This window comes from Streptomyces alanosinicus (genome assembly GCF_014650595.1).
GTDB lineage: Bacteria > Actinomycetota > Actinomycetes > Streptomycetales > Streptomycetaceae > Streptomyces > Streptomyces alanosinicus.
This window is the reverse complement of sequence record NZ_BMVG01000009.1, coordinates 229,525-286,660: the sequence shown is the minus strand read 5'-3', so window position 1 is coordinate 286,660 and position 57,136 is coordinate 229,525. Positions and strand designations below refer to the sequence as shown.

Annotated in this window: 51 protein-coding genes, 1 tRNA gene and 2 pseudogenes (1 of these 54 cut by a window edge); 14 read left to right on the top strand and 40 right to left on the bottom strand. The window is 71.5% G+C overall.

Features of this window, described 5'->3' with window-relative positions:
• Positions 1-210: 210 nt before the first annotated feature.
• Both IE277_RS21760 and IE277_RS21755 read right to left on the bottom strand, forming a co-directional pair.
• Positions 211-1,648: pseudogene (locus tag IE277_RS21760) on the bottom strand (IS1380 family transposase).
• Between the two features lie 303 nt (positions 1,649-1,951).
• Positions 1,952-2,025 (bottom strand) — tRNA-Pro (locus IE277_RS21755).
• Positions 2,026-2,150: 125 nt separating this feature from the next.
• On the opposite strand from IE277_RS21755, the gene IE277_RS21750 reads away from it, so the two are divergent.
• A complete protein-coding gene (locus IE277_RS21750; RefSeq protein WP_189954883.1) occupies positions 2,151-2,858 on the top strand; it encodes a thiamine pyrophosphate-binding protein in 708 nt (235 codons plus the stop codon).
• A 59-nt stretch (positions 2,859-2,917) separates the two neighbouring features.
• Complete coding sequence (locus IE277_RS21745; RefSeq protein WP_189954882.1) at positions 2,918-3,838, top strand: transketolase family protein; 921 nt, start codon at positions 2,918-2,920, stop codon at positions 3,836-3,838.
• Positions 3,839-3,917: 79 nt separating this feature from the next.
• Here the strand turns inward: IE277_RS21745 and IE277_RS21740 are convergent, their stop codons facing one another.
• The 10 genes from IE277_RS21740 to IE277_RS21695 all read right to left on the bottom strand — a co-directional run bounded on the left by IE277_RS21740 (position 3,918) and on the right by IE277_RS21695 (position 14,242).
• Entirely contained in the window at positions 3,918-4,277 is a 360-nt protein-coding gene (locus IE277_RS21740; protein ID WP_189954881.1) for an MmcQ/YjbR family DNA-binding protein, read from the bottom strand.
• A 211-nt stretch (positions 4,278-4,488) separates the two neighbouring features.
• Positions 4,489-5,394 carry a LysR family transcriptional regulator gene (locus IE277_RS21735; RefSeq protein ID WP_189954880.1) on the bottom strand — a complete coding sequence of 302 codons (906 nt, stop codon included), beginning with the start codon at positions 5,392-5,394 and terminating at the stop codon, positions 4,489-4,491.
• Between the two features lie 31 nt (positions 5,395-5,425).
• The gene (locus tag IE277_RS21730) at positions 5,426-6,625 is read right to left on the bottom strand and encodes a glycine C-acetyltransferase (protein ID WP_189954879.1); all 1,200 of its coding nucleotides are present in this window, start codon (positions 6,623-6,625) and stop codon (positions 5,426-5,428) included.
• Positions 6,626-6,707: 82 nt separating this feature from the next.
• Entirely contained in the window at positions 6,708-7,736 is a 1,029-nt protein-coding gene (gene tdh, locus IE277_RS21725; RefSeq protein WP_189954878.1) for an L-threonine 3-dehydrogenase, read from the bottom strand.
• 187 nt (positions 7,737-7,923) lie between these two features.
• On the bottom strand, positions 7,924-8,499 hold the full coding sequence (locus IE277_RS21720; protein WP_189954876.1) for a GAF domain-containing protein: 576 nt from the start codon (positions 8,497-8,499) through the stop codon (positions 7,924-7,926).
• A gap of 61 nt (positions 8,500-8,560) precedes the next feature.
• On the bottom strand, positions 8,561-9,160 hold the full coding sequence (locus IE277_RS21715; RefSeq protein WP_189954874.1) for a GTP-binding protein: 600 nt from the start codon (positions 9,158-9,160) through the stop codon (positions 8,561-8,563).
• The gene (locus IE277_RS21710; protein WP_189954873.1) at positions 9,138-9,509 is read right to left on the bottom strand and encodes a DUF742 domain-containing protein; all 372 of its coding nucleotides are present in this window, start codon (positions 9,507-9,509) and stop codon (positions 9,138-9,140) included. The genes IE277_RS21715 and IE277_RS21710 overlap by 23 nt, the downstream gene beginning before the upstream one ends.
• Before the next feature lie 2 nt (positions 9,510-9,511).
• Positions 9,512-9,946: a roadblock/LC7 domain-containing protein gene (locus IE277_RS21705; protein ID WP_142219196.1), complete on the bottom strand. Its 435-nt coding sequence runs from the start codon at positions 9,944-9,946 to the stop codon at positions 9,512-9,514.
• 91 nt (positions 9,947-10,037) lie between these two features.
• Complete coding sequence (locus IE277_RS21700) at positions 10,038-12,464, bottom strand: sensor histidine kinase (protein WP_229881891.1); 2,427 nt, start codon at positions 12,462-12,464, stop codon at positions 10,038-10,040.
• Between the two features lie 611 nt (positions 12,465-13,075).
• The gene (locus tag IE277_RS21695) at positions 13,076-14,242 is read right to left on the bottom strand and encodes an MBL fold metallo-hydrolase (protein ID WP_189954872.1); all 1,167 of its coding nucleotides are present in this window, start codon (positions 14,240-14,242) and stop codon (positions 13,076-13,078) included.
• 251 nt (positions 14,243-14,493) lie between these two features.
• Between IE277_RS21695 and IE277_RS21690 the strand changes: the two genes are divergently transcribed.
• From IE277_RS21690 to IE277_RS21675, 4 genes and pseudogenes are all read left to right on the top strand, one after another.
• Positions 14,494-15,678 carry a glutamate dehydrogenase gene (locus tag IE277_RS21690; RefSeq protein WP_189954871.1) on the top strand — a complete coding sequence of 395 codons (1,185 nt, stop codon included), beginning with the start codon at positions 14,494-14,496 and terminating at the stop codon, positions 15,676-15,678.
• Between the two features lie 21 nt (positions 15,679-15,699).
• Positions 15,700-15,948: pseudogene (locus IE277_RS21685) on the top strand (TetR/AcrR family transcriptional regulator); the annotation flags it as partial.
• Positions 15,949-16,088: 140 nt separating this feature from the next.
• Positions 16,089-16,847 carry a MerR family transcriptional regulator gene (locus IE277_RS21680; RefSeq protein ID WP_189954870.1) on the top strand — a complete coding sequence of 253 codons (759 nt, stop codon included), beginning with the start codon at positions 16,089-16,091 and terminating at the stop codon, positions 16,845-16,847.
• A 254-nt stretch (positions 16,848-17,101) separates the two neighbouring features.
• Positions 17,102-17,716 carry a TetR family transcriptional regulator C-terminal domain-containing protein gene (locus tag IE277_RS21675; protein ID WP_189954869.1) on the top strand — a complete coding sequence of 205 codons (615 nt, stop codon included), beginning with the start codon at positions 17,102-17,104 and terminating at the stop codon, positions 17,714-17,716.
• Between the two features lie 165 nt (positions 17,717-17,881).
• Here IE277_RS21675 and IE277_RS21670 read toward each other — a convergent pair whose 3' ends face one another.
• A complete protein-coding gene (locus tag IE277_RS21670; RefSeq protein WP_189954958.1) occupies positions 17,882-18,667 on the bottom strand; it encodes an SGNH/GDSL hydrolase family protein in 786 nt (261 codons plus the stop codon).
• A gap of 163 nt (positions 18,668-18,830) precedes the next feature.
• Positions 18,831-20,906 carry an alpha-galactosidase gene (locus tag IE277_RS21665; RefSeq protein ID WP_189954956.1) on the bottom strand — a complete coding sequence of 692 codons (2,076 nt, stop codon included), beginning with the start codon at positions 20,904-20,906 and terminating at the stop codon, positions 18,831-18,833.
• 173 nt (positions 20,907-21,079) lie between these two features.
• Here IE277_RS21665 and IE277_RS21660 point away from each other — a divergent pair, with 173 nt between their 5' ends.
• The gene (locus IE277_RS21660; RefSeq protein ID WP_189954867.1) at positions 21,080-21,877 is read left to right on the top strand and encodes a tyrosine-protein phosphatase; all 798 of its coding nucleotides are present in this window, start codon (positions 21,080-21,082) and stop codon (positions 21,875-21,877) included.
• A gap of 37 nt (positions 21,878-21,914) precedes the next feature.
• Here IE277_RS21660 and IE277_RS21655 read toward each other — a convergent pair whose 3' ends face one another.
• Together IE277_RS21655 and IE277_RS21650 are read right to left on the bottom strand one after the other, a co-directional pair.
• The gene (locus tag IE277_RS21655; protein ID WP_189954866.1) at positions 21,915-22,037 is read right to left on the bottom strand and encodes a DUF6126 family protein; all 123 of its coding nucleotides are present in this window, start codon (positions 22,035-22,037) and stop codon (positions 21,915-21,917) included.
• Entirely contained in the window at positions 22,034-22,657 is a 624-nt protein-coding gene (locus IE277_RS21650; protein WP_189954865.1) for a helix-turn-helix domain-containing protein, read from the bottom strand. Before IE277_RS21650 ends, IE277_RS21655 begins: the two co-directional genes overlap by 4 nt.
• 159 nt (positions 22,658-22,816) lie before the next feature.
• Between IE277_RS21650 and IE277_RS21645 the strand changes: the two genes are divergently transcribed.
• Positions 22,817-23,104, top strand: coding sequence for a hypothetical protein (locus IE277_RS21645; protein WP_189954864.1), 288 nt, complete (start codon positions 22,817-22,819; stop codon positions 23,102-23,104).
• Here the strand turns inward: IE277_RS21645 and IE277_RS21640 are convergent.
• The 18 genes from IE277_RS21640 to IE277_RS21560 all read right to left on the bottom strand — a co-directional run bounded on the left by IE277_RS21640 (position 23,079) and on the right by IE277_RS21560 (position 43,360).
• Positions 23,079-24,479 carry an aspartate aminotransferase family protein gene (locus tag IE277_RS21640; protein ID WP_189954863.1) on the bottom strand — a complete coding sequence of 467 codons (1,401 nt, stop codon included), beginning with the start codon at positions 24,477-24,479 and terminating at the stop codon, positions 23,079-23,081. The genes IE277_RS21645 and IE277_RS21640 overlap by 26 nt on opposite strands.
• Positions 24,476-26,374 (bottom strand): 1-deoxy-D-xylulose-5-phosphate synthase, encoded by a 1,899-nt coding sequence (dxs, locus tag IE277_RS21635; protein ID WP_189954862.1) that lies wholly within the window; start codon positions 26,372-26,374, stop codon positions 24,476-24,478. The genes IE277_RS21640 and dxs overlap by 4 nt, the downstream gene beginning before the upstream one ends.
• A gap of 30 nt (positions 26,375-26,404) precedes the next feature.
• A complete protein-coding gene (gene ispG, locus IE277_RS21630) occupies positions 26,405-27,538 on the bottom strand; it encodes a flavodoxin-dependent (E)-4-hydroxy-3-methylbut-2-enyl-diphosphate synthase (RefSeq protein ID WP_189954861.1) in 1,134 nt (377 codons plus the stop codon).
• Positions 27,539-27,542: 4 nt separating this feature from the next.
• A complete protein-coding gene (gene hpnH, locus IE277_RS21625; RefSeq protein WP_189954860.1) occupies positions 27,543-28,565 on the bottom strand; it encodes an adenosyl-hopene transferase HpnH in 1,023 nt (340 codons plus the stop codon).
• Positions 28,566-28,570: 5 nt separating this feature from the next.
• Complete coding sequence (locus IE277_RS21620; RefSeq protein ID WP_189954858.1) at positions 28,571-29,212, bottom strand: phosphorylase family protein; 642 nt, start codon at positions 29,210-29,212, stop codon at positions 28,571-28,573.
• 1 nt (position 29,213) lies between these two features.
• Positions 29,214-31,238 carry a squalene--hopene cyclase gene (shc, locus tag IE277_RS21615; protein ID WP_189954856.1) on the bottom strand — a complete coding sequence of 675 codons (2,025 nt, stop codon included), beginning with the start codon at positions 31,236-31,238 and terminating at the stop codon, positions 29,214-29,216.
• Positions 31,239-31,353: 115 nt separating this feature from the next.
• Positions 31,354-32,418 (bottom strand): polyprenyl synthetase family protein, encoded by a 1,065-nt coding sequence (locus IE277_RS21610; protein WP_189954954.1) that lies wholly within the window; start codon positions 32,416-32,418, stop codon positions 31,354-31,356.
• Positions 32,419-32,486: 68 nt separating this feature from the next.
• Positions 32,487-33,920: a hydroxysqualene dehydroxylase HpnE gene (gene hpnE / locus IE277_RS21605; protein WP_229881890.1), complete on the bottom strand. Its 1,434-nt coding sequence runs from the start codon at positions 33,918-33,920 to the stop codon at positions 32,487-32,489.
• Entirely contained in the window at positions 33,917-34,045 is a 129-nt protein-coding gene (locus IE277_RS49575; protein ID WP_373310843.1) for a DUF6380 family protein, read from the bottom strand. The genes hpnE and IE277_RS49575 overlap by 4 nt, the downstream gene beginning before the upstream one ends.
• A 23-nt stretch (positions 34,046-34,068) precedes the next feature.
• Positions 34,069-35,031, bottom strand: coding sequence for a presqualene diphosphate synthase HpnD (hpnD, locus tag IE277_RS21600; protein ID WP_189954854.1), 963 nt, complete (start codon positions 35,029-35,031; stop codon positions 34,069-34,071).
• Complete coding sequence (gene hpnC / locus IE277_RS21595) at positions 35,028-35,924, bottom strand: squalene synthase HpnC (protein ID WP_189954852.1); 897 nt, start codon at positions 35,922-35,924, stop codon at positions 35,028-35,030. The genes hpnD and hpnC overlap by 4 nt, the downstream gene beginning before the upstream one ends.
• 361 nt (positions 35,925-36,285) lie before the next feature.
• Positions 36,286-37,098: an ABC transporter ATP-binding protein gene (locus IE277_RS21590; RefSeq protein WP_189954950.1), complete on the bottom strand. Its 813-nt coding sequence runs from the start codon at positions 37,096-37,098 to the stop codon at positions 36,286-36,288.
• A 40-nt stretch (positions 37,099-37,138) separates the two neighbouring features.
• Positions 37,139-38,068: an ABC transporter permease gene (locus tag IE277_RS21585; protein ID WP_189954850.1), complete on the bottom strand. Its 930-nt coding sequence runs from the start codon at positions 38,066-38,068 to the stop codon at positions 37,139-37,141.
• A 59-nt stretch (positions 38,069-38,127) separates the two neighbouring features.
• Positions 38,128-39,000 (bottom strand): glycosyltransferase family 2 protein, encoded by an 873-nt coding sequence (locus IE277_RS21580; protein ID WP_189954948.1) that lies wholly within the window; start codon positions 38,998-39,000, stop codon positions 38,128-38,130.
• Positions 39,001-39,005: 5 nt separating this feature from the next.
• Complete coding sequence (locus tag IE277_RS21575; RefSeq protein WP_189954848.1) at positions 39,006-39,749, bottom strand: CDP-alcohol phosphatidyltransferase family protein; 744 nt, start codon at positions 39,747-39,749, stop codon at positions 39,006-39,008.
• Positions 39,750-39,762: 13 nt separating this feature from the next.
• On the bottom strand, positions 39,763-40,824 hold the full coding sequence (locus IE277_RS21570; RefSeq protein ID WP_189954846.1) for an iron-containing alcohol dehydrogenase family protein: 1,062 nt from the start codon (positions 40,822-40,824) through the stop codon (positions 39,763-39,765).
• Positions 40,812-41,564, bottom strand: coding sequence for a phosphocholine cytidylyltransferase family protein (locus IE277_RS21565; protein WP_189954844.1), 753 nt, complete (start codon positions 41,562-41,564; stop codon positions 40,812-40,814). Before IE277_RS21565 ends, IE277_RS21570 begins: the two co-directional genes overlap by 13 nt.
• Positions 41,561-43,360, bottom strand: coding sequence for a DUF5941 domain-containing protein (locus IE277_RS21560; RefSeq protein WP_189954842.1), 1,800 nt, complete (start codon positions 43,358-43,360; stop codon positions 41,561-41,563). Before IE277_RS21560 ends, IE277_RS21565 begins: the two co-directional genes overlap by 4 nt.
• A 262-nt stretch (positions 43,361-43,622) precedes the next feature.
• On the opposite strand from IE277_RS21560, the gene galE reads away from it, so the two are divergent.
• From galE to idi, 3 genes are all read left to right on the top strand, one after another.
• On the top strand, positions 43,623-44,594 hold the full coding sequence (galE, locus tag IE277_RS21555) for a UDP-glucose 4-epimerase GalE (RefSeq protein ID WP_189954840.1): 972 nt from the start codon (positions 43,623-43,625) through the stop codon (positions 44,592-44,594).
• A 607-nt stretch (positions 44,595-45,201) separates the two neighbouring features.
• Entirely contained in the window at positions 45,202-46,143 is a 942-nt protein-coding gene (locus IE277_RS21550; RefSeq protein WP_189954839.1) for a cation diffusion facilitator family transporter, read from the top strand.
• A 175-nt stretch (positions 46,144-46,318) separates the two neighbouring features.
• Positions 46,319-46,912, top strand: coding sequence for an isopentenyl-diphosphate Delta-isomerase (gene idi, locus IE277_RS21545; RefSeq protein ID WP_189954837.1), 594 nt, complete (start codon positions 46,319-46,321; stop codon positions 46,910-46,912).
• Positions 46,913-46,918: 6 nt separating this feature from the next.
• Here idi and IE277_RS21540 read toward each other — a convergent pair whose 3' ends face one another.
• Together IE277_RS21540 and IE277_RS21535 are read right to left on the bottom strand one after the other, a co-directional pair.
• Positions 46,919-47,413, bottom strand: a complete 495-nt coding sequence (locus tag IE277_RS21540; RefSeq protein ID WP_189954947.1) for an ATP-binding protein — start codon at positions 47,411-47,413, stop codon at positions 46,919-46,921.
• A gap of 174 nt (positions 47,414-47,587) precedes the next feature.
• A complete protein-coding gene (locus IE277_RS21535) occupies positions 47,588-48,202 on the bottom strand; it encodes an HdeD family acid-resistance protein (protein WP_189954835.1) in 615 nt (204 codons plus the stop codon).
• Positions 48,203-48,320: 118 nt separating this feature from the next.
• Here IE277_RS21535 and IE277_RS21530 point away from each other — a divergent pair, with 118 nt between their 5' ends.
• On the top strand, positions 48,321-49,142 hold the full coding sequence (locus IE277_RS21530; RefSeq protein ID WP_189954833.1) for an enoyl-CoA hydratase/isomerase family protein: 822 nt from the start codon (positions 48,321-48,323) through the stop codon (positions 49,140-49,142).
• On the opposite strand, the gene IE277_RS21525 is transcribed toward IE277_RS21530, so the two are convergent.
• Positions 49,129-49,764: a DJ-1/PfpI family protein gene (locus tag IE277_RS21525; RefSeq protein WP_189954831.1), complete on the bottom strand. Its 636-nt coding sequence runs from the start codon at positions 49,762-49,764 to the stop codon at positions 49,129-49,131. The two genes, IE277_RS21530 and IE277_RS21525, sit on opposite strands and share 14 nt — an antisense overlap.
• A 44-nt stretch (positions 49,765-49,808) precedes the next feature.
• A complete protein-coding gene (locus IE277_RS21520) occupies positions 49,809-50,768 on the bottom strand; it encodes a GlxA family transcriptional regulator (RefSeq protein WP_189954828.1) in 960 nt (319 codons plus the stop codon).
• 222 nt (positions 50,769-50,990) lie between these two features.
• Here IE277_RS21520 and IE277_RS21515 point away from each other — a divergent pair, with 222 nt between their 5' ends.
• Together IE277_RS21515 and IE277_RS21510 are read left to right on the top strand one after the other, a co-directional pair.
• Positions 50,991-53,420, top strand: coding sequence for a Tex family protein (locus tag IE277_RS21515; protein WP_189954826.1), 2,430 nt, complete (start codon positions 50,991-50,993; stop codon positions 53,418-53,420).
• 209 nt (positions 53,421-53,629) lie between these two features.
• A complete protein-coding gene (locus IE277_RS21510; RefSeq protein ID WP_189954825.1) occupies positions 53,630-54,454 on the top strand; it encodes a calcium-binding protein in 825 nt (274 codons plus the stop codon).
• A gap of 269 nt (positions 54,455-54,723) precedes the next feature.
• On the opposite strand, the gene IE277_RS21505 is transcribed toward IE277_RS21510, so the two are convergent.
• Entirely contained in the window at positions 54,724-56,364 is a 1,641-nt protein-coding gene (locus IE277_RS21505) for an ABC-F family ATP-binding cassette domain-containing protein (RefSeq protein ID WP_189954823.1), read from the bottom strand.
• A 36-nt stretch (positions 56,365-56,400) separates the two neighbouring features.
• A protein-coding gene (locus IE277_RS21500; protein ID WP_189954821.1) for an oxidoreductase crosses the window boundary here: on the bottom strand, positions 56,401-57,136 show its 3' portion. 296 nt of this gene lie beyond the right edge of the window; only the last 736 of its 1,032 coding nucleotides appear in the window; its start codon lies off the right edge, out of view; it ends in the stop codon at positions 56,401-56,403.

The window sequence follows — 57,136 nt, the reverse complement described above, 5'->3', positions numbered from 1 at the left end:
TCGTCGCACCCAATGTCAGATGTCGTCGGCCGCGCTGAGCGCCGCTTCACTGCCTAGCCTCGGCGTTTCAGTTGACGTTGGTGAGCTGTGGTTGGTCCTCAACTGCTGGTTGTTCCGGGTGTTTTCGGCTGTGGGCGTGATGAGGGCCCGGCGCAGTGGCCGGGGCCTCCGAGGTCCTTCTGGTCGTGGGCGGGGAGGGTGGACTGGTTGTCAGCCGGCCGGACGAGGCAGGGCTGCCAACCGGTGGAAGGCTGTGACCAACTCGTTTCTCCAGGGCCAGGTCGCGCAGATCCGCAGGCAGAGGCGGCGGCCACCGCGGGTGAGCCGGGCGGCGACGTGCAGCAGTCGGTAGCGGAGCTTCTTCGGCTCGTCGTCGGCGAGGTCGCCGTCCAGCAGCAGGACGCGGGTCCAGGCGAGTAGGTCGATCGCGGTCAGCGAGAGTTCGAGCCAGACAGTGTTGACGGCGAAGTGGCGGGAGGGAAAGCGCCCGAAGCCGGTGGTCTTGCCGCAGCGGATGCGGACTTCGACGACTGCGTGCCCACGGTGACGGACCTCCAGGAATTGAGCGGAGCCGCCGCCGGCGATGGGGGTGTCGGTGAGAAAGACCTGGTGTCGCAGCCCCTCGTCCTGGTCGAACAGGGACAGCTGGGTTCCGGGGTGCGGGCGCTCACGACGGGCGATGATCCGGGTGCCTTCCGGGTAGCCGGGCAGGTCGACCATGCCGGTCAGCTCGGCGACCTCGGCACCCTCGCGCAGGGAGCCGTCCCGGTTGAGCGCTGGGTGCCAGAGGCGTTGGGGGAGGGTGCGGATTGCCCGGCGAAGCGGTTCGGTGACGGCGGGGCCGACCGAGAAGTGCGTACGGATTCCCCACGCGCGCAGATCGCGGATGTGGGTGAGGAAGGCTTTCGCCGACCCGGCGCTGTCGGCACGGACGAGCAGGTCGGTGCCGTAGCGGTGGGCGTCGGGAAGCTGGGCGAGCGCGTCATCCAGCACCGCGATGTGATCACTCGCGGTGTTCGCTCCGGCGTTTCCGGGCCGCAGTCTGCCCGCCAGCGCCTCGCCGGTGTTGGCCAGGAAGCACAGCAATGGGTGGAAGCCGAAGCCGCCCTTGTAGGTAGCGGCGGCCTGCTCCTTCTCCGAGTGGCAGGCCACCAACGTGGCGTCCAGGTCCAGGATCAGGCCGGGTATCGCGCGTCCGCCGGCCGTCGCCGCGGGAATGTCCTTGCCTCCTTCGGCGCTCTGCAGCCAGGCCCGTCTCCCGCGCGGCAGCACGGGCGGACCGCAATCGGGGCAGTACGGTCCCGTCGATGTCAGCGAGCAGTCGCCAGGCCGTGGGCGTGGAGGCCACCGGGCCGAAGACGTCGCCCTGGTCGCGCAGCACGGCCAGGGCCGTGATGGTCTCGCCGCCGTCGGCGAGCATCACCGCGAGGTCCACGGCGGTCCGGCCCGGATCATGGCCGGTCCCGCGTGGCCGCAACGACCCCAGAGCTGTGGAGTACGCGGCCGTCAAGCCGGTCGCATCGGCGAGATCGGCCAGCAGACGGGCACCGGCATGCCCGACCACCCCCGAACCGTCCGCGGTGACATGGACCTTGGGACGCGAACCGATAACCTGCACGTAGAAAGTGCCCTCCGCTTGGACCGACAGAACCCCTCAGCAAGGTTCATCGTCCCAGGTCAGGACGGCACTTTCGCGTTTAAGCCCTCATCGGCAGCCGCACCCGGCGAAACGCCGAGGCTAGTTCATCAGCCTTCTCCGGGTAGCCCATCAGATGGGACTGACTCCGGTTGCTTGGGCTTATCTAGTGGATCACGAACGCAGACAGAGTGGACGGAGATCGTCAGGCGTTTGTGACCAAATGCGACACGACAGCCCGTGGGAATGATCAAGGGCCCTGCCTCACCAAGGTGAAACAGGGCCCTCATCTGCGACTTCGGAGCGAAGCTCCCGTCGGGACGACAGGATTTGAACCTGCGACCCCTTGACCCCCAGTCAAGTGCGCTACCAAGCTGCGCCACGTCCCGGTGCCGTTTGACCTGGGGTTTCCCCGGTCGAAACGCGCAGGGAAACAATACCGCACTCCGCTCGGTGATCGCGCACCACTTTCCCGGTTGACCTCAAGCTTGGTTGAGGTTGCACGATCATCGGCATGACGACGACTGCGCACGACAGCCGGACGTACGGCTACGACGACCTGCCCGGACTGATGAGCCTGATGACGGGCGACGAGAAGCACGGACCGGCGGCCACCTCCACCCTGGACGTGCTGTGGGTGCTCTACGACCGGGTGCTCCGGGTCACCCCGGAGCGGCGGGAGGACCCCGCCCGCGACCGGTTCCTGCTGAGCAAGGGGCACGGCCCCATGGCGTACTACGCGGTGCTGGCCGCGAAGGGGTTCGTGCCGGCGGACTGGCTGCCCGGGTTCGGGGCGTACGACTCCCCGCTCGGGCATCACCCGGACCGGGTGCTGGTGCCGGGGGCCGAGATCGGCAGTGGTTCGCTGGGGCACGGGCTGCCGATCGCGGTGGGCAGCGCGCTGGGACTGCGGGCGCAGGGGCTGCATGATCCGGCGGTCTGGGTGCTGATCGGGGACGCCGAGCTGGACGAGGGCAGCAACCACGAGGCGATCGCCTTCGCCGGGCCCGCCGGACTGGAGCGGCTGCACACGATCGTCGTCGACAACTCCTCCGCCAGCCATGCCCGGCCCGGCGGGATCGCGGCCCGGTTCGAGGCGGCCGGCTGGTCGGCGGTGAGCGTCGACGGGCGCGATCACGAGGCCCTGCACGCCGCGTTCACCGCCGCGCACCCAGGCCGGCCGCATGTGGTCGTGGCCCGGGTCGAGCCGAAGGCCGGCTGATGTCCTCGTTCACCCCCTCGCATCCGGCTGGTAGTTCCGATGGGAAAGGGTCCTTTGTCGTGGACACCATGCGTGACCGTTTCGCCCCCGTCATCTCCCGGCTGCTGGACGAGGACCCGCGCGTCGCGGTGGTCCTCGCCGAGATCGGCAAGGACGGCTTCCGTGAGGCGATCGCCCGCCATCCCGACCGGGTCGTCAATGTCGGCATCCGCGAGCAGCTGCTGGTCGGCGCGGCGGCGGGGCTGGCGCTGACCGGGCTGCGGCCCGTGGTGCACACCTTCGCCAGCTTCCTGGTGGAGCGGCCGTTCGAGCAGGTCAAGCTGGATCTCGGGCACCAGGACACGGGGGCGGTGCTGGTGAGCGCGGCCGCCTCCTTCGACTGGCCAGCCGGTGGCTACACCCATATGGCCCCGGGCGATGTGGCGCTGCTCGACACACTGGACGGCTGGACCGTGCATGTGCCCGGGCATCCGGACGAGGCGGAGACCCTGCTGCATCACGCGGTCGCCGCGGGCGACGACAAGGTGTACGTACGGCTGTCTGTGCAGTCCAACCGGCAGGGTCGGGTGATCGACGGCCGGCACTTCGTCACGGTCCGCGAGGGCCGTGCCGGTGTGGTCGTCGCCGTGGGCCCGGTGCTCGACGCGGTCCTCGCCGCCACGGCGGGCCTGGACGTGACCGTCCTGTACGCGACGACCGTGCGGCCCTTCGACGCGGCTGGGCTGCGCCGGGCCGCGCAGGCGGCGGGCACCGATGTCGTCCTGGTCGAGCCGTACCTCGCGGGCACCTCGACGGCCGCGGTGAGCGAGGCTCTCGCGGACCTGCCGCACCGGGTGCTGGGCCTCGGCGTCGGCCGCCGCGAGCTGCGCCGCTACGGCACCGTCGAGGAGCATGTGGCCGCGCACGGGCTGGACGCGCACGGCCTGAGGGAGCGGATCGGCGGGTTCGTGGGAGCGGGCCGGGCGACCGCCCGCGTGTAGCCGCGCGGGGCGGCACCGGTGGCTCCGGCCGCCCTCGGCGGCACCCCGACGTCCGGCCGGCGTGTCCGCGCCGGGGACTTCACTCCCCGGACGGCAGCCCCAACTCGGGGTAGGCGTCCAGGAGTCGGGGCGGGGCGGCCTGCCGCCAGGAGTCGGCGAGGATGGCCCGCAGTTCGTCCTCGTCCTCCAGCGCGGCGAGGCGGGCTCTGACCCAGGCGAACTGGGCCTCGTGGCCGGCGATCCAGAACTTCTCCGGCTCGGCCATCACCAGTTCGTCGCGCTCCTCCTTGGGGCAGCGCACGGCAATGGACGTCTCGTCCTCGGGGAGGGTCGCGAACATCTTCCCGGCCACCCGGAACGTGGGCATGCTCCAGGCGACCTTCTCCGTGGTGTCCGGCAGGGACAGGGCGATACGGCGTACGTCTTCAGCGTCGGGCATGCGACGCACCGTAGCCCCTGCCACTGACAGTCACCCGCGAGCCGCTGTCCCGTACGCCGCACGGACGGCACCATCACGGCGACAGCACCGCCGCCTCCCCGCTCCACGTCAAGGAGACCCTGCGATGAGCACCCTCCCTCGGCGCGGCGTTCGTGCCGGCCGGCTACGTCAGGTCGCGCTCGCTGTTCAACAGCACCACCAAACGGTGAGGTCACGCCTTGTGTGCCGCCCTGCCCAGCGCCTCCAGCACCGGGCGGATCAGCGGATGCCCCTCGGCTCCGCGCCGTACGGCGGCGAAGACCCGGCGGGTGGGGGCCACGTCGTCGACAGGGCGGACGACCACATGGGTCAGGTCCATACCGTTCAGTGCCGAGCGGGGTACGAGGGCCACACCCGCGCCCGCCGAGGCGAGGGCGACGACGGCGCGGAAGTCGTCGGAGGAATGTTCCAGACGGGGCTGGAAGCCGGCGCTCTCGCAGGCGAGGACGACCACGTCGTGACAGGGATTGCCGGGGTACGGGCCGATCCAGGGGTCCTTGGCCAGCTCGGCGAGGGGCACCTCGGCGCTGTCCGCGAGGCGGTGGCCGAGGGGGACGACCGCGTCGAACGGCTCGGCGTACAGCGGGACATGGGTGAGCCGGGGGTCGTCGGCGGGCGGGGCGCCGCGGTACTCCACGGCGACCGCCACATCGACCTGCCGGTCCAGCACCATCGGCAGACTCGCATCACCCTCCGCGTCCTTCACCCGGATGCGTATGCCGGGGGCGGTGTCCGCGAGCCGGGCCACCGCCGGGGCCACGACCTGGGCGATCCCGGTCGCGAAGGCGGCCACGGTGACCGTGCCTGCCTCGCCGGAGCCATAGGCCGCCAGCTCGGCCTCGGCGCGCTCCAGCTGGGCGAGGACCGCGTTGGTGTGGCTGAGCAGGATCTCGCCGGCCGGGGTGAGCCGTACGCCCTTGGCGCCGCGCTCGACCAGCCGGTGGCCGGTCTCCTGCTCCAGGGCCGTCAGCTGCTGGGAGACGGCCGAGGGGGTGAGATAGAGCGCGGCGGCCGCCGCGGTGACCGTGCGGTGGTCGGCCACCGCACGGAGGATGTGGAGCCGCCGCGCCTCGATCATGCGGTCAATTATCGCAAGGCGTCCGCGCTGGTCAGACCCCCAGCTCCGCGCGCGCCGCGATGAACGCGTCGACCGCGCGGTTGACGTCGTCCGTCGAGTGCGCGGCGGACAGCTGGACGCGGATACGGGCCTGGCCCTGCGGGACCACCGGGTAGGAGAAGCCGATCACGTACACACCCCGCTCCAGCAGCAGCTCGGCCAGGCGGCTCGCCTTCGCCGCGTCGCCGATCATCACGGGGGCGATGGCGTGGTCGCCGGGGAGGACGTCGAAGCCCTCCTCGGTCATCCGGCTGCGGAAGAGGGCGGTGTTCTCGTTCAGCCGGACGCGCAGGTCGTCGGCCGACTCCAGCAGGTCGAGGACCTTCAGCGAGGCGGCGGCGATCACCGGGGCGAGGGTGTTGGAGAACAGGTACGGCCGGGAGCGCTGGCGCAGCAGGGCGACGATCTCGGCGCGGGCGGCGACATAGCCGCCGGAGGCGCCGCCGAGGGCCTTGCCGAGGGTGCCGGTGACGATGTCGACGCGGTCCATGACTCCGTGCAGCTCGGGGGTGCCGCGGCCGGTGGGGCCGACGAAGCCGACGGCGTGCGAGTCGTCGACCATGACCATCGCGTCGTAGCGCTCCGCGAGGTCGCAGATCTCGCGCAGCGGGGCGACGTAGCCGTCCATGGAGAAGACACCGTCGGTGACGACCAGCTTGCGCCGGGCGCCGCCCTCGGTGGCCTCCTTGAGCTTGGCCTCCAGGTCGGCGAGGTCGCGGTTGGCGTAGCGGAAGCGGCGGGCCTTGGACAGCCGGATGCCGTCGATGATGGAGGCGTGGTTGAGGGCGTCGGAGATCACCGCGTCCTCCTCGCCGAGCAGGGTCTCGAAGACACCGCCGTTGGCGTCGAAGCAGGAGGAGTACAGGATCGTGTCCTCTTGGCCGAGGAAGGACGACAGCCGGGCCTCCAGCTCCTTGTGCACCTCCTGGGTGCCGCAGATGAAGCGCACGGAGGCCATGCCGTAGCCCCAGCGGTCCAGGGCCTCGTGGGCGGCCGCGACCACCTCGGGGTGGTCGGCGAGGCCGAGGTAGTTGTTGGCGCAGAAGTTGAGGACCTCGCCGGGGCGGCCGCCGGCGGTGACGTCGACGGTCGCGGACTGCGGGGTGCCGATGACCCGCTCGGGCTTGTGCAGTCCGGCGGCGCGGATCTCGTCGAGGGTGGCGCGCAGGTCGTCGCGGACGGTCTCGAACATGGGGGTCTCTCCTGAAGGTGCGTGCAGGGGAAGGGAGTTGCGCCTCTACGGCTCTACGGCTCTGCGGCCGCGGCTCTGCGGCTTACGCGGTCCAGTCCAGGATGACCTTGCCGCCCTTGCCGCTCGCGGCGTCGGCGAAGGCCGCCTCGAAGTCGCGGTAGCCGTAGCGGCCGGTGATCACGGGGGCGAGGTCCAGGCCGGCCTCCAGCAGCACCGACATCGCGTACCAGGTCTCGAACATCTCCCGGCCGTAGATGCCCTTGATCGTGATCATCGAGGTGACGATGCGGGACCAGTCGACCGGGAACTCCTCGGCCGGCAGGCCGAGCATGGCGATACGGCCGCCGTGCGTCATGTTGGCGATCATGTCCCGCATGGCCTCGGGGCGGCCGGACATCTCCAGGCCGATGTCGAAGCCCTCGCGCAGGCCCAGCTCGCGCTGGCCGTCGGCGATGGTGGACCGGGCGACGTTCAGGGCGAGGCTCGCTCCTATCTTGCGGGCCAGCTCCAGGCGCTCCTCGCTGACGTCGGTGATGACGACGTTGCGGGCGCCGGCATGGCGGGCCACGGCGGCGGCCATCAGACCGATCGGCCCGGCGCCGGTGATCAGGACGTCCTCGCCGACCAGCGGGAAGGACAGCGCGGTGTGCACGGCGTTGCCGAACGGGTCGAAGATCGCGGCGACGTCGAGGTCGACGGGGACGCGGTGCACCCAGACGTTGCTCGCGGGCAGGGCGACGTACTCGGCGAACGCGCCGTCGCGGCCGACACCGAGGCCGACGGTGGCCCGGCACAGATGACGGCGGCCGGCCAGACAGTTGCGGCACTTGCCGCACACCAGATGACCCTCGCCGCTGACCCGGTCCCCTATGCGGATGTCGCTCACGTCCCGGCCGGTCTCGACGACCTGCCCGACGAACTCGTGCCCGACCACGAGCGGGGTGCGGATCGTCTGCCGCGCCCAGCCGTCCCAGGCCCGGATGTGCAGATCGGTGCCGCAGATACCGGTCCGCATGACCTTGATCAGTACGTCACCGGGGCCGATCTCGGGCTCCGGGACGTCCGTCAGCCAGAGCCCCGGCTCCGCCTTCTCCTTGACCAGCGCCTTCACGAGTGCGGCTCCTGTGGGTGAAGTCCCGGTGCGCGGGCAGACGTAAGAAGCCCGCACCGGGTCAGAGGGGTGGAATCACCCTGCAATCTGCCGTATCCACGGGCCGCCGGTCCATCGAGCTTTTCTTAACCGCCGCCTCAGCTTTCCTTCACGCCCCAGGTGTCATGCGGGGGCCCGCCGCCGGCCGTCACAGGGGCAGCCCGTCCTCGGCGCTCCGTTCGAGTCGTACGACGAGATCGGCGGCCAGTGCCTTGATGGTGTCCAGGCCGGATCTGCCCCAGGCGCGGGGCTCGGTGTCGGACGCGCACACGGTGCCGAGCGCCATACCGGAGCTGTCGATGAGCGGGGCGCCGAGATAGGAGCGGATGCCGTACTCGTCCACGACGGGGTTCCCGGCGAACCGCGGATAGTCCCGGACGTCCTCCAGGACGAGCGCCTTGCGGCGGACCACCACATGGGGGCAGAACCCATGGTCGCGCGGCAGCACCCGGCCGAACTCCGGTCTGCTGCCGTCCTCCCTGAGCACCGGCGCGGTGGCCGGGGCACACAGGCCGGCGAAGAACTGGTGGCCCTCGCCGACGAAGTTGACCATCGCGTAGGGCGCGCCGGTGAGCCGGGCGAGATGGTCGGCGAAGGAGTCCAGCGCCGAATCGGGGCGGTCCACCAGGCCGAGCAGGCGCAATCGGTGGACGCGGGCGGGGGCCTCGTTGTCCTCGGGGGTGAGCAGCAGACCCCGGACCGGCCGGGGCGGCTCGTACGTCATGGCCGGGCTCCAGCTCTGTGGGCGTACCTCATATGGCGGCTCCGTGGACAGTAGGGCGGGATCACATGTGGGCACGATGGCTCGGCGCGGACGCCGGGACGTGGGCGAGGAGATGGCGTACGAGGGTGAGCAGGGTCTGCACGCCGGAGCTGGAGATCCGGGCGTCGCAGGGCACGACGGGGACCTCGGGGTCCAGGTCGATGGCGGCGCGCACCTCGTCGGGGTCGTAGCGGTAGGAGCCGTCGAACTCGTTGACGGCGATGATGAACGCGAGTCCGCGTTCCTCGAAGAAGTCGACGGCGGCGAAACAGTCCTGCAGTCGACGGGTGTCGGCGAGGATCACCGCGCCGAGCGCCCCCTCGGACAGCTCGTCCCACATGAACCAGAACCGCTCCTGGCCCGGTGTGCCGAACAGATACAGCACATGGTCCGGATCGAGGGTGATCCGGCCGAAGTCCATGGCGACCGTCGTCTCCATCTTGTTCTCGACGCCGTCGAGACTGTCCGTGCCGACGCTGACCGTCGTGAGCAGCTCCTCCGTACTGAGCGGCGCGATCTCGCTGACCGCGCCCACGAAGGTCGTCTTGCCGACCCCGAACCCGCCCGCCACCAGGATCTTCAGCGCGGTGGGGAACGGGTCAGAGCTGTCGTCGTAGTCCATCGAGCACTGCCTCCAGCAGGGACCGGTCAGTGGGTGTGTGGTGGAAGACGGGGGGCTTGGTGGTCAGCGCCCCGCAGTCGACGAGGTCCGAAAGCAGCACCTTGGTGACCACCGCGGGCAGTTTCAGATGCGCGGCGACCTCGGCGACCGAGACGGGCCCGCGGCACAGGTCGAGCGCCTGGGCGTGCTCGGGGCCGAGATAGCCGAGCGGGGTGACGCCGGTGGCCATCACCTGCGACATCAGGTCCAGGGCGACGCTGGGCTTGGTGCGTCCGTTGCTGACCGTGAACGGGCGCACCAGCCGTCCGGCCGCGTCGTCCAGCCAGGGCCCGTCGCCGGCTGCGGCCACGCTCAAGGCCTCGTCGCCGTGGGTTCGACGGCGTGCTGCCGGGGCGCGGTCACCAGGTAGGGGCGGACGCTCTTGACGAGCATCGCCATCTCGTAGCCGAGGACGGCGGCGTCGGCCTCTCGCCCCGCGAGCACGGCGAGACAGGTGCCGGAGCCCGCGGTGGTGACGAACAGCAGGGTCGAGTCGAGCTCGACGACGACCTGGCGGACATCCCCGCCGTCACCGAACCGGACGCCCGCGCTGCGGCCGAGGGAGTACAGGCCGGAGGCAAGGGCCGCCATGTGGTCGGCGCTGTCGATGTCGAGGCCGTGCACGGACTTGACCAGCCCGTCGCAGGACAGGAGCACCGCGCTGCTGGTGTGCGGTACGCGCTGCACAAGGCCGCTCAGCAGCCAGTCGAGGTCGGATGCATGGGCGGTCGGCGCATCGCTCGCCATGGTGGATCGACTCCTTGGGGTATCTGCGGGAGCGCTGGGATGGGGGGCGTGTGGTCGGTGGTGAGGTGGGGGTGGACACGGTGCGGGGCGGTCAGCCGGCCGGGGCGCTCCCGTCGGGCCGGCCGACGCCGTGGGCACCGTCGGATGTGGGCGCGTGGGTGCGCCCCTGGGATATGGGGTCAGGATCCGTGTGGTCGGGACCCCTGTGGTCTACGGACGGCATATGAGGGCCCCTCATGTGCGTGCCATCCCTGTATGCGGAGGTCAGGTGGGCCGCATCCGTGTGGGCTGAGCCCCTGTGGGCCGAGCCGATGTGGGATGAGCCCATGTGCGGGGAGTCCGGAGTGCCGGAGTCAAAGAGAGGGGAGTCCATGTGGCCGGAGTCCATGTGCAGCGCATCCATGTGCAGGGAATCCATGTGGCCGGAGTCCACGTGGGTGGCGTCCAGGAGGTCGGGCTCCTGGCTCTCCAAGTGCTGCTGTGCCTCGGCGAGTCCGATCCCTCGTTGGAAGGCCGCCATCAGCCCCGGGTCATGGCCGGGCACGGTGTCGTCCTCCTGACGCGGTACGGGGCCGCCGCGCAACTGGGGGACGATGTGCTGCTGGGCGCGGCGCCGGGGCAGTTGGGGCTTGCCCATGGTGCCGCGCACGGTACCGACCCGTGGTGTGGGCAGGATGCCCGTGTGTGCCTCGACCGCCGCCCGGTCCTCGGCGCTGATGCCGGGCACGGCGTCGGCGGGGGTGGGCCGTTCCTGCCGGGCGCCGCGCACGGGCAGCGGTGCCGGGATGTCCGCGGTGTCGGGGCCGCGCCCGCCCTCGCTGCTCTCCCCGCTCTCCGTACCGCGCCGACCGCCCCCGCTCTCGGCCCCGCTCTCGGTCCCGCTCTCGCCGCCGTTCCGCCCGTTTCCGCGCTGGGCATGCCGGCGGCGCCCGGTCCCCGGCGCCTGCCCGCCCTCGGCGCCGACCTCGCTGCCGGAGGCTGCGACAGCCCCGGTCGCGGCGTCGGTTCCGTAGACGGATGACGGGGTACCGGCGCCCGGACCGGTGACGCCCTGCGCGGGGCTCCCGTCGCCCGACCACGCGCCCGGCGAGGGCGCCGGCACGGAGACCGGCCCAGCCCCGCGCGGCTGCCCCGCCCCGTACCCCTGCGCATGCCCATGGGGAGACGCAGGCGTCGGCGCAGGCGCAGGCGCAGGCGCATAGGCAGGGTCCTGCCCCTGGAGTCGCACCTGTGGCGAGGCCCCGGTGTCGGCCGGCTCCTGCGGCTGTGGTCCGCCCGTCCCGGCGCCCGCGACCGCGCCGGGCACCCCGGGCGCCGTTCCCAACAACGCCTGCGGGACGACGAGTACGGCCTGCACACCGCCGTAGATGTTGGTCTGCAGCCGTACGTGAATGCCGTGCCGGCGGGCGAGCTGGGAGACGACGTAGAGGCCGATGCGGCCGTCGGCCAGCAGGCTGGCGACGTTGACCTGGTCGGGGTCGGCGAGCAGGGCGTTCATCCGGTTCTGCTCGCCGACCGGCATGCCGAGCCCGCGGTCCTCGACCTCCACGGCGAGCCCGGAGGTGACGAGGCCCGCGCGGAGCAGCACCTGGGTGTGCGGGGCGGAGAACACCGAGGCGTTCTCGATGAGTTCGGCGAGCAGATGGATGACGTCGGCGACGGCGTGGCCGCGCAGTTCGCCGTCCATCGGCGGCACCAGCTTCACCCGGGAGTACTGCTCGACCTCGGCGATGGCGGAGCGCAGCACCTCGGTCATGCTGACCGGGTTGCTCCACTGCCGCCGGGAGACGGCGCCGCCGAGCACGGCGAGGTTCTCCGCGTGGCGCCGGATGCGGGTGGCCAGGTGGTCGACGTGGAACAGGCCCTTGAGCAGGTCAGGATCCTCGATCTCGTTCTCCAGCTCGTCGAGGATCGAGATCTCCCGGTGCACGAGCGACTGAAGCCGTCGCGCGAGGTTGACGAAGACCTCCAGCTTCTGTTCGCTGCCCGCCTGGCTGGAGAGCTGGGCCGCGCGCACGACGGCGGTGACGGCGCCGTCGTGCGCACGCGCGAGGTCGGCGGCGAGCACCTCGAAGTCGTCGGCGTCCGCGGGCAGCCGGCGGCGTGAGGCGGGCTGCGGCGGGGGCTCCCCCTGGCGCAACGCGTCGACCAGGGCATGCAGGTCGGCCTCGCCGCGCGCGGCGATGTGGCGCAGTGCGTCGACCCGGTCGGAGACCGCGCGGGCGGCGCGGTCGGCGGCCACGGCGGCGATGAGGATGCCGGCGACGGTCACCGTGACCGCGCCGGCGAGCACCGCCCAGAGCATGGGCCCGGTGCGGGCGCCGGTGGCACGGATGCTGAAGAGGACCGCGGCGGTGGCGCTGAGCGCGACCGCGAGGGGCGGGAGCACGGCGAGCCGCATGAGCTGGGGCCGTATGTGCATCTCGGGCAGTGCGGGAGCGGGTCGGGCGACCGGTCGCCCGTGCCGGCCGCCCTCCCGGCGGTCGGCGCGGGCGGCCGGTGCTCGGAGGTGAGACATCTGCGTCCTCGTACTGGTCCGTCGGGCCTGTTTCTCACGCGGTGCCCGGGGTGGGCATGCGCCATCGCGATGTCGGCCGGCGGCACCGGCGAACCCGGCCACGCGACGCGACGACCACTCACAGTAGTCGCCTGTGCATCATGTGCGGTGGGCAGTTGACAAAGTCCACCGAGGAGCGTCCCGCTCTGGTATGAAGCGTCGTACGACAGACCGATAACCCGGCAGGGATCCACACGACCGAGCCATAGAAGACCGATGCGACCTGGTCAGAACCGGTCACAAACGGAAGACGGCAGGCGGCGGACCGATGCCCGCCCTCGCCGCGTCCCACACCTGATTCCCGACCGCCTCCGGTCGCCTCCGGTCCGTCCCCGGTCCGTCTCCGGTCCGCCTTCCACCGCATCGCACAGCCCGGACGGCGGCGGCGATCGGCTCGCCATCACGGAGAGTGCCAGCTTTGGCCCGACCATCCCGACCACACTCGCCATCCCGACCAACCTGGCCATCCCGACCACCAGGACCGCCGGGGCATCGAAGCGCGCCGCCCGACCGTGCCGGTCAGGCACCCGGCCCGCGCGCCCTCGCGAACGCGGGCCCCTCCGCCTCAGCGATCAGCCGCGCTTGGGCGGCTCGGCGACGAACGCGCCGACCGAGCGCCAGGTGCGCCGCAGCTCCCCCGACACATCGCGCCACCACGCCTCCGCCGGCAGCTTGCCCGCGGGCTCGAACGGCTCGCCCGGCCGCGGAAGCGCCACCGCCTGGCCGGCCTCCTCGGCCGCCTCCTTCGTCCACTCCCCCGGCTCGGCCCACGGGTGCGGGGCGAGGTTGAAGGTGCCCCAGTGGATCGGCAGCAGCACGCCGTGCGGGGCGCCGCCCTGCAGGTCGAGGTGGGCTCGCAGGCCTTCCTCGGGGGTCATGTGGATGTCGGGCCAGAACTCGCTGTACGCGCCGATCTGGATCATCGTGGCGTCGAACGGGCCATGGGCCGCGCCGATGTCCTTGAAGCCGTCGAAATAACCCGTGTCCCCGCTGTGGTAGATCCGGTGCTCCTCGCCGGCGACGGACCAGGACGCCCAGAGCGTGTGCTGGGTGTTGCGCAGGCCGCGGCCGCAGAAGTGGCGGGCCGGGGTGGCGGTGAGGGTGAGCCCGCCGATTCTGGTGGACTCGTGCCAGTCCAGCTCGTGCAGCCGGTCCGCGGAGACGCCCCAGTGTTCGAGGTGGGCGCCGACGCCGAGCGGCACGGCGAACACGGTGTCCGTGCCGGCCAGCGCCTTGATCGTGGGCAGGTCCAGGTGGTCGTAGTGATCGTGCGAGATGACGACCACGTCGACCTCGCCGAGCGCGGCCAGCGGCAGCGGCACGGGGTGCAGCCGCTTGGGTCCGGCGAAGGGGAACGGGGAGCAGCGCTCGCCCCAGACCGGGTCGAACAGCACCCGGTGGCCGTCGATCTCCGCGAGGACGCTGGAGTGGCCCATCCAGGTCAGCCGCAGACCGGTGGCGGGCGGCTTGGCCAGGTCGGCGAAGGTGGTGGGGTGGACCGGGACGGTGCCTCTCGGGGCGCGCAGGGGCCGGGTCTCCTTGTCGAGGAAGACCCTGGCGAGGTCCAGCGTGGAGCCGGAGGGCCGGGTGCGGGCCGAACCACCCGGGTTCTGGAAGACGCCGTCCTTGAAGTGGGGGGATCGGCGGATGCGTGCCAGGCGCTCACCGCCCGGGTCCGCGCCGAACGCCGCCGGCCGCAGCGCGCGGGACCCGGAGCTCTGGGAACGCAATCCGGTCACGGTACCTCCCGGTGGAGTGGGTGAGGCTCCCCATTATGGTCGGACCCTCTGACAGCCCGGGACCGCCGGGGTGCCGCTGCGGATCCATCGAGATCTACTGAACCGTCATTCAGCACGTTGACAGGGCGCGGGCCGACTCCGGATACTGATCTACGGTTCAGTAGAGCGTTGCGGTGAGGCCTGGCGCGCGCCCTGAGCGAGGCCCTGGACCGCCCCGGCCCCACCCTGATCACCGTCCCCGAGGAGTCCCGATGCCGGCCCGCGCTCCCCTGATGTCGCTCGTGTGGACCGACCATGTCACCGGCCGCCAGGGCTTCCTGGTCGTGGACCGGCTGGTGCGCGGTGTGGCCAGCGGCGGGCTGCGGATGCGGCCCGGCTGCACCCTGGAGGAGGTGACGGGACTTGCTCGCGGCATGACCATGAAGGAGGCCCTGCACTACGACCCCGAGGCCCGCTACGTCCCGCTCGGCGGCGCCAAGGGCGGCATCGACTGCGATCCCCGGGACCCGGGGGCGTACGGCCTCCTGGTGCGCTATCTGCGCGCCATGCGGCCGTACATCGAGAGTCTGTGGACCACCGGCGAGGATCTCGGGCTCACCCAGGATCTGATCGACCGTGCGGCGGCCGAGGCGGGTCTGGTCTCCTCCGTCCAGGCGGTGTACCCGCTGCTGGACGACGAGGCGACGGCCCGCAAACGGCTCGCGGACGCCTTCGCCGCCGAGGTGGACGGGATCGGCCTGGCCGAGCTGGCCGGCGGCTGCGGGGTCGCCGAGTCGGTCCTCGCCGCACTGGACCGGGCGGGTGTGCCGTACGCCGGCACCCGGGTCGCCGTGCAGGGGCTCGGCACGATGGGCGGGGCCACGGCGCGGTTCCTCGCGCGCGCGGGGCTGACGGTCGTGGCGGTCGCCGATGTCAGGGGCACCATCGCCCGTCCCGCGGGGCTCGACGTCGAGGCGCTGCTGGCGGCGCGGGACGGTTACGGCACCGTCGACCGCGGTGCGCTGCGCCCCGGTGACCTCGAACTGCCCGGCGACGCCTGGCTGTCCGTCGAGGCGGAGGTGCTCGTGCCGGCGGCCGTGTCGTACGCGATCGACACCGCCGGCCAGGAGCGGATCTCCGCCCGCTGGATCGTCGAGGCCGCCAACATGCCCGTACGGCCGGAGGCGGAGCGGCTGCTGGCCGCGCGCGGGGTGACGGTGCTGCCGGACGTGGTGGTCAACTCCGGGACGAACGCCTGGTGGTGGTGGACCCTGTTCGGCGACATCGGCGCCGACGCCGACGAGGCGCTCGCGCACATCCGGCGCTCCATGCGCGCCCTGGTCGGCCTGATGCTCGACCGTGCGGCGGCCGACGGCACGACCCCGCGCACGGCCGCCCACGCCCTGGCGGCCGACCGGCTGCCGGTGATCACGGACCGCTTCGGCTGGTACCGCTGACAGGCCCCGCCTCGCACTACAGTGGACCTGTCAGTCCGGGAGCGGGGCGTCGCCGCGGTGATGCTGGACGACGTCATGGCGCGGACCAGCACCAGCAAGAGCCGGCTGTTCCACTACTTTCCGGCGGGCAAGGACGAACTTCTCCTCGCGGTGGCCCGGTTCGAGGCCGACCAGGTCCTCGCGGACCAGCAGCCCTATCTGCGCCGACTGGACACGTGGGAGGCCTGGGAGCAGTGGCGGGACGTGGTGGTCAAGCAGTACGAGACCCAGGCCTCGCGGGCTGAATGATCAGCCAGTAATGCGCTGCGACGGCACCGGCCTCCGGGGTTGAAGTTGTCGCTGCGGCAGCTTCTACCGTCCTGACCAAGGCCGGAGAGACCGGCCGGAGAAGCAATCGTGAGGGAGCGGCATTGGACTGGCCTATCGCGGAGGTCGCCCGGATGTCGGGCGTGACCGCCCGGACCCTGCGGCACTACGACGAGATCGGCTTGCTGCCGCCGGCTCGGATCGGTGCCAACGGCCACCGCTACTACGAGGAACACCAGCTCCTGCAGCTGCAACAGATCCTCGTCCTTCGGGCGCTGGGCGTAGGACTTCCCGAGATCGGCCGGATCCTGGCCGAGCAGGTCGACGAGGTGGAAGCCCTGCGCGGCCACCACCGGCGGCTGCTCGCCGAGCGGGACCGGCTCGATGTCCTGGCCGCTGCCGTCTTCCGCACGATGGCCGAGCTGGAGCAGTCCAGGAAGGACGGTAGACCCATGACCATCAACCGACCGGAGAACCTGTTCGAGGGCGTGACGCCCGCCCAGTACGAGGAGACCCTGCACGACTTCCCCGAGCACGCCGAAGCGATCGCCCGCAGGGTCGCCACGATGACCCCGGAGGAGGTCGAGGCCGGACAGCGGGAGCGCACGGCGCAGATGATCCGGCTGGCCGAGCTCATGGCCGCCGGGCATGCGGTCGACGCCGAGCCGGTGCAGGCCGAGATCGACGCCCAGTACCGGACCCTGACCACGCTGCGGACCGTGACCGCAGACGAGTACCGGGCCCTGGGCCGCTCCTGCGTGGACAACGAGCCGTGGCGCGCCGCGTACGAGACGATCGCACCGGGTCTGGCCGCGTACCAGCGGGACGCCATCGAGGCCTACGCCGCTACCCGGCTGAGCTGATCCGGGACCGGGCCGGCCCACGGGGGAACCGGCCCGAGCGCGGCCCCTGCTTGCCGCACCGACGGGCTCACCTTGCCCGGCACCGCGGGTGCCGGGCAAGGTGCTGCCCGTTCTCGATGAACTGGCTGGCGGCCTCACGGCCGGCACCGCCGGTGTCACCGACCCTCATGCCCGGCTCCCCCGTTGCGCACTCGAACAGCCCGAAGGAACCAGCCCTTTCGGCGCCGCCCTCAGCAACGGATTAGGGTGACCGCGTGGCGAGAGTGCGGTTGAGTGTGGCCCAGCGGCGGGAGGAGCTGCTGCGGGCCGCCATAGGGCAGATCGAGGCGCGGGGCGTGGCGGCGGTCAGGATCGCCGATGTGGCCGCGGCGCTCGGGGTGAGCAACGCGCTGGTGCTGTATCACTTCTCGACGAAGGAGAAGCTGGTCGCGGCCGCGTTCGCCTACGCCGCCGAGGACGATCTCGGGCATCTGCGCAAGCTGCTGGGCCGGCGGACGTCCGCGCTGCGCCGGCTGCGGGCCGCGGTGCGCTGGTACGCGCCGACCGGGCAGGCCAAGGGCTGGCGGCTGTGGATCGAGGGCTGGGCCGTGGCGTTGCGCGAGCCCGCCCTGCGGGAGGTCACCCGGGACCTGGACAAGCAGTGGAAGGCGGCGATCACCGAGGTCATCGCCGAGGGCGTGGCGGCCGGTGAGTTCACCTGCGCCGACCCCGCGGGTGCCGCGCTGCGGCTGACGGCGCTGCTGGACGGGTTGGCCGTGCAGCTGACCTCGTACCCGGGCGGGGTGCCGCGGACACGCGCGCAGGAGTGGGTCGACGACGCCCTTGCCCGGGAACTGGGCCTGGACCGCAAGACGCTGACGGAACGCTGAGCGCTTCGCCGGACTTGGCGCTTCGCCGGACCTGCCGTGACGGGTCGTCGTTCGTCTGCGGCGCCGCCGTGGCCGGTCGTGCCGTTCCCTGTGCGCCACACCCCGTGCCCCGCACCGGCAGTTGCCGGCGTGCCGGGCACAGAGGGTGTGGCGCACAGGGTGGGGTCAGGCCACTGAGGCGATGCGCAGTTTGATGTCGTCGGGCGACAGGGTGCCCTTCGCCGTCACATGGTCGCCGGAGGACTCGCCGCGCAGCCGGCGGCCGATCCATGGGACGAGAAACTCGCGGGCCCAGTGGACATCGTCGCGGCGGACATCCAGCGTGCCCCGGGGCGGCAGCGGCGGCCACGCCTGCTCGGGGTCGGCCGGGATCTCCAGGCCGAGGGCCTGGCCGGCGCGCAGCGCCACGCGCGTGTGCCCCTCGGGTGAGAGGTGGAGCCGGTCGCTGTCCCAGGCCCGGCGGTCCTGCACGGACTTCAGGGACCACAGGTCGAGCACGGGACAGCCGTACCGGTCCGCGATGGCGCGGACGTGTCCGTTGTACGTGGCGATCTTGCCGCGCAGATGCTTGAGCACGGGAACACCACGGGTGTCGAAGCCGGTCGTCACCATGACCGTGCCCGCGGCCTCGGTGAGCTGGGCCAAGGCCCGCTCGAAGCGCTCGGCCACCTCGTCCGGGTCGGTGCCGGGGCGGATGATGTCGTTGCCGCCCGCGCAGAAGGACACCAGGTCCGGGGCGAGTTCGACGGCCTGCGGGAGCTGGTCCTGCACGATCTGGTCGAGCAGCTTCCCGCGAACCGCGAGATTGGTGTACTTGAAGTCCCCCTCGGGCCGCCGGTCGGCGAGCAGTACCGCGAACCGGTCCGCCCAGCCGACAAACGCCCCGTCGGGCCCGGGATCGCCGACGCCCTCGGTGAAGCTGTCCCCCACCGCCACGTACGACCCGATCACTGATCTGTTGTCATTCTTCGAATCGTCTGCCACGAAGCACCATGATTCACCTTCGGGTGTGACCTACGCGACCGTAGGGAGGGGTTGACGAACGGTGAGAAGAGACACTCTTTAATAGTTTGCGAATCAGGAATAGGACTGACCTCGGACGAGTTGAAGGCCTTCAGTCCATGCGGCGCAGCTGGAGAACCGTCGCGTCCAGGTCGCCCTTGAGCCCGGTGCGCAGCCCGTGGTGCGAGAGGACGGCGCCCCGGTGGACTTCGCCGGTCTCCCGGCAGGCGTACGACGCCGTCGGGTCGAGTCCCCGCAGCCGCAGCGCCGGCACCGGCTCGCCGTAGCTCTGCGCCTGGAGCCAGGCGAGGACCACCGTCTCCTGTCCTCGGACGTACTGGACGGCGCTCAGGCCGCCGGCCGGGGGCCTGAGCCGGTACAGCTCGCCGTGCTGGACGACGGGGCGGATCTCCTTGTAGAGCCGGACCCACTCGCGGGCCTCGGCCAGTTCCTCACCGGTCCACTCGGTGAGGTCGCCGCCGACCCCGAGCACGCCCGCCATGGCACTGACGAAGCGGAACCGCAGGGAGCTGAAGCGGCCGTTGAGCTGAGTGTTCGGACTGTCGGTGACCCAGGCGGCCATGACCCTGGCGGGATGGATCTGGGTGAAGCCGTGCTGGATGGCGAGCCGGTCGAGCGGGTCGGTGTTGTCCGAGGTCCACACCTGGTCGGTGCGGCCGAGCACCCCGAGGTCGATCCGCCCGCCGCCGCCCGAGCAGGACTCGAAGGCGACGCCCGGGTGGGCCGCGCGGAGCCGGTCCAGCAGCGCGTACAGGGCGCGGACGTGGTCCACCCACAGGCGCTGCGGATACGGCTCGCCGGGCCAGCCGGCATCGGTGAAGCAGCGGTTGAAGTCCCACTTCACATAGTCGATGGGGGCGCTGGAGAGCAGTGTGTCGAGCCGCTCCCAGAGGTACTCCTGGACGTCCTCCCGGGCGAGGTTGAGGACGAGCTGATGGCGCAGCTCCGTCCGGGTGCGTCCCGGCTGGTACTGCACCCAGTCGGGGTGTGCGCGGTACAGGTCGCTGTCCGGGTTGACCATCTCGGGCTCGACCCAGATGCCGAACCGCATGCCGAGGCCGTGCACCTGGTCGGCGAGGGGCTTCAGGCCCCGCGGGAAACGGCCAGGGTTGGGCGTCCAGTCGCCGAGCCCGGCGCGGTCGCTGGTGCGGGCGCCGAACCAGCCGTCGTCCACCACGAACAGCTCCACGCCGATCTCGGCCGCCCGGCGGGCGAGCGCGAGCTGCTGTTCCTCGGAGATGTCGAAGTTCGTCGCCTCCCAGGAGTTGAACAGCACCGGCCGGTCCTGCTCGGCGTCCGGGATGACGTGGGCGCGCTGGTAGGCGTGCCAGGTGCGGCTGGCGCCGCCGAAGCCGCCGTCGCTCCACAGGCCCGCGAAGACGGGGGTGGTGTACGACTCCCCCGGCTGAAGGAGCAGCAGGCCCGAGTCGTCGTAACCGGCGCCGCCGGTGATCTGCACGCGCGCGTCCGGGAGTTGGGCGACGGCGATCCGCCAGGAGCCGGACCAGCCGAGCGCGCAGCCGTAGACCTCGCCGCGCTCCTCGGTGGCGTCGGTGTCCAGTGCCACCCAGGGCAGGTGCTGGTGGCCGGTGTGGCCGCGGCGGCTGCCGATGACCTTCTCGCCGTAGGTGAGCGGGGCGGTGGCGAGGCGGGACTCGGCGGCCCAGCGGCCGTGCAGCTGGGACAGCCGCCAGCCGTCGCGGTCGGGCAGGGTCCAGGTGGCCGCGTCGGCGCGCAGCAGCTCCACGCGTGTGTGCCCGCCGTTCGCCACGGTGACCCAGCGCTCGACGACGTCACCGCGCATCCGGTGGTGGAGGGTGATGGCGAGGCCGTCGTCATCGAAGCGCAGCCGCAGCTCGTCGGCCTCTGTCTCGTACGCCTGGAAGTGCCATTGCGTGCCGCGGCGCTCCTCGGTGCGCACCGAGAGGGCGGGGCGGACGAAGCGGGGGCCGCCCTCGACGGGGTACTCCTCGCGGCCGTCGAGCGGGGACTCGAAGGGCCAGTAGCCGGGCAGCGGGTCCGCGGCCAGGGCCTCGGCGTCCGCGAGGGCGATCCGTGGGCCCCAGTGCAGGTGCAGCAGCTCCTCCGCGTCGGTGAGATGCAGGGCATAACTGCTGGTGGGCCCCGAGAGGAGCCATGTACGACCGTCTTCGGCGATATCCACCACGTAAGACCTCACAGGTGCCAACAGATCCGCTCAAGTGCCAACATCATCAGGCCCTCGCTCCCTGGTGACAATGCCTGTGGACAACTCCTTGCCCGAGGAAACCGATGTCGTATGGTCGACAGAGCGCCCGCCGGCGAGACGCGACGGCGGGGTTCTACCGGGAGGAGCCCCCCGTGACGCAGCAGGCGCCATCGACCGAGCCGGAGCTGGCCGGAGTGCGCAATTTCCGTGACGTGGGCGGACTGCCGACCGTGGACGGACGGCGGGTGCGGCAGGGGATGCTGTTCCGCAGCGGGCATCTGGCGCACGCCACCGAGGGCGACGCGGCCTTCCTCGCCTCCCTGGGCCTGCACACGATCTTCGACTTCCGCAACGCGGCCGACCAGAAGCTGGAGGGCCCGGACGTCGAGCTGCCCGGCGTGCGGAATGTGAACCTGCCGCTGACCGACCCGGCGGACGGCGCCGAGTTCTGGAAGATGGTCCGCGACGGTGACCTCGACCAGTTGCGCGGGATCCTCGCCGACGGCAAGGCGGCGGCCCGGATGGTCGCCTCGTACCGGTCGATCGTCGCGGAGCGCACCGCCGAGCACGCCCGGGTGCTGCGCGCGCTCGCCGAGGACAGCGTGCCCGCCCTGATGCACTGCGCGGCCGGCAAGGACCGCGCGGGTATCTCCATAGCCGTGACGCTCCTCGCGCTGGGCGTGGAGCGCGAGGCGATCGTCGCCGACTATCTGGAGTCCAACGCCAAGCACCGGCGTTACAAGGTCCGGCGCAGCGGCAGCGCGGACAGCGCCTACACCCCCGAGGTCATGGAGCTGCTGAGCCCCCTGTTCGACGCCCGCGCCGAGTACCTCCAGGCGGCCTTCGAGACCATCGACCGGATCTGGGGCGACGAGGACACCTATCTGGAGCAGGGCCTGGGCCTCGCTCCGGCCGCCCGCGACCACCTGCGCGCACGCCTCCTGGACTGAGGGCCCGGGCGAGCGGTGCCGGTGGCCGCCCGCCGGTTCAGCCCTTCGCGCCCACCGCGAACAGCAGATACAGAAATCCGGCGAGAACGTGGCCGAGGGCGATGTAGATGATCAGGCGGATCCACAGGGAACGGGGGAACGTCGTCTCAAGGTCGCTCATGGCAGCTCTCCGGTCAGCGGCCCCAGGCACAGCGTGGCCGTGGGGCTCTGCAGCAGGGTGTGGACGAACAGCAGGTCGACGCCGTCGGGGTCCTCGGCGGCGATGCGGTGCGGGGTGAGTGAGTCGAAGTGCGCGCTGTCGCCGGGCCCGAGCAGATGCGCGGTGTCACCGAGACGCAGCCGCAGCCGGCCCCTGAGGACGTACAGCCACTCCTCGCCGGGATGGACACGCACGATGGCGCCCTGCGTGTCGTACGGCACGCGCACGCGCAGGGCCTGCATGCCCCGGCCGGGCGCCCCGGCCTGGAAGTACGTCCAGCCGCCCGCCCGGGTCGGCTCCATGTCACCGGCCCGCACGATCGCGTCCCGGTCGGCGACCGTCTCACCCAGCAGTTCGGAGACGGTCGTACCGTAGATACGGGCGAGAGCCAGCAGCATCGGCAGTGAGGGCTGCCGCCGGCCGGTCTCCAGCCGGGACAGATGGGCCGGTGAGAGCCCGGCGGCGCGGGCCGCGGCCTCCAGGGTGAGGCCGGCCCGCCGGCGCAGTGCCCGCAACTGCGGTGCGACGGCGGGCAACTCGTCGCCCGGGCCCGCCGGCAGCCTGGCGTCTGAGGCGTTCATGCCTCCATTCAGCATCAGTTTTGCCCGTGCGGCAATTTTCTTGCCTCTGAGGCAAAATCCGTCGGCCCACCTGGCCCACCGGCTGCCAATCGGCTGCTCACCGGCACCCTGCTACGATCGATCCCAGGATTTGAACGCGTTCAAAACTGGGGGAAGATCATGTCGAGGAGCACCGCAGCCGCCGGGGCCGATTCGCCCGCCACCCTGCTCGGTCCCACCGCATTCGGGCTGGGCCTCGCGGCCGTGGCGGGCATCTGCCCGTGGTTCTTCTTCGGGATGCTCCCCGTGATGCTCATCTGCGGCGCGCTCGCCCTCACCCTCGGCCTCGCGGGGATCCACTACGCACAGCGCGGCATCGGCCGGCTGTGGATGACGGTCACGGGAACCGTCCTGGGTGCGATCGGATTCGTCTGGCCCTTCGTCATCTTCCTGCCGCTGTTCTGGTGAGGACCGCCTGCCTGACGAGGGTCTTGCCGAAGTCCCACATCAGGCCGCCGCCACCGTGCGCGTCGTCCATCACGGCGGTGAAGGCGGCCATGAACCGGTCGACGTCGGCTTCGTCGACGACCAGCGGCGGGATCAGCTTGATCACCTCCAGATGGTCGCCGGAGACCTGGGTGAGGATCCGGTGGCGCTGCAGCAGCGGTACGACGACCATCTGCGCGAACAGGCCCTTGCGCGCCGCCTGCAGCATGGTCCAGCGGCTGCGCAGCTTCAGCGAGGACGGCCTGCCGAACTCGATGCCGATCATCAGGCCCCGGCCGCGTACGTCGGCGAGGAGTTCGTAGGTGTCGATCAGCGCGGTCAGCCGGGACTTCAGCAGTTCGCCGGTGCCGCGCGCCGCCGCGACGATCTGCTCGTTCTCCATGACCGACAGCACGGCGAGCCCGCACGCCATCGCCGGGGCGCCCGAGCCGAAGCTCGCCGAGTGGACCAGCACGCGGTCCATGGACGAGTAGACCTTCTTGAAGATCCAGTCCTTGCCCAGCGTGGCACCGACCGGGACGTACCCGCCGGACAGCGCCTTTGCCACGCACACCAGGTCCGGCTCCACACCTTCCTCGTGCTGGTAGGCGTAGAAGTCGCCGGTGCGGCCGAGGCCGGTCTGCACCTCGTCGGCGATGAGCAGCGCCTTGTGCCCGTGGAGCAGCTCCTGGGCGGCGCGCAGATAGCCGGGCGGGGCCTCGTGCACGCCCTTGCCCTGGATCGGCTCGACGATCAGGGCGGCGACATCGCCCTTCTTCAGCTCCCGGGCGAGGGCGTCCAGGTCGCCGAGGGGTACGGCGGTGTCGGGCAGCAGCGGGGCGAAGCCGTCCCGGAAGCCGTCCTCGCCGTTGACCGACAGGGAGCCGGCGGTCAGCCCGTGGAAGGCGTGGTGGCAGTAGAGGACCCGGGGCTTGCCGGTGGCGTACCGGGCGAACTTCAGGGCCGTCTCGACGGCCTCCGTGCCGCTGTTGCCGAAGAACACCCGGTCCAGGTGCGGGCTGTGGACGAGCAGCCGCTCGGCGAGCAGGCCGGGCAGCGGCTGGCAGTCGAACCGGGTCAGGTCGGCGAGGCCCAGGTCGAGCACGTCGTGCAGCGCCTTGCGGACGACCGGGTGATGCCGGCCGAGGCCCATCACCCCGAACCCGGCGAGCATGTCCAGGTAGTCGTTGCCGTCCGCGTCGAAGAAGTGGGCGCCCTCGGCCCGCTCGTAGACCTTGTCGAAGCCGATGGTGTGGAGCATGCGCGGAAGCTGTGGGTTGAGGTACTTCGCGTGCAGCTCGTAGCGTTCGGCTCCGCGCTCGGCGAGCAGGGCGCCGAGGTCGAACTCCTTGCTCATTCACTCTCCTTGGCTGTGCCGTCCGGATCCCTGACGGCCAGGCTCGCGCTGATCCGCCCGGCGATCTCGACGGGCGTGAGACCGATGTCGGCCAGCACCTCGCCGCGCTTGGCGTGGGCGAGGAACTGTTCCGGGATGCCGAAGCGGCGCACCGGCACGTCCACGTCGGCGTCGCCGAGAGCCAGCGCCACGGCCGAACCGACGCCCGCGGAACGGCTGTTGTCCTCCACGACGGCCACCAGACGGTGTCCGGCGGCGAGGCCGGGCAGCGCCGGGTCGACGGGTTTGACCCAGCGGGGGTCCACGACCGTGCAGCCGATGCCGCGCGCCTGAAGCAGCTCGGCGGTCTGCAGGCACACCGGCGCCATCACGCCGACGGCCACCAGCAGCACCTCGGGGCGTTCGGCGCGGTGCAGCACATCCATGCCGCCGACGCGGTCGAGCGCCGGGATGTCCGGCCCCGCCGACTCCTTCGGGAAGCGGACCAGGGTGGGCGCGTCGTCCACGGCGACGGCCTCGCGCAGCTGGGCGCGCAGCTGGCCCGCGTCGCGCGGGGCGGCGATCCTGAGGCCGGGGACGACCTGCAGGATCGACATGTCCCACATGCCGTTGTGGGAGGCGCCGTCGGTACCCGTGACGCCGGCCCGGTCCAGTACGAAGGTCACCCCGCAGCGGTGCAGGGCCACATCCATCAGCAGCTGGTCGAAGGCGCGGTTGAGGAAGGTGGCGTAGACGGCGACGACGGGGTGCAGTCCGCCGGTGGCCAGGCCGGCCGCGGAGACGGCCGCGTGCTGTTCGGCGATGCCCACGTCCCAGACCCGGTCGGGAAAGCGTGCGGCGAACGTGGCGAGGCCCACCGGGTGCAGCATGGCGGCCGTGATGGCGACGACGTCGTCCCGCTCCTCACCGATGCGCACCATCTCGTCGCCGAACACCGAGGTCCAGGAAGGGCCGCCCGAGGGCGCGAGGGGTTCGCAGGTCAGCGGGTCCATGACGCCGACGGTGTGGAAGTGGTCCTCCTCGTGGAGGAGCGCGGGCTCGTAGCCGCGTCCCTTCTCGGTGAGGCAGTGGACCAGGACCGGGCCGTGGAAACGTTTCGCGCGGCGCAGCGCCGACTCGACGGCCTTGATGTCGTGCCCGTCGATCGGACCGACATACTTCAGGCCCAGGTCCTCGAACATGCCCTGCGGGGCGAAGGCGTCCTTGAAGCCCTTCTTCGCGCCGTGCAGCGACTCGTAGATCGTGTTGCCGACCACCGGCGTGCGCTGCAGTACGTCCTTGCCCCAGGCGAGGACCTTCTCGTAGCCGTCCGTGGTGCGCAGAGTGGCCAGGTGGTTGGCGAGGCCGCCGATGGTCGGGGCGTAGGAGCGTTCGTTGTCGTTGACGACGATGATCAGCGGGCGGTTCTTGGCGGCCGCGATGTTGTTCAGCGCCTCCCAGGCCATGCCGCCGGTCAGCGCGCCGTCGCCGATGACGGCGACCACATGGCCCTTCTCCCCCTGCACCTGGCGGGCCTTGGCGAGGCCGTCGGCCCAGCCGAGCGCGGTGGAGGCATGGCTGTTCTCGATGACGTCGTGCTCGGACTCCTCGCGCGAGGGATAGCCGGACAGTCCGCCCTTGCCGCGCAGCTTGGAGAAGTCCTGACGCCCGGTCAGCAGCTTGTGGACGTAGGACTGGTGGCCGGTGTCCCACAGGATGCGGTCGACCGGTGACTCGAAGACCCGGTGGAGGGCGATGGAAAGCTCCACCACCCCCAGATTGGGCCCGAGGTGACCGCCGGTCCGCGACACCGCCTGGACGAGGAACTCCCTTATCTCCCCGGACAGTTCACCGAGTTCCGCCTCGGACAGCGCCTTCAGGTCGCGTGGTCCCCGGATGCTCTCCAACATGGTCACGCTGGGCCCCCTCTCGATCCGTGTCCAGCCTCAACTCATTTGTTCTGTGGGGCTCGTCCGCTCGGCGAGCTTCATGGCCTCCTCGATGAGGGTCTCGACGATCTTCGACTCGGGGACGGTCTTGATGACCTCGCCCTTGACGAAGATCTGCCCCTTTCCATTGCCCGAGGCAACTCCGAGGTCGGCCTCGCGGGCCTCGCCCGGACCGTTGACCACACACCCCATCACCGCGACCCTGAGCGGCACTTCCATGCCGTCCAGACCCGCCGTGACCTCTTCGGCGAGCTTGTAGACGTCGACCTGGGCGCGGCCGCAGGACGGGCAGGAGACGATCTCCAGACGCCGTTGCCTGAGCCCGAGCGACTCCAGGATCTGGATGCCGACCTTGACCTCCTCCGCCGGCGGGGCCGACAGGGAGACCCGGATCGTGTCACCGACGCCCCGGGACAGCAATGCCCCGAAGGCAACGGCCGACTTGATCGTGCCCTGGAACGCCGGGCCCGCCTCGGTGACCCCGAGGTGCAGCGGGTAGTCGCAGGCCTCGGCGAGCTGCCGGTAGGCCTCGATCATCACGACCGGGTCGTTGTGCTTGACGGAGATCTTGATGTCTCGGAAGCCGTGCTCCTCGAAGAGGGACGCCTCCCACAGGGCCGACTCGACCAGCGCCTCCGGAGTGGCCCTGCCGTACTTCTGCAGCAGCCGCCGGTCGAGGGAGCCCGCGTTGACGCCGATCCTGATCGGCGTGCCGTGGTCCTTGGCGGCGCGGGCGATCGCCTTGACCTGGTCGTCGAACTTCTTGATGTTGCCGGGATTGACGCGGACCGCCGCGCAGCCGGCCTCGATGGCCGCGAAGACGTACTTCGGCTGGAAGTGGATGTCCGCGATCACCGGGATCCGCGACTTACGGGCGAGGGTGGTGAGGGCGTCCGCGTCGTCCTGGGTGGGACAGGCGACGCGGACGATCTGGCAGCCGGACGCGGTCAGTTCCGCGATCTGCTGCAAGGTGGCGCCGATGTCGGACGTACGGGTCGTCGTCATCGACTGCACCGACACCGGGGCTCCGCCCCCGACCGCCACCGGCCCGACGTGGATCCGCCGCGACTGCCGCCGCGGTGCGACCGGCCGGGCCGGTACCCCGGGAACGCCCAAGGGGACGGCGGTCATGCCCTTACTCCCGGTTTCCCGAGACGGTCTCGCGCATGGCCCGCAGCGACTCCTTCAGGGAGCCCATGGTGGCGAGGACGGCGGTGGGCTCGTAGCCGCAGTGCGCCATGCAGTTGTCGCAGCGCGGGTCCTTGCCGCGGCCGTACTTGTCCCAGTCGGTCTTCTCGACGAGTTCCCGGTACGTCGGCACATACCCGTCGCTCATCAGGTAGCAGGGGCGCTGCCAGCCGAAGAGGGAGTAGTTCGGGATCGCCCACGCGGTGCACGGGAAGTCGACCTTGCCCTCCAGGAAGTCGAGGAAGAGCGGGGAGTGGTTGAGGCGCCACTTCGCGCGGTTGCCGCCGGCGAAGGCCTTCCTGAACAGCTCGCGAGTCTGCTCCACACCGAGGAAGTGGTCCTGGTCGGGGGCCTTCTCGTAGGCGTAGGCGGGCGAGATCATCATCTCGTCGACCTTGAGGTCGTCGTTGAGGAAGTTGAGCACCTCGACGATGGTCTGCGGGGTGTCGGTGTTGAAGAAGGTCGAGTTGGTGGTCACCCGGAAGCCGCGCCGCTGGGCCTCCTTGATGGCCTCGACCGCCTCGTCGAACACGCCCTCCTTCGCGACGGATTCGTCGTGCCGCTCACGCAGCCCGTCGATATGCACCGCGAAGGCGAAATAGGGAGAGGGCTTGAACTTGTCGATCTTCTTGCGCAGCAGCATCGCGTTCGTGCACAGGAAGACGTACTTCCGCCTGGCCACCAACTGGCGGACGATCTCATCGATCTGAGGGTGCATCAGCGGCTCGCCGCCGGCGATGGAGACCATCGGCGCACCGGACTCCAGCACGGCTCCCACGGCCTGGGCGACCGGCATCCGCTGCTTGAGCACCCCGGCCGGGTGCTGGATCTTGCCGCAGCCCTCGCACTTGAGGTTGCAGGCGAAGAGCGGCTCAAGCTCGACGATCAGCGGGAACTTGTCCCGCCTACGGAGCTTCTGTTCGGCCAGGTATGTAGCGACCTTGATGGACTGACGCAGCGGCATGGCCATCTGGCTCACCTCCGGGGGAGCAACAAAGAACGGTGCCATTCATAAAATGCAGGAAGAACGGAACGAAGAACGCGGAAAGCAGATATTCCACCGCGCAGCGTGCCGATCCGGACGAGTTCATGTTCTGGAGCGTCCACGACCACCCGTACGGCCGCAACCGGGCGCACGCCGCGGCGGACGGCGGCGAGGAGCGTGGCCGCCGACTCCATGTCGACCGCGATCGCTCCGGTCGCGAGCAGCTGGGACCGCTCGGGGCCGCGCACGACATGGTCGGCGCCGGTGAGCGGGCCGGTGTGGACCGTGCGTCCGGGCAGCAGCCGCACGAGTTCCTTGACCAGCAGTTCGGTGCCCACGCAGGTGACGTTGCCACGCGGATCCCGGGTCTCCTCGGCGACCACCAGGTCACCGGGGTGCATGCCGGGGGCGAGCCCGGCGCAGAAGCCGGTGGCCAGCACGGCCGCGTCGGCCTGCGCCGGACCGGCGAGCCACCGGGTGACGGAGCGTTCCGCCGCGCGGGGGCCCATGCCCGTGCGGAGGAAGGAGACCGGCCCGTCCGCCCCGTTCCTGTCCCCGGTGCGCAGGGCCAGCTGCTCGATGCCGAGCGCGCAGGCGATCAGCAGCGGGGCGGGTGCGGGGCGGCTGGTCAATTCAGCTCACCTTCGCCTCGGACAGCGTTTTTCTGGCGAGCAGGCCGCGCTCGACGGGGTCGCCGTGCAGATAGCGGCCGAGCGCGGTGAGCGGAAAGACCTGCCGGTACAGGTGGTAGTTGATGGAGAAGTCCCAGGGGAAGCCGGTGCCGGTGAAGTACGGCTCGTCCCAGGTGCCGTCCTCGCGCTGGGTCTCGGCCAGCCACCGGACACCACGCTCGACGGCCTTGGATTCCTGCTCCCCCGCCGCGAGCAGCGCCATCAGCGCCCACGCGGTCTGTGAGGCCGTGGAGGCGCCCCGGCCGCTCCATTCCTCGACGTACTTGTAGGAGCGCAGGTCCTCGCCCCAGCCGCCGTCGTCGTTCTGGACGCTCTCCAGCCAGGCGACGGCGCGCCGGATCGCCCGGTGCGAGCCGGGCAGCCCGGCGGCGGTCAGCGCGGGGACGACCGAGCCGGTGCCGTAGATGTAGTTGACACCCCAGCGGCCGAACCACGAACCGTCCGGCTCCTGTTCGGCGAGCAGCCACTCGATGCCCCGGCGGGTCCGCGGGTCGTGGGCGAGTCCCTCGGCGGCGAGCATCTCCACGACATGCGCGGTGACGTCCGCCGACGGCGGGTCGATGACCTCGCCGAAGTCGCAGAAGGGCAGCCGGTTCGGGAACGGGCTGGTGTTGTCGACGTCGAAGGCGCCCCAGGCGCCGTTCTTCGACTGCATCCCGAGGTTCCAGCGCACGGCGCGCCCGATGGCCCGGTCCACACGCTCGGGGTCGTGGTGCCGGACCCGGCGCAGTGCGAGGGCGACCTCGGCGGTGTCGTCGATGTCGGGGTAGTTGTCGTTGTGGAACTCGAACGCCCAGCCACCCGGTGGCAGTCCGGGGCGCTTCACGGCCCAGTCGCCGGGCCGCACGATCTCCTCGCCGAGCATCCAGTCGGCCGCCTTGACCAGTTGCGGATGGTCGGCGGGCAGCCCGGCGTCGGCGAGCGCGATGGCGGCGAGGCAGGTGTCCCACACCGGGGACTGACAGGCCTCGATCATCCGGGCGCCGTCCTCGCGCCACACGGCGAACCGGTCCAGCGAGGCGAGACCCTCGCGCATCACCGGATGCTCCAGGTCGTAGCCGAGCAGGTACAGGGCGATGACCGAGTACACGGCCGGCGGCTGGATACCGCCCCAGCAGCCGTCGTTCTCCTGCCGCTCGATGATCCAGCGGGCGGCGGAGTTCATCGCGGCCTTGCGCAGCCGGCGCGGAGCGACCTTGCGCAGCTGGTGCAGGGCCCGGTCCAGCCGCTGGAAGGCGCCCTCCCAACTGGCCACCGGGGCGAAGGGCTTGGGCGGGTTGGGCCGGGCCGGGTCGGTGTGCAGCTCGTCGAGCGGGAAGGGGGCCGGGCGGACCGGGCGCTTGGCCGAGACGACGGTCAGCGGCACGATGGTCTGCCGGGCCCAGCATCCGAAGTCATAGATGTTCAGCGGCATCCAGCTCGGGAAGTAGATCAGCTCCGGCGGGAGCTCGGGCAGGTCCTCCCATTTCCACCAGCCGAACAGGGCGAGCCAGATCCGGGTGAAGACCCGGGAGGCGGCGATCCCGCCGCGCTCGCGGATCCAGGCGGAAGCTTTCGCCATGTGCGGGGCCTCGGGCGCGTCGCCGGCCAGCCGGAGGGCGACGTACGCCTCGACGGTGGTGGACAGTTCGCCGGGCCCGCCGTAGAAGCTCGCCCAGGTGCCGTCCTCGCCCTGCTCGCCGCGGATGAACTTCGCGGCGGCCCGCGTGGTCTCCTCCTCGCGGATCCCCAGGAACTGACGGAGCAGCAGATCCTCGGCGTCCATGGTGACGTTGGTCTCCAGGTCGCCCTTCCACCAGCCCTGGTCGTCCTGGCTCGCCAGCAGGAAGTCGGTGGCGCGGCGCGCGGCGCGCGCGGCGGCTTCTTGTACCCCGGCCGTCTCGGGGGCGGTGAGTGCGGTGTCGCTGGCCGCGGCAGCGTGGGGCGGGACAGTCGCCCCGGTGCTTCCGTCGGTCGTCGCTGTCATGGCTTCCCCTTCGTGCAGTCGTGCGAAGTCGTGCTGCTGTGGGTCCGCCGTCGGCCGGTGTCCGCAAGCGCTGCGGCACCGGCCGGCGACTACGCGAGTGTTCGACCGATAGTGATCATCTCTTTCGTACGACGACGAAGTCGGCGAGCGCCGTGAAGGCGTCGCGTACCCGGCCGGGCATGTCGACGGCGTCGAGGGCTTCGATGGCGATGGTGTGCTGACGGCGTGCTTCCTCGGCCGTCCAGTCCCGGCCGCCGGCCTGCTCGATGAGGGCCGCGCGGGCCGCGAATTCCTCCTCGGAGAAGTTCTCGAAGTCGCTGCTCTTGGCGTCCGCGGCGAGGATCTCGCCGAGCTGCTCGGATGCGGCGCCGCCGGCCGCGAGCGCGGCGACGACCGGCAGGGACTTCTTGCGCTGGCGCAGGTCGCTCCAGGTCTGCTTGCCGGTGGCGTCCGGGTCGCCCCAGATCCCGAGCAGGTCGTCGATGGCCTGGAAGGCGAGGCCCAGGTGATAGCCGTACTTCTCCAGCGCGTCGGCGGTGGCGTCGTCCGCGCCGCCGAGTACCGCGCCGATGGAGCTGGAGGCCGCGAGCAGCGCGCCGGTCTTGTTGCCCTCCATCTCCAGGCACTCCTCGACGCTGACGCGGTCGCGGTGCTCGTAGGAGATGTCCTGGGCCTGACCGTCGATCAGGGCCCGGGTGGCGGTGGTCAGGCGGCGGGTGGCGCGGCCGGCCTCGACCGTGCCGAGCTCCAGCAGGATCTCGTTGGCGAGGGCGAACAGGGCGTCGCCGACCAGGATGGCCTGGGCGGGGCCGTGCACCTTCCAGACCGTGTCGCGGTGCCGGCGCTGCTCGTCGCCGTCCATCAGGTCGTCGTGCAACAGCGAGAAGTTGTGGACGAGTTCGACGGCGACGGCGCCGGGGATGCCCACCTCGGGCGCGGCACCGGTGACCTCGGCGGAGAGCACGGCGAGCGCCGGACGCACGGCCTTGCCGCCGTCCCCGTCGGCCGGGTTGCCGGCGGCGTCGATCCAGCCGAAGTGGTAGGCGGCGACGGTGTCCATGGGAGACGCAAGCCGGTCGACGGCCGCGCGCAGGACCGGAGTGGCCAGCGTCCGGCCGCGCTCCAGCAGCGCGGTCACGTCCACCGCGGCCCGTGGTACGGGCGTCGAGGCCGGGGGCACAGTGGGCACAGTCTCTCCTCTTGTTGCGGTACCGGGGGTGCGGGGACCTGCCGCGTGCCTGGCGGGCATCAGGCCGCCTCCTCGAACTCGAAGAGATGGCGGGGGCGGGGCCGTCCCAGGGCGCTGAGGGCGGCGTCGGCCGCGCTCACTCCACTGCGGACCGCACTCTCCATGGTCGCGGGCCACCCGGTGGCGGTCCACGCTCCGGCCAGATACAGGCCGGGGGCCTTGGTGCGGGCGCCGGGCCGCAGCCGCCCGACGCCGGGGGTGGGGGCGAACGTGGCCGTACGCTCCCGGGTCACGAAGAAGTCCTGCACCTCGGCGCCGCGCGTGCCCGGGATCAGCCGCTCCAGCTCGGGCAGATAGCGCTCGCGCAGCTCGGCGACCGGCAGGTCGATGTCGTCCTGCGCGGCCGACTGGGACAGCGCGAGGTACTGTCCCGCGCCGAGTCCGGAGGCGGCCGTGCGGTCGAAGACCCACTGCACGGGGGTGCCGAGGGCCGCGAAGAAGGGGCGTGCGAGCACCGTGCGGTCGTAGACGACATGGATGTTGAGGATCGGCGCGGTGCCGATCCTCAGCAGCTGCTCGGGCGCGTCGAGGGTGCCGGCCGGCAGCAGGTCGTGGGCCTCGCGCTGGGGTACGGCGAGGACGACGGCGTCGGTTTCGAGGCGCTCGCCGGGAACCTGAACGCTCCAGGTGCCGTTTTCGTTGGTAGAGACGGAGGTGACGCGTGTACGGACCTCGGTACGCACGCCCGCGGAGTCGAGCGCCTTGCGGGCCAGCCGGTCATGCAGTTCGCCCAGCGGGACATGGGCCCAGCCGATGTCGGCCGCGCCCGGGTCGGACAGCAGACCGGTCTTGAACACCATCGCGGCGAGCCCCAGCGAGGCGTCGCCCGCGACCGCGTTGAGGGTGGCGACCCCGACCAGGTCCCACAGGGCCTCGATGGCACGCGCCGACTGGCCGTGCGCGGCCAGCCAGCTGCCGAAGTCCTGGGTGTCCAGGGTCGGATCGGCGAGGTCGAGCCCCTTCAGCGCGAGCGCGGCCCGCCCGACCGCGGCACGCTCGGCGAGCGAGAGATGCGGATAGGCGGCCAGGCTGCGCCCCAGGTGGAGGGGGACGGGCAGCGCGTCGCGCCGCAGTCTGCCGAGCCGTCTGCCCTCGGGCTTGGCGACGTCGACGACGGGCACGTCCAGGCGGTCCTGCAGCGGTGCCAGCGCCGCGCCCTGGATCCGGTCGAGGAACCAGCGGTAGGCGGTGCAGCAGCGCAGATACACATGCTGGCCGTTGTCGACGGTCAGCTCGCCGCGCTGGAAGGAGAAGGCGAGGCCGCCCAGTCTGGGCCTGCCTTCGAGCAGGGTGACGCGGACGCCGGCGTCGGCGAGCGCGAGCGCCGCGGTGATCCCGGCGAGACCGCCGCCGACCACGACGGCGCTGCGGGCTGCCGCGCCCTCGTCCCCCGCGGCGCCGTGCGCCGGTGCGGGGTATGAGCCGTCGCTCATCGTGCGTCCTTCCATGCGTCCCGAGCGTGCAGGTCGAACGGTGCACGGTCGGCTGTCGCAGTCAGGGACGCCACGCCGCGGCGCAGGGTTGCCTGCCGTGTGCCTCCTGGTTTCGGAAGGTCCATCTCTCCTGGTTCGGCGAGCTCCATCAGGCGCGCCTCCTGACGGAACGCGGCGAGACATGGCGGGTCACATGCCGGGCGTCCAGACCGGACAGGCCGCGCACGGCGACATAGGCCTTCTCGCGCCCGGGCAGCGAGACGCGGCCGCGCAGCACGGCCTCCGGGTCACGCTCGATGCGGTCCAGCAGCCGGCGGTAGATGCCGGCCATGGCGGCCACACAGGCGCCGCTGCGCCGGTCGAGCATGGGCAGCAGCCGGTAGCCCTCGGCGAAAAGGGCGCGGGCCCGCCGCACTTCGAAGTGCACGAGGCCCGCGAAGTCGGAGCCCTCGGGTGGAGTAGGCCCGCCGAACCCGGCCGAGCAGCCGAACTTCGCCAGGTCGTCGGCGGGCAGATAGGTCCGGCCGCCCTCGGCGTCCTCGCGGACGTCTCTGAGGATGTTGGTCAGCTGCAGCGCGAGACCGAGTGTGTCGGCGTACTCGGAGGCGCGCTCGGCACCGCGCGCTCCCGGTTCGGTGCCGAACACGCCGAGCGAGAGCCGGCCGATGGCGCCGGCGACACACCGGCAGTAGACCTTCAGGTCGTCCCAGGTCTCATAGGTCTCGCCGCGTACGTCCATCTGGACGCCGTCGATCAGCTCGTCGAGGCCGCCGAGCGGGACCGGGAAAGCGCGTGCGGTGTGGGCGAGCGCGACCGCGACCGGGTCGGTGTCGTCCTCCTCCACCTCGCCCTCCCGGACCCGGGCGAGCAGCGCCCTGGTGTCCTCCAGCCGCTTCAGCTTCACCTCGTCGGCCAGATCGCCGTCGCCGATGTCGTCCACGCGCCGGGAAAGGGCGTACAGCGCCGACATGGCGCGGCGCTTGGCCGTGGGCAGCAGACGGATGCCGTAAGCGAAGTTACGGGCCTGCTGGCCGGTGACTGTCTCGCAGTAGCTGTAGGCGGCGAGTACCGGTGCGGACACGTGCGACGGAGAATCCACGGTCCGGATCACCCCTCTCCTCGCAGGATCACGCCCGCCTCACGCAGCAACTGGACCTTGCCGGGTCTGGGCGGGCCGGGAAGTACGTCGTACTCGGCGGCGGCGATCGCCCGGATCGCCGCCCTTCCCCCCGCCACGAACCCCGCGAGCAGCAGCTTCAGTCTGCCGTGGACGCTACCCACCAGGGGGGCGCCTTCATTCAGCAGAGCACGGGCGCGTTGTGCTTCGTATGCAACCAGGGCGCGCAACGATGCGCCTGAGGTTTTTGCGCCAAGATCCGCTTCCTGGATGTGAAAGCGCTTCATGTCCTCGGCCGGGAGGTAGATCCGGTCCCGGCCGAGGTCCTCGGCGACGTCCTGGAGGTGTTCCACGATCTGCAGCGCGGTGCAGATCGCGTCGGACAGCCGGATCCGCTCGGGGGTCGAGGTGCCGGTGACGCCGAGGACGAGGCGGCCGACGGGGTTGGCGGACAGTTCGCAGTAGGCGAGGAGGTCGTCGTAGGTCTCGTACCGGGTGACGAGCTGGTCCTGGCGGTTGGCGGCGATCAGGCCGAGGAAGGGCTCGGGGGTGAGACGGCGGCGGCGGACGGTGGGTTGCAGGCGGCGCAGCAGCGGATGGCCCGGGGTGCCGTCGAAGACCCGGCGCAGATCCTCCTCGAAGGCGTCGAGGAGGAGCAGGCGGTCCTCGGCCTCGGTGGGCGACACGCCGAGCGCGCGGGCATCGGCCCCGCCGGGGGCGAGGTCGCCGTCACCGATGTCGTCGACCAGACGGGCGAAGCCGTAGACGGCCATGAGGTCCTCGCGCCACGCCCGGGGCAGGAAGAAAGGGGCCACGGGAAAGTTCTCACTCGCGGCTTTGTCCAGGGTGGCGCTCTCCAGGTGAGGCGCCGTCTCGCTCGCGGTCATCGGGCGCTGCCCCGGACGGGGACGGCACATGCTGCGTTGAGCTGGGGAGTTTCCGTAGCCATTGCCGTCACATCTCCCGTTCTACACCGCCGACCCAATACACACTATTTCGGACACGCCGCCCGGCAATTCGCGGGGGTCGCCCTGGCGCAGGGTGTCGCGCGTTATCGCCCCACTTGCCACTTTCCGGCACCGGTACAGCTTACGTTGTACAACGCAGCAAGGTCCGTCGGGGTGTACTACGCATCACAACAACACACCGATCCGTTCCAAGATTCCTGGCGCAGGCCGGAGTTGACAGTTCCTTTACGGACGCGGGGCCCCGCCGAACCGTCTCCGGCGGGGCCCTGGCCGAAACGGACTACTTGCCCGTGAACTTCTCGTACTCCTTCAAAACCTCTTCGGTCGGTCCGTCCATGCGCAGCTCCCCGCGCTCAAGCCACAGGACGCGGTTGCAGGTGTCACGGATGGACTTGTTGTTGTGGCTGACCAGAAACACCGTGCCGGCCTCCTTGCGCAGTTCCCGGATGCGTTCTTCGGAACGCCGCTGGAACGTGCGGTCACCGGTGGCGAGCGCCTCGTCGATCATGAGGACGTCGTGGTCCTTGGCGGCGGCGATGGAGAACCGCAGCCGGGCCGCCATACCGGAGGAGTAGGTCCGCATCGGCAGGGTGATGAAGTCGCCCTTCTCGTTGATCCCCGAGAAGTCGACGATCTCCTGGTAGCGCTCCTTGATCTGCTCCCGGGACATGCCCATGGCGAGACCGCCCAGGATCACGTTCCGCTCACCGGTCAGGTCATTCATCAGGGCCGCGTTGACACCGAGCAGCGAGGGCTGGCCGTCGGTGTAGACCTTGCCCCGCTCGGCGGGCAGCAGACCGGCGATGGCGCGCAGCAGCGTGGACTTGCCCGAGCCGTTGGAGCCGATGAGACCGATGGCCTCGCCGCGGTAGGCGACGAAGGACACCCCGCGTACGGCGTGCACCTTGCGCACCCCGCGTGCCGCCTCGTCGGAGCCACGCTTCACGATCCGGCTCAGGGCGGCCGTCGCGCTGCCCTTGCCGGTCCTGGCGCCGTTGACGCGGTAGACGATGTGCAGGTTGTCCGCGATGACGGTGGGGCGGCGGTCGACGGCGCCCTGCGCGGGGGCCGGCTCGCCGTCGGGCCCGGTAATCCGTCCGGCGTTCTGCCCGGCGTCGTGCCCGGCGTTCTGCTCAGCCACGGCCGTACCTCTCCTCCGCCTTCCAGAAGTACACGAAACCGCCGGCGAAGACGGCCACGGCCCAGAACAGCGCGATGGCCCACACATGCGGAGGCAGGTTCGCGGCGCCGTAGCCGTCGATCAGCGCGTAGCGCATCAGGTCCATGTAGACCGCGGCGGGGTTGACCTGGAGCAGCCGGACCGCCAGCTCCGAGCGGCCCTCCATCATCTTGTTGATGGAGAACATGACGCCCGAGGTGTACATCCAGGTGCGCAGGACGAACGGCATCAGCTGGGCGAGGTCCGGGGTCTTCGCGCCCATGCGGGCCACGATCAGCGCGAGTCCGGTGTTGAACAGGAACTGCAGCAGCAGGACCGGCACGATCAGCAGCCAGGCCGGGCCCGGGTAGCTGCCGAAGCCGATCGCCACGACGAACATCACGATCATCGAGAAGAGCAGCTGCTGGAGCTGCTGCAGCGAGAAGGAGATGGGCAGCGAGGCGCGCGGGAAGTGCAGGGCGCGCACCAGGCCCAGGTTCCCGGAGATCGCGCGGACGCCCGTCATGACCGAACTCTGGGTGAACGTGAACACGAACACACCCGTGACCAGGAACGGGATGTACACGTCCTGGGACATGCCACGGCTCGCGTGCAGGATCACGCCGAAGATGAAGTAGTACACGCCGGCGTTGAGCAGGGGTGTCGCCACCTGCCACAGCTGGCCCAGCTTGGCCTGGCTGTACTGCGCCGTCAGCTTCGCCTGCGAGAAGGCGAGGATGAAGTGGCGCCGTCCCCACAGCTGACGGATGTACTCGGCCAGCGAGGGCCGGGCGCCGCTCACGGCGAGCCCGTGCGTGGCGGCGAGCTGCGCCGCCGTCAGCCCCTCGTCGGGCGACGGTATCGCGCTCACCGCGACACCGCCGTCATGCGTTGTGTGACTCACGAGTGGAAATCCGGACTCTCTTGGTAAGAAGCTTGCTCTCTTCGGGTAAGAGAAGCTTCTCAGATCACCGGAGGACGGCCCAGCCGGGTCAGCCGCCACACCGTCCGCCAGCGCATGGGGCGGCGCGGACCGCACGGAGTGGTCCAGCCCTCCCGGAACCCGCCGAACCACGCCTTGAGAGCCGCCCGGGACGGGCGGCGCAGCAGCGTGAGCAGCATCCAGACCCCGAGGTAGACCGGGACCAGGGGGGCGGGGAGGTTGCGCCGGGCGAGCCAGACCCGGTTGCGGGCGACCATGCGGTGGTACACCGCGTGCCGCGAGGGTGCCGTGGTCGGGTGGTACAGCACCATGTCCGACCGGTAGTCGATCAGCCAGCCGGCGTCGAGGGCCCGCCAGGCCAGGTCGGTCTCCTCATGGGCGTAGAAGAACTCGTCGGGCAGGCCGCCGACCTCGGCGAAGACCCGGGTGCGCACGGCGTTGGCGCCGCCGAGGAAGGTGGTCACCCGTGAGGAGCGCATCGGGTCGGAGGCGCGCAGCCGGGGCACATGGCGGCGCTGGGTCTCGCCGGTGTCGGGGTCGGCGATACGGAAGCTGACGATGCCGAGCCGCGGGTCCGCGGCGAAGGCCTCGCGGCACAGCTCCGCGGTGTCATCACGGGCGAGCAGGCCGTCGTCGTCGAGGAAGAGCAGTATGTCGACCTCGCGGCCGCTGGGCCCAAAGGCCTCGGTGCCGACGTTGCGGCCACCGGGGATGCCCAGGTTCTCGGGCAGCTCCACCGTGCGCACCCCGTCGGGGACGTCCGGGACGGGCGAGCCGTTGCCGACGACGACCACCTCGACCGGGTCGCCGTCCTGCTTGGTGACCGAGTCGATGAGGGCCCGCAGCTCCTCGGGCCGGTTGCCCATGGTGATGATGACGGCGCCGACCTTCACGGCACTCACTTCAGCCTGCTGGAGGCGAGGATGGACACCAGGTGCAGCAGGGTCTGCAGCAGGGCGATGCCGGCGAGGACGGCCGTACCGAGCCGGGTGAAGAACAGGTCGCCGCGGATCTGGTCGGCGATCGCGAGGACCACGATCAGCAGCGAGGCCTCGATGCCGAGGATGAGACGGTGGAACTTCAGCGCGGCGGCGGCCCGCCGGGCCAGCGCCATGCCGGAGGAGCGCGGCTCGGACGCGGCCTCCTGCACGGGCGGCTTGCCGGTCTGGTGCCGGGCGACGGCGACCAGGTCGGTCTCGGCCTTGATCAGGATGGCGCCGAGCGCGGCGAGGGTGCCGAGGAAGGCCCACAGCCAGTCGATACGGCCGCTGCCGAACAGGTCGGCGGCGCGCAGGCCGAGACCCACGAGGACGGCCGCGTCGGTCAGATAGGCGCCGACGCGGTCCAGGTAGACCCCGCCGAGCGAGTACTGCTTCCTCCAGCGGGCGATCTCGCCGTCGACGCAGTCCAGCAGCAGATACAGCTGGGTGGCGACCACGCCGAGCACGGCGCCCGCGATCCCCGGCACCAGCAGGGCCGGGGCCGCGAGCACACCGCAGACGGTCATCAGGTACGTGAGCTGGTTGGGCGTGACCCTGGTGTCGACCAGGTAGCGGTCGACCCGCAGGGACACCTCGCGCATGTAGAGGCGTCCCGCCCAGTGCTCACCGCTGCGCCGGTCCTTCACCCCCGCGGGGTGCACGACCGGACGGAGTTCAGCTACCGATGGCCTTGACATAGTCGGCGTAGATGTCCTTGATCTGGTTCGTCTTGAGGTCGAGGTGTTCGATGATCGTGTAGCGGCCGGGGCGGGTCTCCGGGGCGAACTCCACGGCGCGGACGAACTCGTCCACGGTGAAACCGATCTCCTCCGGGAGCACGGGCAGCCCGTGCCGGCGCAGCACTTCGGCGGTGTGGGCCGCCTCCTCATGGGCTCCGCGCAGATACATCGCGAAGGCCGCGCCCAGCCCGCACTGTTCGCCGTGGGCGGCCGCCCGCTTGGGGAACAGCAGGTCGAAGGCGTGGTTGATCTCGTGGCAGGAGCCGGAGGACGGCCGGGAGTCGCCGGAGATCGACATCGAGATACCGCTGAGGACCAGCGCCTCGGCGAGCACCTGGAGGAAGTCGTTGTCGCCGATGCCGCCGGGGTGGCGCAGGACCGCCTCGCCGGCCTGGCGGGCCATGGCTGCGGCGAGACCGTCGATCTTCTCGCCGGTGACCCGGTTGGACAGCTCCCAGTCCGCGACCGCGTTGATGTTGGAGATCGCGTCGCCGATGCCGGCGCGGACGAAGCGGGCCGGGGCCTCGCGGATCACGTCCAGGTCGATGACGACGCCGATCGGGTTCGGCACACCGTAGGAGCCGCGCCCGGCGTCGTTGTCGAGGGTGGCGACCGGCGAGCACAGGCCGTCGTGCGCGAGGTTCGTCGGCACGGCGACCAGGGGCAGGCCGATGCGCGCCGCGGCGAACTTGGCGCAGTCGATGATCTTGCCGCCGCCGAGCCCGACCACCGCGTCGTAGTGGCCGGATTTCATCTCTCCGGCCAGCCGGATCGCGTCGTCGAGGGTGCCGCCGCCGACCTCGTACCAGGAGGCACCGGGCATGGAGGGGGCGATGCGCTCGCGCAGCTTCGAGCCGGAGCCGCCGCTGACGGCGACGGCGAGCCGGCCGGACTGCGCGATGCGCTCGTCGGCGAGGACACCGGCCAGGTCGTCCAGGGCACCCGGGCGGATGTCGACGACGACCGGCGAGGGAATGAGCCGGGTCAGTAGCGGCACGCGATCTCCCGTCCCTTGGCGAGGTCGTCATGGTTGTCGATCTCGACCCAGCTGACGTCGCCGATCGGCGCCACGTCGATCCGGAAGCCGCGGTCGACCAGCTCCTGGTACCCGTGCTCGTAGAACTGCTGCGGGTCGGTCTCCCAGACCGTCTTCAGCGCGTCCGCCAGCTCGGGGGCGGCGTCGCCCTCGATCAGGGTGACGCCGATGTACTCGCCGGTGGCCTCGGCGGGGTCCATCAGCTTGGTGATCTTCGTCATGCCCTTCTCGGCGTCGACGACGACCTTCATCTCCTCGTCCGCGAGGGACTTCACGGTGTCGAGGGCCAGAATGATCTTCTTACCCTCGCCGCGCGCGGCGAGCAGCGTCTTCTCGACGGAGACCGGGTGGACGGTGTCGCCGTTGGCGAGGATCACCCCGTCCTTGAGGGCGTCACGGCCGCACCACAGGGAGTAGGCGTTGTTCCACTCCTCGGCCTTGTCGTTGTCGATGAGGGTGAGCTTGAGGCCGTACTTCTGCTCCAGGGCCGCCTTGCGCGCGTAGACGGCCTCCTTGCGGTAGCCGACGATGATCGCGACCTCGGTCAGCCCGATCTCGGCGAAGTTGCCGAGGGTCAGGTCCAGGACCGTCGGTTCACCCTCTATGCCCGCGGGCCCCACCGGCACCAACGCCTTGGGCAGGGTGTCGGTGTAGGGGCGCAGACGCCGTCCGGCGCCGGCCGCCAGCACGAGGCCGATCATGCGGGTTCTCCTTCGTCGTGTACGGCTGGGGCCCCTGCGGAGACCCAGAAGCGGATGCTCTCGGCGAGCACCACGAGGGCCACGGCCACGGCGAGAACCGTGAGCGCGACCGTGAACTGCGAGGCGGTGAGCACCGCGGCCAGAACGGTGACGAGCAGCGTCCGCCCTTCGTGCCCCCCGATGACGCGCACCAGCCAGGCCGGGGGCGCCCCGGCGTCGCCGCGGATGCGGTACACCGTGTCGTAGTGATGGTAGGCGACGGCGGCCACCAGGCCGAAAGCCGCTGGAAGCGCTCCGTTTACCCCCGCCTTACCCGCGAGCGCGAGGACGGTCCCGTACTCGGCGGCCCGGAAGACGGGCGGGACCAGCCAGTCCAGGGCGCCCTTGAGGGGGCGGGCGGTGGCGAGGGCCGAGGTGAGGACGTAGACCAGGGCGCCGATCACCGGCAGCGCCGAGCCGAAGCCGGCCAGCGCCGAGCAGGCGACGACCGCGGCGCCGCCCAGGAAGGCGGCCGCGGGTACGGCGAGGCCGGGCAACCCGCGCTTGACCACCCGCCGTACGGCCTCGCTGAGCGGACCGGAGTCGGCGAGGTCCGCGAGCGCCCGTGCGGCCCGGTCGGTGCGCCGGGCCTTGCGGGTCAGGGAGCGCAGCACCCGGCCGGCCGTGGTGTACGTCGCCGCGAAGGCGCAGCCGATGAGCAGGGCGTAGAAGGTGATCCGCGGCGTGGTGGCCGCGGTGAGGACCGCGATCATCGCCCAGCGCTCGCCGATGGGCAGGACGATCATCCGGCGCACCCACACCGTCCAGCCGACGCTGTCCAGCTTGTCGGAGAGGGCGGCGGTGGGGCTGGTGTTGGCGGTGGCGTCGTGGTTGGCCTCGTTGAAGGAGAAGTCGACCACATGCCGGCAGGTCTGCAGGATCATCGCGCCGAGCGCGAGGGCCCACACGTCGTCGCCGCCCCGGGCGGCCCCCAGCGCGAGGCCGGCGTAGTAGGCGTACTCCTTGGCCCGGTCGAAGGTGGCGTCGAGCCAGGCGCCGAGCGTGGAGTACTTCAGGGCGTAGCGGGCGAGCTGGCCGTCGGTGCAGTCCAGGACGAAGGAGGCGATGAGCAGCACACCGGCGGCGACGAACCCCGCGCGTGTGCCCGTCGCCGCGCAGGCGGCCGCGATCAGGGCGGTGAGCAGCGAGGCCGTGGTGACGTGGTTCGGGGTCAGACCGCGGCGGGCGCACCAGCGGGCGAGGTAGCGCGAGTAAGGGCTGATGAAGAACGTGGTGAAGAAGCCGTCGCGGGACTTCACGGCCGACTTCAGGCGTACGGCCTCGTCGTCGACGGCGGCGACGGCCTGGCGGGCTTCGTTGCGGGCCTGCGGATCGGCGGGGACGACGGCGACCAGGCTGCCCAGCTCGGGCCGGTGCACCGCGCAGCCGTCGGCGTCCAGGGCGGTGACGATGCGGTCGGCGAGGCTGTCCACGGCGAGCGCGGTGCCGCCGCCGGCCGAGGTCTCGCGGGCCACCGCGCGGGTCAGCTCCTGCCGGGCGGCGGGCTGGGCGGTGACGGCGCCGGGGACGGCGGAGAGCGCGAAGCGCGGGTCGGTCAGGCCGAGGCGCAGCGCGTGCGGGTGGCCGACGAAGCGGGCGTCGACCAGGGCCACGCGGTCACCGGCCGGAGCGGCGGCGAGCAGGGTCTCGGTCTCGGCGGCGTCCGCTGCCACCCGGACGTCGAAGCCGAGCGACCGCAGATCGTTCTCCAGGGACGATCCGGGCACCGGCTGACCGGTGACGATGACGGTCGACAACCGAACTCACTCCCTGGGTGCCGACGCGGGCGCCGGTCTCTCACGTGATGGGGCGCCCTGCCTGTGGCCCCCGGGCGGCATGTCGGCAGAGGCTATCGGATCGGCGGGAACCCTTGTTCACCGGCCGTTCATGGCCCGGCCCACGGGTGCTGCCCCGGCCTTTGCCGCGATCATCATCGTCGATCCGGGGCCCACCCCACAAACCGTCGGCGCAGAACCGGGCAACCGGGACAGGCGATCAGGGCGCTTAGGGTGGACGACCATGACGTGGCTGATCACCGGCGGAGCCGGATACATCGGGGCACATGTGGCGCGGGCCATGGCCGGCGCCGCGGAGAGCGTCGTGGCGCTGGACGACCTGTCGGCGGCGGTGCCCGAGCGGCTCCCGGCGGACGTCCCGCTCGTCACGGGCTCGACGCTGGACGGCGCACGGCTGGAGCGGGTCTTCAAGGAGTACGGCGTCACGGGCGTCGTCCACCTGGCGGCGCGCAAGCAGGTCGCCGAGTCGGTGGCCGAGCCCACCCGTTACTACCGGGAGAACGTGGGCGGCCTGGCCACCCTGCTGGACGCGGTGGCCGGGGCCGGGATCCGGCGACTGCTGTTCTCCTCGTCGGCGGCGGTGTACGGCAATCCCGACGTGGACCTGATCACCGAGGACACCCCGTGTGCGCCGGTGAACCCCTACGGCGAGACCAAGCTGGCCGGGGAGTGGCTGGTGCGGGCGGCTGGGCAGGCGCACGGAATCTCCACGGTATGCCTGCGCTATTTCAACGTGGCGGGCGCGGCGGCGCCGGAGCTGGCGGACACGGGTGTCTACAACATCGTGCCGATGGTCTTCGACCGGCTCACCCGCGACGAGGCGCCGCGGATCTTCGGTGCCGACTATCCGACGCCGGACGGCACCTGCGTCCGGGACTACATCCATGTGGCCGACCTCGCCGAGGCCCATCTCGCGGCGGCGCGCCGGCTCACCGACGGGGACCTGGCCGGCGATCTCACGCTGAACATCGGGCGCGGCGAGGGCGTCTCGGTGCGCGAGCTGCTCACGGTCATCGGCGAGGTCACCGGCGACCACCGGGAACCGCTGGTGGAGGAGCGCCGCCCCGGGGACGCGCCCCGCGCGGTCGCCTCCGCCGAGCGGGCCGCCGAACAACTGGGCTGGCGGGCACGGCGCGGGGTCCGCGAGATGGTGGAGTCGGCCTGGCAGGGCTGGCAACTGCACCACAACCACTGAGCCACGGACCTCCGACCCCCTCGACCACGGGACCACAGCCGGGCCACCACCCGCCGGGCCCTCCTCCGCCACTCCACAGCCCACCCGACCCCCGCCCGCCGAGCCTCGGCCACCGCCCCGCGGATCACCCGGCCACCGGCTCCTGAGCCACCGACCGCCGGGCCGCAGCCGCTGAGCCGCGAGCCGCTCAGCCACCGACCCCTGAACCGCACCCACCGGGTTCTCCTCCACCGGCCCACAGCCCACCCAGCCCCCGCCCGCCGGGCCCCCTCCACTGGCCCACACCCCACCCGGCCACCGACCGCTGAACCCCCAGCCACCGCAGCACGGACCGCCCGGCCACCGACTGCTGAGCCGCCCCTGCCGCCGAGCCGCGGGCCGCTCGGCCGTCGGTCGCCGTGCGCCGGGCTTCGGCCGGCCCGGCTCTCCGGTGCCCTGGGCGCGGTTGGCTGCCGGCCACCACGCCGCATCCGCCCACCCGCCCTGACCTGCGGAACGTTTCCGCAGGTCAGGGCACATGACAACGGTGTTCAGTGCCGCGTTGCCCCATACCCCCCACCCGTAGTTCACTGGGCCCTGCCGAACGGAACGCGGAAGGACGGTTGACATGGGGGCAGGGCACGACCACGGGCACGCACACAGCCACGCGCCGGCCACGGGTACGGCCGCGGCCGCGTACCGGGGCCGGTTGCGGATCGCGCTGGGCATCACGCTCACGATCATGGTCGTGGAGATCATCGGCGGTCTGCTCGCGGACTCACTCGCGCTGATCGCGGACGCCGCGCACATGGCGACCGACGCGGTGGGCCTCAGCATGGCCCTGCTCGCGATCCACTTCGCCAACCGCCCGCCGAGCACGAACCGCACCTTCGGCTACGCCCGCGCCGAGATCCTCTCCGCGCTGGCCAACTGCCTGCTGCTGCTCGGGGTCGGCGGATACGTCCTCTACGAGGCGATCGAACGGTTCATGACCCCCGCAGACACCCGCGGCGGCCTGATGATCGTGTTCGGTCTGATCGGCCTGCTCGCGAACTCGGTCTCGCTGACCCTGCTGATGCGCGGCCAGAAGGAGAGCCTGAACGTACGCGGCGCCTTCCTGGAGGTGGCCGCGGACGCGCTGGGCTCGGGGGCCGTCCTGCTCTCGGGCGCGGTGGTCCTCACCACCGGCTGGCAGGCCGCCGACCCGGTCGCCTCGCTGGTCATCGGCATGATGATCGTGCCGAGGACGCTGAAGCTGCTGCGCGAGACGCTGGACGTGCTGCTGGAGGCGGCACCGAAGAACGTCGACATGGCCCAGGTGCGGGCGCACATCCTGGCGCTGGACGGCGTGGAGGACGTACACGACCTGCACGCCTGGACGATCACCTCCGGGATGCCGGTGCTGTCGGCCCACGTGGTGGTCAGCTCGGAGGTGCTCAGCGCCGTGGGCCACGAGAAGCTGCTGCACGAGTTGCAGGGCTGCCTCGGCGATCACTTCGACGTGGAGCACTGCACCTTCCAGCTGGAGCCGGGCGGGCACGCGGAGCACGAGGCTCGCCTGTGCCACTGACGGCCCGCTCAGGTGTGCGACACCCCGCGACGATTCCGTGGTCATACGCCCGGGCACGATGATCTACCGGGTCCGGCTCACGGTAGCCCGCCGCGCGTCGACGCGGCGAAAAGTGCCGAGAGTGCCGGATTCGTACGGCAGACTTGGGGTGCGAAGACCGAGGCGAAGGATGGGTATGCCGATCACACCTGCCACTGCGACGCAGAGCTCGTCGAATGGCACCGAAGAGGCGATTCTGCTGGAACTGGTCGACGAGAAAGGCGTGACGATCGGTACAGCGGAGAAGCTCGCCGCCCATCAGCCGCCGGGACAGCTGCACCGCGCGTTCTCCGTGTTCCTCTTCGACGAGCAGGGCCGGCTGCTGCTCCAGCAGCGTGCGCTCGGCAAGTACCACTCCCCCGGTGTGTGGTCCAACACCTGCTGCGGCCACCCCTACCCGGGCGAGTCCCCGTTCGCCGCCGCGGCCCGGCGCACCTTCGAGGAGCTCGGCGTGTCGCCGTCGCTGATGGCGGAGGCGGGCCGGGTCCGCTACAACCACCCGGACCCGACCTCGGGCCTGGTCGAGCAGGAGTACAACCACCTGTTCGTGGGCCTCGTGCAGGCCCCGCTCGCACCGGACCCGGAAGAGGTCGGCTCGACCGCCTTCGTCACGGCGGCCGAGCTGACGGAGCGGCACGCCCGCGACCCCTTCTCGGCCTGGTTCATGACCGTCCTGGACGCGGCCCGTCCGGCGATCAGGGAGCTGACGGGCCCGTCCGCGGACTGGTGAGCGGCGTTACAGCGGCGTCGCCGGCTTGAGCGGCAGGGCGGCCCAGATCACCTTGCCGCCGCTCGCCGTGTGCTCCACATCGACCGTGCCGCCCGCCTCCCGTGCCACCTCTCGGACCAGCAGCAGGCCCCGGCCGCCGGTCTGGCCGTGGTCGGCCTCCAGCGCGGTCGGGCGGTAGGGGTGGTTGTCCTCCACGGACACCCGCACCCACTCGGCCCCGACGGCGACCTCCACGGCCAGCGTCGGCGACAGCAGCGCCGCATGCCGGACCGCGTTGGTGACCAGCTCGGAGACGATCAGCAGCAGGCCGTACACCAGCTCGTCGGAGACCGGTACGCCCTGGCGCAGCAGCAGGTCCCGCACGGCGTGCCGGGCCTGCGGGACCGAGGCGTCGACCGCGGCGGCGGTGAACCGCCAGACGCCCTCGTACGGCAGTGGATCGGGCTGCCGACCGGCGCCCCCCGCTGGGCGCGGGTCGTCCCCGCGCCCGTGGTTGTCCATCGTCCGGTCGCCACCCTCACGCTCGATTGTCACCACACGTCGAGTGTTGGTAACGATCCGCTCCGGTCCGTGCACCTGAACACAAGTCAGCGGGTATCGGACGGTTTCTGACCGGGTGCGTATGACACGGTCACGTGTGGGACTGTTCCTGTCGCCGTGACGCCGGTTCGCGAACTAGTCGGGTGGTACGGGCCCGGTCTGCCCCCGCTCGGAGACGAGCCCGACGATACGGCGCCCGCCGAAGCCGGTGGCCACGAGGCCGAGGCCGTCGAAGAGCAGCGAGAGCGAGAAGAAGGCCCCGATGACGTACTGGCTGCTGCTCGGCCAGTGGCCGAGGACCAGGATCCCGAGCAGCAGGTCGAAGGCGCCGAGCAGCAGCGTCCAGCCGAACTGCGGTCCGCGCACGACCAGGCTGCCGACCAGCCGGAAGATGCCCGCGGAGAGGAACAGCAGCGCGGCGAACATGGTGAGCGCGGCGGCCGCCGCGTGCGGCAGGCGGATGACGACGACGCCGGCCGCGATGTTCAGTGCGGCGACGACGACGCCGAGCCAGAAGAAGCTGGTGCCGCGGGCCTGGACGGCGTGCAGCAGGCCGACGATCCCGCCGATGAGCAGCAGCCAGCCGAACAGGAGCATCGAGGTGAGCGTGGCCGCCGCGGTGTAGAGGAGTCCGACGAGCCCGGCGAGCACCAGGATCACGCCGAGCGCGGCGAGCCAGCTGAAACCCCGGTTCAGCGACGTCGCCTTGTCTGTGTGCTTGCTGTGTGCGCGCTTGCCGGCCTTGACCATCGCCAGCTCCTTGATGAGCGCCGATTTCTTCCCCTTTTACCCTTTTTGCCCGCTGGGACGGATTCCGTAACGCGCTCGCTCCGCTCGGCCGCGCAGGACGCCCCGATACGATCCGCGCATGGAGCCCCAGCTGTCGCATCATGTCGAAGGCGCCGTCGCCACTGTCGTCATCCGTCACCCGGCCAAGCGCAACGCCATGACGGCGGCGATGTGGCGTGCACTGCCACCGCTGCTGGAGGGTTTCGCGCGTGACCCCGGGGTGCGGGCACTGGTGCTCACCGGCGAGGGCGGGACCTTCTGCGCGGGCGCCGACATCAGCACGCTCCAGGGGTCTCCGGCCCAGGCCCAGACGCTCGCGATGGCGGCCGAGGAGGCGCTCGCCGCGTTTCCCAAGCCGACCCTCGCCGCCGTGCGCGGACACTGCGTGGGCGGCGGGGCGCAGCTCGCGGCGGCCTGTGATCTGCGACTGGCGGAGGAAGGGGCGCTGTTCGGGGTGACACCGGCGCGGCTGGGGATCGTCTATCCGGCCTCCTCGACCCGCCGGCTGGTGTCGCTGGTGGGGCCGGCCACCGCCAAGTACCTGTTGTTCACCGCGGAGTTGATCGACGCCGCGCGGGCGCTCGGCACCGGGCTGGTGGACGAGGTGCTGCCGGAGGGCGAACTGGACAAGCGGGTCGCCGAGTTGACCCGGGTCCTGGTCTCCCGCTCGCAGCTCACCCAGGCCGCCGCCAAGGAGTTCACGGACGGCCGGACCGACCGGGACGCCCACTGGGCCGAGCGGGCCGACGGCAACCCCGACACCGTGGAGGGGGTCGCCGCGTTCCTGGAGCGCCGGCAGCCGCGGTTCACCTGGAGCGTGGCTGCACCAGGATCCCCGTCGTCGTCTGGGTCTCCGTCGTCGTCAGGATCCCCGTCGTCGTCAGGGTCTACGTCAGGATGAAGCGGCTCCGGGCGCGCAGCGCCTCGATGACCTCGGCGGGGGCCTTGCTCGGGGAACCAGCGGCGTAGGGCGGCTGCGGGTCGTACTCCACGCCGAGCTGGACGGCCTGCGCGTGCTTGTCACCGGCGACACGGCCGGTCAGAGTGAGGGCCATGTCGATGCCCGCGGAGACGCCGGCGGCGGTGACGTACTTGCCGTCGAACACCACTCGCTCCTCCACCGGCTCGGCACCGAACTTCGCCAGCTGATCGAGTGCCAGCCAGTGCGAGGTGGCGCGGCGGCCCTCCAGGAATCCGGCGGCGGCGAGCAGCAGCGAGCCCGTGCACACCGAGGTCGTCCAGGTGCTCGTCGCGTCGACCGCGCGCAGCCAGTCGAGCAGGGGCCGGTGCTCCATCAGGGCGTGCTGGCCCGGCCCGCCCGGCACCACCACGACGTCCGGGTGCGGGACCTCGCTCAGAGACCGGTCCGCGACGACCGCGAGCATTCCGGTCTCGGTACGGACAGGACCGGTGCGCTCGGCGACGAACACGGTCTCGGCGCCCGGGAGGCGGGAGAGGATCTCGTAGGGACCGACGGCGTCCAGGGCGGTGAAGCGGTCGTAGACGACGATGGCGATCTGCATGAGGTGTCCTTTCGGCGGGCAACGGCCCGCTGTGGGCGGTGGCGTCAGTGGCTGACGGCGGGGCGGAAGCGGCGGCGGTATTCGGCGGGGGCCGTGCCGAGGGTCCTGACGAAGGCACGGCGCATGGCCTCGGGGGTGCCGTAGCCGCCGGCGCGGGCGATCTCCTCGATGCCGTCGCCGGTCTCCTCCAGCAGGCGGCGGGCGTGTTCCAGGCGGACCCGGTCGACATAGCGGCCGGGCGTCATGCCGGTCTCCTCCCGGAAGGCGCGCGCGAAGTGGCGGGGCGACAGCCGGGCGCGGGCCGCGAGCGACTCGACCGAGAGATCGCCCGCCGGGTGCTCGGTGATCCACCGCTGGACCTCCCGCAGCGGCGCGCGCTGCGCGGTCTGGGCGGCGAGCTGGGCGCTGAACTGCGCCTGGTTGCCGGGCCGGCGCAGGAAGACCACCAGATGCCGGGCGACGGCGAGGGCGACGTCCCGGTCCAGGTCCTCCTCGACCAGCGCGAGCGCCAGGTCGATGCCGGAGGTCACCCCGGCCGAGGTGGCGACGTGCCCGTCGCGGACGTAGATGGGCTCCGGGTCCACGGTCACGTCCGGGTGGTCGCGGGCGAGCTTGTCGCAGTAGGCCCAGTGGGTCGTCGCCCGGCGGCCGTCGAGCAGACCGGCCGCGGCGACCAGGATGGCGCCCGTGCACACCGAGACCAGGCGCGGGGCGCGCGGTCCGCGGGCGCGCAGCCAGGCGATCAGCCGCGGGTCGGGCGAGCGCGTGCCCTCGCCTCCGGGCACCAGCAGGGTGTGCGGATCGGGGGCCGTGGTGAGCGCCTCGTCGGGTACGAGGGTCAGGCCGCTGGAGGTGCGCACCGGGCCGCCGTCCAGGGAGGCCGTACGGATCCGGTAGGTGCCCGGCGTGTGCTTCTCGGCGCCGGTGAACACTTCGAGCGGACCGGTGACGTCGAGGCTCTGCACACCGTCGAAGAGGACGAAGAGGAGGGTTCGCTGCGCCATGCCCTCGATTCTTCGCCGCCCGGGGCATGGCCGCAATGACGCGTTTCCCACCTTTTCTGCCATCGGACCGGAAGATTATCTGCCATGGACGAGAGGCTTCGGTGCCGGGCGCCGCCGCGGGCGCGGCGCGGCGGCCCGCCGGGGCGCCGCCCTGATCCCCGGTTGTCGGTGTCACCTGCCACAATTGCCGCGCAACCTCAGTGGAGAAGGCGGTACGGGATCGTGACGACACCCGGATCCATCGGAGCGGGATCCATCGAAGGCAGGATCGCCGAGGAACTCGGCGTACGGGAGCGGCAGGTGAAGGCCGCGGTGGAACTGCTCGACGGCGGTTCGACGGTGCCCTTCATCGCCCGCTACCGCAAGGAAGCGACCGAGATGCTCGACGACGCGCAGTTGCGCACGATCGAGGAGCGGCTGCGCTATCTGCGGGAGCTGGAGGAGCGGCGCGCCGCGATCCTGGAGTCGGTGCGCGAGCAGGGCAAGCTCACCGACGAGCTGGAGGCGCAGATCCGCGGCGCCGAGACCAAGGCGCGGCTGGAGGACATCTACCTCCCGTACAAGCCCAAGCGGCGCACCAAGGCGCAGATCGCGCGCGAGGCGGGTCTGGAGCCGCTGGCGGAGGGCCTGCTGGGCGATCCGACGGTGGAGCCGCTGGCGGCCGCCGCCGCGTTCGTGGACGCCGACAAGGGCGTCGCCGATCCGCAGGCCGCCCTGGACGGCGCGCGGGCCATCCTCACCGAGCGGTTCTCGGAGGACGCTGACCTGATCGGCGAGCTGCGTGAGCGCATGTGGGTGCGCGGGCGGCTGGCCGCGAAGGTGCGGGAGGGCAAGGAGGAGGCCGGCGCCAAGTTCGCCGACTACTTCGACTTCGCCGAGCCGTTCACCGAGCTGCCCTCGCACCGGATCCTCGCGATGCTGCGCGGCGAGAAGGAGGAGGTCCTCGACCTCGTCCTGGAGCCGGAGGAGCCCTCCGAGCAGCCCGGCCCGTCGTCGTACGAGGGCAGTGTGGCGCACCGGTTCGGCATCGCCGACCGGGGCCGGCCGGGCGACAAGTGGCTGACGGACACGGTCCGCTGGGCCTGGCGCACCCGCATCCTCGTCCACCTCGGCATCGACCTGCGCCTTCGGCTGCGCACCGCCGCCGAGGACGAGGCGGTGAACGTCTTCGCGGCCAACCTGCGCGACCTGCTGCTGGCCGCCCCGGCCGGCACGCGCGCCACGCTGGGCCTGGACCCCGGTTTCCGTACGGGCGTGAAGGTCGCCGTGGTCGACGCGACCGGCAAGGTCGTCGCCACGGACGTGATCTATCCGCACGTCCCGGCCAACAAGTGGGACGAGGCCCTCGCCAAGCTGGCCCGTCTCGCCGAGGAGCACGCGGTCGACCTGGTCGCGATCGGCAACGGCACGGCCTCCCGCGAGACCGACAAGCTCGCCGGTGAACTCATCACCAAGCACCCGGAGCTGAAGCTCACCAAGGTGATGGTGTCCGAGGCGGGTGCGTCGGTGTACTCGGCGTCGCCGTACGCCTCGCAGGAGCTGCCCGACATGGACGTGTCGCTGCGCGGCGCGGTGTCCATCGCCCGCCGGCTGCAGGACCCGCTGGCCGAGCTGGTGAAGATCGACCCGAAGTCCATCGGCGTCGGCCAGTACCAGCACGACCTGTCCGAGGTGAAGCTGTCCCGCTCGCTGGACGCGGTGGTCGAGGACTGTGTGAACGGCGTCGGCGTGGACGTCAACACCGCGTCCGTGCCGCTGCTCGCCAGGGTGTCGGGCATCTCCTCGGGCCTCGCCGAGAACATCGTGGCGCACCGGGACACGAACGGCCCCTTCACCTCGCGTTCGGAGCTGAAGAAGGTGGCGCGGCTCGGCCCGAAGGCGTTCGAGCAGTGCGCGGGCTTCCTGCGCATCCGCGGCGGCGACGACCCGCTGGACTCCTCCAGCGTGCACCCCGAGGCCTACCCGGTGGTCCGTCGCATGGTGAAGACCACGGGCCAGGAGGTGGCCTCCCTCATCGGCAACACGGGGGTGCTGCGCTCGCTGCAGCCCGCCGACTTCGTGGACGACACCTTCGGTCTGCCGACGGTGACGGACATTCTCAGGGAGCTGGACAAGCCGGGGCGTGACCCGCGTCCCGCCTTCAAGACGGCCACCTTCAAGGAGGGCGTGGAGAAGATCTCCGACCTGTCCCCCGGGATGATCCTGGAGGGCGTGGTGACGAACGTGGCCGCCTTCGGCGCCTTCGTGGACGTCGGTGTGCACCAGGACGGTCTGGTGCACGTGTCGGCGATGTCCAGGACGTTCGTCAAGGACCCGCGCGATGTCGCCAAGCCCGGTGACATCGTCAAGGTGAAGGTCCTGGACGTGGACATCCCGCGCAAGCGGATCGCGCTGACCCTGCGCCTGGACGACGAGGCGGCCCCGCAGGGCGGCGGCCAGGGCGGCGGCCGGCAGCAGCGCGGTGGCGGGCGCCCGCCCCAGCAGCGGCAGGGCGGCCAGGGTCAGGGCCAGCGACAGGGCGGTCAGGGGCAGCGGCAGGGCCGCGGCGGTGGCGGTGGCGACCGGGGCGGGCGGCAGGCGCCGGCACCGGCCAACAGCGCGATGGCCGACGCGCTGCGCCGCGCGGGTCTGCTCGACCCGAAGAAGCGCTGACGGGATCACGGGGCCTCGCCCCGGCCCCCGGCGGGAAGCGCACCTGCGCGTCCCGCCGGGGGCCGGTGGCACAGGACGGGACGACCTCTCGTCTTCACGGGAACGCCGGTTGAGCGAACCGTCGGATCACTACTATGCGATGGGTTTCGACCTCCGCCCTGCTTCCAGGACGGACAACCCACCGTGACAACCCACCGTGATGAGGCCCCATGCCCAGACGTTCCGCTGTCTTCAGACTTCCCGTCGTCCTGAGACGCTCCGCCGTCGCCGCCCTGTCCGGCGCGCTCGTCCTCTCCGCCTTCACCGTGCCGAGTGCCCACGCCGACTCCGGCGACGGTGACACCCAGGTCCTGCTGGCCGTCGTCAACGCAGGCCAGCCGGTCGTGCTGGGCGCCATGACGAAGAAGACGGTCACGCTCAGCATCAGCGCGAGCGACAACTCGGGGATCAAGGACGCCTACGGCTTCCTCTACCACGGCTCCTTCGACAACCCCGACGGCTCTGCCGGGCCCGGCTCGGACACCCCGCTGACCTGCACCCCGGTCGCCGGCAGCACCACCACGTCCACCTGCACCGCCGAGGTCACCATCGACCCGAACGCGATGCTCATCAACGCCAACGCCGGTACGTGGCACATCTGGACGTCCGTGGACGCCAACGACTTCGACTACGTCAACAAGGACAGCGCGGGCACCTTCCTGATGAAGCGTGCCGCCAGGCTGACCGCCGACGCCACCCCCGAACCGGTGGCCGCGGGCGGCCTCGTCACCGTCAAGGGCGCGCTGACCCGCGCCAACTGGGGCAAGGGCGGCACCTACGGCGGCTATGCGGGCCAGTCGGTGAAACTGCAGTTCCGGAAGGCCGGCACCACCGGTTACCACACCGTGAAGACGGTCACCAGCGGCGCCGACGGCGCCCTCACCGCCAAGGCGACGGCCGCCTCGTCCGGCTACTGGCGGTGGAGTTTCACCGGGACCGACACGACCGGACCGGCGAGCGCCCCCGGCGACTACGTCCCCGTCACCGCGGGCTGACCCGGCGGACGCGGCTCGCGGCGCCTAGGGCCTGTCCGGCGGATCAGGTCGCGGGAAAGTGACGGTGCCTCATCGGCGCAGTTGAGCGGGGGTCGGTGCGTCCAGCTGCAAGGCGGAGGAGGGAGTCGACGCGGTGGGGGTCCCCCCCCCCGCGCGAGCGGAGTCGAGCGTGGGGGAGTCGGCGACCGACGACAACGCAGCTGGGGGTACCCCCTCTGGGGGAGGGCGTGCCGACCCCCGCGTCCGCGACAGGATCCGCCGGACAGGCCCTAACGCTCGGTCACCTTGCCGGCCGCCACCTCCAGGCGGCGGGTCACCCGCACCGCGTCCAGCATGCGGCGATCGTGGGTGACCAGGAGCAGGGTGCCCTCGTAGGCGTCGAGGGCCTCTTCCAGCTGCTCGATGGCGGGCAGGTCGAGGTGGTTGGTGGGCTCGTCCAGGACCAGGAGGTTGACGCCCCGGCCCTGGAGGAGGGCCAGGGCGGCGCGGGTGCGTTCGCCCGGGGAGAGCGAGGCGGCCGGGCGCGGCACATGGTCGGCCTTCAGCCCGAACTTGGCGAGCAGGGTGCGGACCTCGACCGGCTCGGTGTCGGGGACGGCCGCGCGGAACGCGTCCAGCAGGGTCTGAGTGCCGTGGAACAGCATGCGGGCCTGGTCGACCTCGCCGACCAGGACGCCGGAGCCGAGCGCGGCGTGTCCCGAGTCGAGCGGGACCCGGCCGAGCAGCGCGCCGAGCAGGGTGGACTTGCCGGCGCCGTTCGCCCCGGTGACGGCGACCCGGTCCGCCCAGTCGATCTGCAGGGACGCCGGGCCGAAGGTGAAGTCGCCGCGCCGGACCTCGGCATCGCGCAGGGTCGCCACGACGGCGCCGGAGCGCGGGGCGGCGGCGATCTCCATGCGCAGTTCCCACTCCTTGCGCGGCTCCTCGACCACCTCCAGGCGTTCGATCATGCGCTGGGTCTGGCGGGCCTTGGCTGCCTGCTTCTCGCTGGCCTCGCTGCGGAACTTGCGGCCGATCTTGTCGTTGTCGTTGCCGGCCTTGCGCCGGGCGTTCTTCACGCCCTTGTCCATCCAGGACCGCTGCATCTGCGCACGGTCCTGGAGGGCGGCCCGCTTGTCGGCGTACTCCTCGTAGTCCTCGCGGGCGTGCCGGCGGGCGACCTCCCGTTCCTCCAGGTAGGCCGCGTAGCCGCCGCCGTAGAGGTTGATCTGCCGCTGGGCCAGGTCGAGTTCGAGGACCTTGGTGACGGTGCGGGTGAGGAACTCCCGGTCGTGGCTAACGACGACCGTGCCGGCGCGCAGCCCCGCGACGAACCGCTCCAGGCGTTCCAGGCCGTCCAGGTCCAGGTCGTTGGTGGGCTCGTCCAGGAGGAAGACGTCGTAGCGGGACAGCAGCAGGGAGGCGAGGCCGGCGCGGGCCGCCTGGCCGCCGGACAGGGAGGTCATCGGCTGGTCCAGGCCGACAGCGAGGCCGAGGGAGTCGGCGACGTCCTCCGCGCGCTCCTCCAGGTCGGCGCCGCCGAGGCCGAGCCAGCGCTCCAGGGCGGTCGCGTAGGCGTCGTCGGCGCCGGGCGCGCCCTCGACCAGGGCCTCGGTGGCCTCGTCCATCACACGCTGTGCCTCGGCGACGCCGGTGCGGCGGGCGAGGAACTCCCGGACGGTCTCCCCCGGCCTGCGCTCCGGTTCCTGCGGCAGATGGCCGACGGTCGCGGCCGGCGGGGACAGCCGCAGCTCGCCCTGTTCGGGCCGGGTGAGCCCGGCGAGCAGCCGGAGCAGGGTGGACTTGCCGGCGCCGTTGGCACCGACGAGACCGATCACATCGCCGGGCGCGACGACGAGGTCCAGCCCGGAGAAGAGGGAACGGTCTCCGTGCCCGGCGGCGAGGTTCTTGGCGACGAGGGTGGCAGTCATCAGAACGCCGATCCTAATGGGCCCGGCGGCCGCCGCTCAGCCCCCTGGGGCTCGGGTGACCGGTGCCGCGAGCACCTCCCCCGTGGTGCGGGCGACGACGTAGGCCTGTCCCCTGACCGCCCGTGGGTCCAGCGGGACGCGGTGCCCGCCGGCCTCCAGGACCCCGTCGAAGACCTCGCGGGTATGGGTGCGGTAGAGCCGGTCGAGGCGGTAGGCGGTGATCCGTACCCGGCACGCCGAGGTCACCTCGACGTCGGCGGCGCCATCGGCGGCGGACAGCCCGGTGAGCCGGCGCTGCGGGAGCGGGCCGCGGTCCAGGGCGTGTTCGATCTGGGCGACGAGCAGCGGCACGATCGGGGCCAGGCCGTCCACCCGGGCCACCTCGACCCCGGCGCGCTCGAAGGCGTCGAGTACGGCGGCCCGCTCCGGCTCGCCGACCGCGCGGCCGAAGGCGACCGCGCCGTAGCCGCGCAGTTCCTCGGCGGGCACGGCGCCGGCGTCCTGTGTGATGTCGGCGCCGATGCCGATGGCGCGCAGCGCGGCGGCCAGCTTGGCGAGGACCGCGACGCGGGCGCCGATCAGCAGCACCCGGCGGCGGGGCGCGGACGTGCCGTCCCGCAGCGCGCCGAGGGCCGTGCGGTACTCGGTGCCCTGGAAACGGAACGGCCCCACGCCCTGGTAGCCGTTGCGCTCCAGGTCGGCGTGTTCCTCCGTCTGCCAGGCGAAATCCCGCCATATGTAGTCCTCACCGTCGCGTTCGATGACGGCGGTG

Coding starts and splice junctions, on each gene's coding strand:
- IE277_RS21750 (WP_189954883.1), top strand. CDS start 2,151: ATGACGACGACTGCGCACGACAGCCGGACGTACGGCTACGACGACCTG.
- IE277_RS21740 (WP_189954881.1), bottom strand. CDS start 4,277: ATGCCCGACGCTGAAGACGTACGCCGTATCGCCCTGTCCCTGCCGGAC.
- IE277_RS21735 (WP_189954880.1), bottom strand. CDS start 5,394: ATGATCGAGGCGCGGCGGCTCCACATCCTCCGTGCGGTGGCCGACCAC.
- IE277_RS21730 (WP_189954879.1), bottom strand. CDS start 6,625: ATGTTCGAGACCGTCCGCGACGACCTGCGCGCCACCCTCGACGAGATC.
- IE277_RS21720 (WP_189954876.1), bottom strand. CDS start 8,499: ATGACGTACGAGCCGCCCCGGCCGGTCCGGGGTCTGCTGCTCACCCCC.
- IE277_RS21715 (WP_189954874.1), bottom strand. CDS start 9,160: ATGGACTACGACGACAGCTCTGACCCGTTCCCCACCGCGCTGAAGATC.
- IE277_RS21705 (WP_142219196.1), bottom strand. CDS start 9,946: ATGGCGAGCGATGCGCCGACCGCCCATGCATCCGACCTCGACTGGCTG.
- IE277_RS21700 (WP_229881891.1), bottom strand. CDS start 12,464: ATGTCTCACCTCCGAGCACCGGCCGCCCGCGCCGACCGCCGGGAGGGC.
- IE277_RS21690 (WP_189954871.1), top strand. CDS start 14,494: ATGCCGGCCCGCGCTCCCCTGATGTCGCTCGTGTGGACCGACCATGTC.
- IE277_RS21655 (WP_189954866.1), bottom strand. CDS start 22,037: ATGAGCGACCTTGAGACGACGTTCCCCCGTTCCCTGTGGATCCGCCTG.
- IE277_RS21650 (WP_189954865.1), bottom strand. CDS start 22,657: ATGAACGCCTCAGACGCCAGGCTGCCGGCGGGCCCGGGCGACGAGTTG.
- IE277_RS21645 (WP_189954864.1), top strand. CDS start 22,817: ATGTCGAGGAGCACCGCAGCCGCCGGGGCCGATTCGCCCGCCACCCTG.
- IE277_RS21640 (WP_189954863.1), bottom strand. CDS start 24,479: ATGAGCAAGGAGTTCGACCTCGGCGCCCTGCTCGCCGAGCGCGGAGCC.
- ispG (WP_189954861.1), bottom strand. CDS start 27,538: ATGACCGCCGTCCCCTTGGGCGTTCCCGGGGTACCGGCCCGGCCGGTC.
- hpnH (WP_189954860.1), bottom strand. CDS start 28,565: ATGGCCATGCCGCTGCGTCAGTCCATCAAGGTCGCTACATACCTGGCC.
- shc (WP_189954856.1), bottom strand. CDS start 31,238: ATGACAGCGACGACCGACGGAAGCACCGGGGCGACTGTCCCGCCCCAC.
- hpnE (WP_229881890.1), bottom strand. CDS start 33,920: ATGAGCGACGGCTCATACCCCGCACCGGCGCACGGCGCCGCGGGGGAC.
- IE277_RS49575 (WP_373310843.1), bottom strand. CDS start 34,045: ATGGACCTTCCGAAACCAGGAGGCACACGGCAGGCAACCCTGCGCCGC.
- hpnC (WP_189954852.1), bottom strand. CDS start 35,924: ATGACCGCGAGCGAGACGGCGCCTCACCTGGAGAGCGCCACCCTGGAC.
- IE277_RS21565 (WP_189954844.1), bottom strand. CDS start 41,564: ATGATCGGCCTCGTGCTGGCGGCCGGCGCCGGACGGCGTCTGCGCCCC.
- galE (WP_189954840.1), top strand. CDS start 43,623: ATGACGTGGCTGATCACCGGCGGAGCCGGATACATCGGGGCACATGTG.
- IE277_RS21550 (WP_189954839.1), top strand. CDS start 45,202: ATGGGGGCAGGGCACGACCACGGGCACGCACACAGCCACGCGCCGGCC.
- idi (WP_189954837.1), top strand. CDS start 46,319: ATGCCGATCACACCTGCCACTGCGACGCAGAGCTCGTCGAATGGCACC.
- IE277_RS21540 (WP_189954947.1), bottom strand. CDS start 47,413: ATGGACAACCACGGGCGCGGGGACGACCCGCGCCCAGCGGGGGGCGCC.
- IE277_RS21535 (WP_189954835.1), bottom strand. CDS start 48,202: ATGGTCAAGGCCGGCAAGCGCGCACACAGCAAGCACACAGACAAGGCG.
- IE277_RS21530 (WP_189954833.1), top strand. CDS start 48,321: ATGGAGCCCCAGCTGTCGCATCATGTCGAAGGCGCCGTCGCCACTGTC.
- IE277_RS21525 (WP_189954831.1), bottom strand. CDS start 49,764: ATGCAGATCGCCATCGTCGTCTACGACCGCTTCACCGCCCTGGACGCC.
- IE277_RS21520 (WP_189954828.1), bottom strand. CDS start 50,768: ATGGCGCAGCGAACCCTCCTCTTCGTCCTCTTCGACGGTGTGCAGAGC.
- IE277_RS21510 (WP_189954825.1), top strand. CDS start 53,630: ATGCCCAGACGTTCCGCTGTCTTCAGACTTCCCGTCGTCCTGAGACGC.
- IE277_RS21505 (WP_189954823.1), bottom strand. CDS start 56,364: ATGACTGCCACCCTCGTCGCCAAGAACCTCGCCGCCGGGCACGGAGAC.